At 67.0% G+C, this 55,708-nt stretch carries 56 protein-coding genes, 1 tRNA gene and 3 pseudogenes (2 of these 60 only partly in view); 26 read left to right on the top strand and 34 right to left on the bottom strand.

Annotated elements, in window-relative coordinates:
* Both IPM80_06470 and IPM80_06465 read left to right on the top strand, forming a co-directional pair.
* Positions 1–173, top strand: partial view of a nucleotidyltransferase family protein gene (locus tag IPM80_06470; protein MBK8958067.1) — the 3' end only. The gene continues 490 nt to the left of window position 1, outside the view; the window shows 173 of its 663 coding nt (coding positions 491–663); its start codon lies beyond the left edge, outside the window; its stop codon occupies positions 171–173.
* Positions 174–552: 379 nt separating this feature from the next.
* Complete coding sequence (locus tag IPM80_06465; GenBank protein ID MBK8958066.1) at positions 553–2,406, top strand: transporter substrate-binding domain-containing protein; 1,854 nt, start codon at positions 553–555, stop codon at positions 2,404–2,406.
* A gap of 25 nt (positions 2,407–2,431) precedes the next feature.
* On the opposite strand, the gene queC is transcribed toward IPM80_06465, so the two are convergent.
* The 16 genes from queC to IPM80_06385 form a co-directional block, all read right to left on the bottom strand.
* A complete protein-coding gene (gene queC, locus IPM80_06460) occupies positions 2,432–3,124 on the bottom strand; it encodes a 7-cyano-7-deazaguanine synthase QueC (GenBank protein MBK8958065.1) in 693 nt (230 codons plus the stop codon).
* Entirely contained in the window at positions 3,108–3,800 is a 693-nt protein-coding gene (gene queE, locus IPM80_06455; protein MBK8958064.1) for a 7-carboxy-7-deazaguanine synthase QueE, read from the bottom strand. The genes queC and queE overlap by 17 nt, the downstream gene beginning before the upstream one ends.
* A gap of 8 nt (positions 3,801–3,808) precedes the next feature.
* Positions 3,809–4,882 (bottom strand): tol-pal system protein YbgF, encoded by a 1,074-nt coding sequence (gene ybgF / locus IPM80_06450; protein ID MBK8958063.1) that lies wholly within the window; start codon positions 4,880–4,882, stop codon positions 3,809–3,811.
* Between the two features lie 5 nt (positions 4,883–4,887).
* Positions 4,888–5,427: a peptidoglycan-associated lipoprotein Pal gene (gene pal / locus IPM80_06445; protein MBK8958062.1), complete on the bottom strand. Its 540-nt coding sequence runs from the start codon at positions 5,425–5,427 to the stop codon at positions 4,888–4,890.
* A gap of 177 nt (positions 5,428–5,604) precedes the next feature.
* The gene (gene tolB / locus IPM80_06440) at positions 5,605–6,894 is read right to left on the bottom strand and encodes a Tol-Pal system beta propeller repeat protein TolB (GenBank protein ID MBK8958061.1); all 1,290 of its coding nucleotides are present in this window, start codon (positions 6,892–6,894) and stop codon (positions 5,605–5,607) included.
* Between the two features lie 92 nt (positions 6,895–6,986).
* The gene (tolA, locus tag IPM80_06435; GenBank protein MBK8958060.1) at positions 6,987–7,994 is read right to left on the bottom strand and encodes a cell envelope integrity protein TolA; all 1,008 of its coding nucleotides are present in this window, start codon (positions 7,992–7,994) and stop codon (positions 6,987–6,989) included.
* Positions 7,995–8,025: 31 nt separating this feature from the next.
* Positions 8,026–8,481 carry a protein TolR gene (gene tolR / locus IPM80_06430; GenBank protein MBK8958059.1) on the bottom strand — a complete coding sequence of 152 codons (456 nt, stop codon included), beginning with the start codon at positions 8,479–8,481 and terminating at the stop codon, positions 8,026–8,028.
* A 10-nt stretch (positions 8,482–8,491) separates the two neighbouring features.
* Positions 8,492–9,166, bottom strand: coding sequence for a protein TolQ (tolQ, locus tag IPM80_06425; protein ID MBK8958058.1), 675 nt, complete (start codon positions 9,164–9,166; stop codon positions 8,492–8,494).
* A complete protein-coding gene (gene ybgC, locus IPM80_06420; GenBank protein ID MBK8958057.1) occupies positions 9,156–9,569 on the bottom strand; it encodes a tol-pal system-associated acyl-CoA thioesterase in 414 nt (137 codons plus the stop codon). The genes tolQ and ybgC overlap by 11 nt, the downstream gene beginning before the upstream one ends.
* Before the next feature lie 5 nt (positions 9,570–9,574).
* Complete coding sequence (ruvB, locus tag IPM80_06415) at positions 9,575–10,618, bottom strand: Holliday junction branch migration DNA helicase RuvB (GenBank protein MBK8958056.1); 1,044 nt, start codon at positions 10,616–10,618, stop codon at positions 9,575–9,577.
* A gap of 36 nt (positions 10,619–10,654) precedes the next feature.
* On the bottom strand, positions 10,655–11,254 hold the full coding sequence (gene ruvA, locus IPM80_06410) for a Holliday junction branch migration protein RuvA (GenBank protein ID MBK8958055.1): 600 nt from the start codon (positions 11,252–11,254) through the stop codon (positions 10,655–10,657).
* Positions 11,251–11,757, bottom strand: a complete 507-nt coding sequence (gene ruvC / locus IPM80_06405) for a crossover junction endodeoxyribonuclease RuvC (GenBank protein ID MBK8958054.1) — start codon at positions 11,755–11,757, stop codon at positions 11,251–11,253. The genes ruvA and ruvC overlap by 4 nt, the downstream gene beginning before the upstream one ends.
* 18 nt (positions 11,758–11,775) lie before the next feature.
* Positions 11,776–12,525, bottom strand: a complete 750-nt coding sequence (locus IPM80_06400) for a YebC/PmpR family DNA-binding transcriptional regulator (GenBank protein MBK8958053.1) — start codon at positions 12,523–12,525, stop codon at positions 11,776–11,778.
* A gap of 81 nt (positions 12,526–12,606) precedes the next feature.
* The gene (gene nadA, locus IPM80_06395) at positions 12,607–13,686 is read right to left on the bottom strand and encodes a quinolinate synthase NadA (GenBank protein MBK8958052.1); all 1,080 of its coding nucleotides are present in this window, start codon (positions 13,684–13,686) and stop codon (positions 12,607–12,609) included.
* A gap of 143 nt (positions 13,687–13,829) precedes the next feature.
* The gene (gene aspS, locus IPM80_06390; protein ID MBK8958051.1) at positions 13,830–15,602 is read right to left on the bottom strand and encodes an aspartate--tRNA ligase; all 1,773 of its coding nucleotides are present in this window, start codon (positions 15,600–15,602) and stop codon (positions 13,830–13,832) included.
* Positions 15,603–15,716: 114 nt separating this feature from the next.
* A complete protein-coding gene (locus IPM80_06385; GenBank protein ID MBK8958050.1) occupies positions 15,717–16,022 on the bottom strand; it encodes a zinc ribbon domain-containing protein in 306 nt (101 codons plus the stop codon).
* 232 nt (positions 16,023–16,254) lie between these two features.
* Between IPM80_06385 and IPM80_06380 the strand changes: the two genes are divergently transcribed.
* From IPM80_06380 to IPM80_06365, 4 genes are all read left to right on the top strand, one after another.
* A tRNA-Lys gene (locus IPM80_06380) sits at positions 16,255–16,330 on the top strand.
* Positions 16,331–16,536: 206 nt separating this feature from the next.
* Positions 16,537–17,640 carry an NAD(P)-dependent alcohol dehydrogenase gene (locus IPM80_06375; protein ID MBK8958049.1) on the top strand — a complete coding sequence of 368 codons (1,104 nt, stop codon included), beginning with the start codon at positions 16,537–16,539 and terminating at the stop codon, positions 17,638–17,640.
* A 9-nt stretch (positions 17,641–17,649) separates the two neighbouring features.
* On the top strand, positions 17,650–18,822 hold the full coding sequence (locus tag IPM80_06370; GenBank protein ID MBK8958048.1) for a phosphotransferase family protein: 1,173 nt from the start codon (positions 17,650–17,652) through the stop codon (positions 18,820–18,822).
* Positions 18,819–19,319: a hypothetical protein gene (locus IPM80_06365; GenBank protein ID MBK8958047.1), complete on the top strand. Its 501-nt coding sequence runs from the start codon at positions 18,819–18,821 to the stop codon at positions 19,317–19,319. Before IPM80_06370 ends, IPM80_06365 begins: the two co-directional genes overlap by 4 nt.
* A gap of 2,106 nt (positions 19,320–21,425) precedes the next feature.
* Here IPM80_06365 and IPM80_06360 read toward each other — a convergent pair.
* Together IPM80_06360 and IPM80_06355 are read right to left on the bottom strand one after the other, a co-directional pair.
* A pseudogene (locus IPM80_06360) lies at positions 21,426–21,845 on the bottom strand (helix-turn-helix transcriptional regulator).
* Positions 21,831–22,454, bottom strand: a pseudogene (locus IPM80_06355) (AraC family transcriptional regulator ligand-binding domain-containing protein). Before IPM80_06355 ends, IPM80_06360 begins: the two co-directional pseudogenes overlap by 15 nt.
* Positions 22,455–22,548: 94 nt before the next feature.
* On the opposite strand from IPM80_06355, the gene IPM80_06350 reads away from it, so the two are divergent.
* The 11 genes and pseudogenes from IPM80_06350 to IPM80_06300 all read left to right on the top strand — a co-directional run bounded on the left by IPM80_06350 (position 22,549) and on the right by IPM80_06300 (position 32,217).
* The gene (locus IPM80_06350; protein MBK8958046.1) at positions 22,549–24,195 is read left to right on the top strand and encodes an NAD(P)/FAD-dependent oxidoreductase; all 1,647 of its coding nucleotides are present in this window, start codon (positions 22,549–22,551) and stop codon (positions 24,193–24,195) included.
* A 196-nt stretch (positions 24,196–24,391) separates the two neighbouring features.
* Positions 24,392–25,243: a sugar phosphate isomerase/epimerase gene (locus tag IPM80_06345; protein ID MBK8958045.1), complete on the top strand. Its 852-nt coding sequence runs from the start codon at positions 24,392–24,394 to the stop codon at positions 25,241–25,243.
* 75 nt (positions 25,244–25,318) lie between these two features.
* The gene (locus tag IPM80_06340) at positions 25,319–26,344 is read left to right on the top strand and encodes a MoxR family ATPase (protein ID MBK8958044.1); all 1,026 of its coding nucleotides are present in this window, start codon (positions 25,319–25,321) and stop codon (positions 26,342–26,344) included.
* Between the two features lie 15 nt (positions 26,345–26,359).
* Entirely contained in the window at positions 26,360–27,202 is an 843-nt protein-coding gene (locus IPM80_06335; GenBank protein ID MBK8958043.1) for a hypothetical protein, read from the top strand.
* A 7-nt stretch (positions 27,203–27,209) separates the two neighbouring features.
* Complete coding sequence (locus IPM80_06330) at positions 27,210–28,124, top strand: hypothetical protein (GenBank protein ID MBK8958042.1); 915 nt, start codon at positions 27,210–27,212, stop codon at positions 28,122–28,124.
* Complete coding sequence (locus tag IPM80_06325) at positions 28,121–29,125, top strand: VWA domain-containing protein (protein MBK8958041.1); 1,005 nt, start codon at positions 28,121–28,123, stop codon at positions 29,123–29,125. Before IPM80_06330 ends, IPM80_06325 begins: the two co-directional genes overlap by 4 nt.
* On the top strand, positions 29,116–29,661 hold the full coding sequence (locus IPM80_06320; GenBank protein ID MBK8958040.1) for an MxaK protein: 546 nt from the start codon (positions 29,116–29,118) through the stop codon (positions 29,659–29,661). Before IPM80_06325 ends, IPM80_06320 begins: the two co-directional genes overlap by 10 nt.
* A 210-nt stretch (positions 29,662–29,871) precedes the next feature.
* Positions 29,872–30,600, top strand: coding sequence for a VWA domain-containing protein (locus IPM80_06315; protein MBK8958039.1), 729 nt, complete (start codon positions 29,872–29,874; stop codon positions 30,598–30,600).
* A 39-nt stretch (positions 30,601–30,639) separates the two neighbouring features.
* Positions 30,640–31,791, top strand: a complete 1,152-nt coding sequence (locus IPM80_06310) for a thiolase family protein (protein ID MBK8958038.1) — start codon at positions 30,640–30,642, stop codon at positions 31,789–31,791.
* A 102-nt stretch (positions 31,792–31,893) separates the two neighbouring features.
* A pseudogene (locus IPM80_06305) lies at positions 31,894–31,962 on the top strand (hypothetical protein).
* A complete protein-coding gene (locus IPM80_06300; protein MBK8958037.1) occupies positions 31,963–32,217 on the top strand; it encodes an OB-fold domain-containing protein in 255 nt (84 codons plus the stop codon).
* 20 nt (positions 32,218–32,237) lie between these two features.
* On the opposite strand, the gene IPM80_06295 is transcribed toward IPM80_06300, so the two are convergent.
* Positions 32,238–32,609, bottom strand: coding sequence for a nuclear transport factor 2 family protein (locus tag IPM80_06295; GenBank protein ID MBK8958036.1), 372 nt, complete (start codon positions 32,607–32,609; stop codon positions 32,238–32,240).
* A 308-nt stretch (positions 32,610–32,917) separates the two neighbouring features.
* On the opposite strand from IPM80_06295, the gene IPM80_06290 reads away from it, so the two are divergent.
* The 3 genes from IPM80_06290 (at position 32,918) to IPM80_06280 (ending at position 34,886) form a co-directional block, all read left to right on the top strand.
* A complete protein-coding gene (locus tag IPM80_06290) occupies positions 32,918–33,436 on the top strand; it encodes a hypothetical protein (protein ID MBK8958035.1) in 519 nt (172 codons plus the stop codon).
* A gap of 107 nt (positions 33,437–33,543) precedes the next feature.
* Complete coding sequence (locus IPM80_06285) at positions 33,544–33,879, top strand: hypothetical protein (protein MBK8958034.1); 336 nt, start codon at positions 33,544–33,546, stop codon at positions 33,877–33,879.
* Positions 33,876–34,886, top strand: a complete 1,011-nt coding sequence (locus IPM80_06280) for a GTP-binding protein (protein MBK8958033.1) — start codon at positions 33,876–33,878, stop codon at positions 34,884–34,886. Before IPM80_06285 ends, IPM80_06280 begins: the two co-directional genes overlap by 4 nt.
* 88 nt (positions 34,887–34,974) lie before the next feature.
* Here IPM80_06280 and IPM80_06275 read toward each other — a convergent pair whose 3' ends face one another.
* Positions 34,975–35,859, bottom strand: coding sequence for a polysaccharide deacetylase (locus IPM80_06275; protein ID MBK8958032.1), 885 nt, complete (start codon positions 35,857–35,859; stop codon positions 34,975–34,977).
* Between the two features lie 154 nt (positions 35,860–36,013).
* Between IPM80_06275 and IPM80_06270 the strand changes: the two genes are divergently transcribed.
* A complete protein-coding gene (locus IPM80_06270) occupies positions 36,014–36,955 on the top strand; it encodes a carbon-nitrogen hydrolase family protein (GenBank protein ID MBK8958031.1) in 942 nt (313 codons plus the stop codon).
* A 141-nt stretch (positions 36,956–37,096) separates the two neighbouring features.
* Here IPM80_06270 and purE read toward each other — a convergent pair whose 3' ends face one another.
* The gene (gene purE, locus IPM80_06265; GenBank protein ID MBK8958030.1) at positions 37,097–37,606 is read right to left on the bottom strand and encodes a 5-(carboxyamino)imidazole ribonucleotide mutase; all 510 of its coding nucleotides are present in this window, start codon (positions 37,604–37,606) and stop codon (positions 37,097–37,099) included.
* Positions 37,603–38,817, bottom strand: coding sequence for a 5-(carboxyamino)imidazole ribonucleotide synthase (locus IPM80_06260; protein ID MBK8958029.1), 1,215 nt, complete (start codon positions 38,815–38,817; stop codon positions 37,603–37,605). The genes purE and IPM80_06260 overlap by 4 nt, the downstream gene beginning before the upstream one ends.
* A 172-nt stretch (positions 38,818–38,989) precedes the next feature.
* Here IPM80_06260 and IPM80_06255 point away from each other — a divergent pair, with 172 nt between their 5' ends.
* Both IPM80_06255 and htpX read left to right on the top strand, forming a co-directional pair.
* On the top strand, positions 38,990–39,379 hold the full coding sequence (locus IPM80_06255) for an HPF/RaiA family ribosome-associated protein (protein MBK8958028.1): 390 nt from the start codon (positions 38,990–38,992) through the stop codon (positions 39,377–39,379).
* 38 nt (positions 39,380–39,417) lie between these two features.
* A complete protein-coding gene (htpX, locus tag IPM80_06250; GenBank protein ID MBK8958027.1) occupies positions 39,418–40,320 on the top strand; it encodes a protease HtpX in 903 nt (300 codons plus the stop codon).
* A 55-nt stretch (positions 40,321–40,375) separates the two neighbouring features.
* Here the strand turns inward: htpX and nhaR are convergent, their stop codons facing one another.
* Positions 40,376–41,275 (bottom strand): transcriptional activator NhaR, encoded by a 900-nt coding sequence (gene nhaR, locus IPM80_06245; protein ID MBK8958026.1) that lies wholly within the window; start codon positions 41,273–41,275, stop codon positions 40,376–40,378.
* Positions 41,276–41,278: 3 nt separating this feature from the next.
* Complete coding sequence (locus IPM80_06240; GenBank protein ID MBK8958025.1) at positions 41,279–43,027, bottom strand: CocE/NonD family hydrolase; 1,749 nt, start codon at positions 43,025–43,027, stop codon at positions 41,279–41,281.
* A gap of 202 nt (positions 43,028–43,229) precedes the next feature.
* Here IPM80_06240 and IPM80_06235 point away from each other — a divergent pair, with 202 nt between their 5' ends.
* Entirely contained in the window at positions 43,230–44,141 is a 912-nt protein-coding gene (locus IPM80_06235; protein MBK8958024.1) for a glutathione S-transferase family protein, read from the top strand.
* Positions 44,142–44,233: 92 nt separating this feature from the next.
* Here the strand turns inward: IPM80_06235 and IPM80_06230 are convergent, their stop codons facing one another.
* Together IPM80_06230 and IPM80_06225 are read right to left on the bottom strand one after the other, a co-directional pair.
* Positions 44,234–44,539 carry a hypothetical protein gene (locus tag IPM80_06230; protein ID MBK8958023.1) on the bottom strand — a complete coding sequence of 102 codons (306 nt, stop codon included), beginning with the start codon at positions 44,537–44,539 and terminating at the stop codon, positions 44,234–44,236.
* Between the two features lie 363 nt (positions 44,540–44,902).
* Complete coding sequence (locus IPM80_06225) at positions 44,903–46,360, bottom strand: M48 family metallopeptidase (protein ID MBK8958022.1); 1,458 nt, start codon at positions 46,358–46,360, stop codon at positions 44,903–44,905.
* 173 nt (positions 46,361–46,533) lie between these two features.
* Here IPM80_06225 and IPM80_06220 point away from each other — a divergent pair, with 173 nt between their 5' ends.
* The gene (locus IPM80_06220; protein ID MBK8958021.1) at positions 46,534–47,799 is read left to right on the top strand and encodes a 6-phosphofructokinase; all 1,266 of its coding nucleotides are present in this window, start codon (positions 46,534–46,536) and stop codon (positions 47,797–47,799) included.
* A gap of 116 nt (positions 47,800–47,915) precedes the next feature.
* Positions 47,916–49,952, top strand: coding sequence for a sodium-translocating pyrophosphatase (locus IPM80_06215; protein ID MBK8958020.1), 2,037 nt, complete (start codon positions 47,916–47,918; stop codon positions 49,950–49,952).
* Positions 49,953–50,109: 157 nt separating this feature from the next.
* Here IPM80_06215 and maf read toward each other — a convergent pair whose 3' ends face one another.
* The 8 genes in view from maf to IPM80_06175 are tightly spaced (at most 24 nt apart) and all read right to left on the bottom strand, a layout consistent with a single transcriptional unit that may run on beyond the window.
* The gene (gene maf / locus IPM80_06210; GenBank protein MBK8958019.1) at positions 50,110–50,682 is read right to left on the bottom strand and encodes a septum formation inhibitor Maf; all 573 of its coding nucleotides are present in this window, start codon (positions 50,680–50,682) and stop codon (positions 50,110–50,112) included.
* A gap of 13 nt (positions 50,683–50,695) precedes the next feature.
* The gene (gene rlmH, locus IPM80_06205) at positions 50,696–51,160 is read right to left on the bottom strand and encodes a 23S rRNA (pseudouridine(1915)-N(3))-methyltransferase RlmH (GenBank protein MBK8958018.1); all 465 of its coding nucleotides are present in this window, start codon (positions 51,158–51,160) and stop codon (positions 50,696–50,698) included.
* Between the two features lie 12 nt (positions 51,161–51,172).
* Positions 51,173–51,544: a ribosome silencing factor gene (gene rsfS, locus IPM80_06200; protein MBK8958017.1), complete on the bottom strand. Its 372-nt coding sequence runs from the start codon at positions 51,542–51,544 to the stop codon at positions 51,173–51,175.
* A complete protein-coding gene (gene nadD, locus IPM80_06195) occupies positions 51,541–52,200 on the bottom strand; it encodes a nicotinate-nucleotide adenylyltransferase (protein ID MBK8958016.1) in 660 nt (219 codons plus the stop codon). Before nadD ends, rsfS begins: the two co-directional genes overlap by 4 nt.
* Before the next feature lie 24 nt (positions 52,201–52,224).
* A complete protein-coding gene (locus IPM80_06190; protein ID MBK8958015.1) occupies positions 52,225–53,517 on the bottom strand; it encodes a glutamate-5-semialdehyde dehydrogenase in 1,293 nt (430 codons plus the stop codon).
* A 2-nt stretch (positions 53,518–53,519) separates the two neighbouring features.
* Positions 53,520–54,557, bottom strand: coding sequence for a DNA polymerase III subunit delta (gene holA / locus IPM80_06185; protein ID MBK8958014.1), 1,038 nt, complete (start codon positions 54,555–54,557; stop codon positions 53,520–53,522).
* 5 nt (positions 54,558–54,562) lie between these two features.
* Positions 54,563–55,111: a hypothetical protein gene (locus IPM80_06180; GenBank protein MBK8958013.1), complete on the bottom strand. Its 549-nt coding sequence runs from the start codon at positions 55,109–55,111 to the stop codon at positions 54,563–54,565.
* A gap of 6 nt (positions 55,112–55,117) precedes the next feature.
* Positions 55,118–55,708 carry the final stretch of a leucine--tRNA ligase gene (locus IPM80_06175; protein ID MBK8958012.1) on the bottom strand. The gene runs 2,130 nt beyond the window's last position, so 591 of the gene's 2,721 nt are visible here — the last part of the coding sequence; its start codon lies off the right edge, out of view; its stop codon occupies positions 55,118–55,120.

Raw genomic sequence — 55,708 nt, 5'->3', positions numbered from 1 at the left:
TCGAACCTGCCCTGTTCCGCGACCACGCCGCCCCGCATTTTCCGCTCGCGCCCCTGCTGTTCGAACTCAGCGCAGCCGGCCGTCTGAGCGGCGAAATTCACCCGGGACGCTGGTTCGATATCGGTACCCTGGAGCGTCTGGCAGCGGCGCGGGCGGCGGTCGCAGCGGGATAGGCCTGGGACGGATACCTACCCGAATGGGGAGGGGTCAGGGTTGACGGGGCGGGTGCCAGCGGCCAAGATGCCGCTCGCGCACCTACAAAAAGACCCCGGTTCGACGCCCTTGAGCGGGCCTCGCTGCCGAAGAAAGCGCGGATGTTTCCAAACGAAGTCGCTCGCAATGCAGTATCGCTCACGCATGCATTGCCGGTGGGCCGCATGGCACCGGCATCGACCCTATATCGCCGTCCTGCTGACGCTGGCCGTGTTCTATGGCGCCAGCGCCAGCGCCGGCTCCGGTGACGATCGCGCCCCTTCCCCCGTCCTTCGCGTTCTCAAACTCAAACAACAGGAAATCAATCTACCGCACCGGGACAACGCCGGAGAGTTCGCCATGCTCGCCGATTTCGCGCGCCGCCGCGGCATGGGCATCCAGTGGATTGAAGCCGAACGTCCCGACGAGCTCTATCAACGCCTGCGGCGGGGCGAGGGCGATGTCATCGCCACCGACCTCGCGCCGGAACAGGCGCGCGATGCGAGCCTGCTGCCCAGCCGCTCGATGGGCTCGTACCGCTACTTCGCCTACGGCCGCCAAGGGATAGCGGCCGAGGACCCGCGCGGCCTCAAGGGTCTCAAGGTCGCGATCAGCGTCGCCTCGCCGCTGTGGCCTTGGTTCGAACAGCTGCGCCGCGAAGTGGCGGGCATCGTGCCAGTACTGATGCCCAATGGCACGCCGCGTGAGACCCTGCTGGCCGGCATCGCCAGCGGCCACTTCGACGTCGCCATCGCGCCGGCGCGCGCCAACGAGAAACCACTGGCCGACTACACCGACTTGAAGGCCCTGTTCGAGGTGTCGGATCAGAACCCGGTGGTGTGGTATTTCCCGGCCGAACGCGCCGCCCTGCGCGACGCCCTCGATTCCTACGTGCAGCGCTTCCACGCCGCGGTGCTGACGCCGCAGGCCGACTACGGCGACCTGGCGGCCATCAAGTCGCGCGGCCTGTTGCGCGCCATCACGCGCATCGACGCGCAGAACTACTTCGTGCGTAACGGCCGCCCGGCCGGTTTCGAATACGAGATGGTCCAGTTGTTCGCGCGCGAACACCGGCTGCGCGTCGAATACCTGGTGGCGGACAGCGACCAGCAGATGCTGGAATGGCTGCGCAGCGGCGCCGGCGACCTCATCACCACCCGCGTGCGGGCCGCCGACGTGGCGGCCGACGGCGCCTTGACCCAGGGACGCAGCTATTTCCATTCCGCCTCGGTGCTGGTCGGCCGCACCGGCAGCCAGCTGCACGACCTGACGGCGCTGGCCGGCAAACGCGTGGCGGTGTTCGGCAACACGGTCGAGCACCGTGCCCTGTCGGAGCTGGTGGCGGCCGGCATCGCCATCCGGCCGGTGGTGATCAATCCCGGCACACCGCCGACCTATCTCGCCGAGCAGCTGGAAAACTGGTCCATCGATGCCGCCATCGTCGACGCGCACCTGATTACCGACCTGCGCGCCCTGCATCCTCTGCTGGAAGCCGGCATGTCGGTGCCGATCTCTTATAACTATGCGTGGACCACGCGCGCCCAGAACACCGGCCTGTTGCGCGCCATCGATGGTTTCGCGCGCAGTGAGTTCGCCACCGACACCTACCAGATCCTGGCGCAGCGCTACTTCGACGAGCCGCGCTTCACCTATATCAATGCGCTGGCGCGCCTGTCGCCCTACGACAACCTGGTGCGGCGCTACGCCGACACCTACGACTTCGACTGGCGGCTGATCGTCGCGCAGATGTATTTCGAGAGTCAGTTCAACCCGGCGGCCCGCTCCTCCGGCGGCGCGCTGGGCCTGATGCAATTGACGCGCGACACCGCACGCGCCATGGGCGTCGCCAACCCCTTCGATCCCGACGCCGGCATTCGCGGCGGCGTGCGCTACCTGAAAAAGCTGCGCGATCATTTCGAAGAAGAGCTGCCGCCGCGCGAACGCACCTGGTTCGCGCTGGCCGCCTACAACGCCGGCCTGACGCGCGTCGTCCTGGCACGTGAACGTGCCGCGGCGGCCGGGCTGGACCCGACCCGCTGGTTCGGCAACGTGGAAACCATGATGGGCCGCGAGCCCAACCAGCGCGCGGTCGGCCCCTATCGCGAGGCCGTCGATTACGTGCGCGGCATACGCTCGCTGTACAACACCTACAATCGCCAGCAGGAATCACTGACCGCCGGTCTCGAGCGCAGTCCGGCGCCGCCGCGCAGCTAGGCGCGGCGCAGCTCTCCCGCGCTATTTAGAGAAGCGGCCGGTAGCGCGTCGGGTCATCTACCCCGGCCGCGCGAAAACCCTCGTGGCGCAAGCGACAGGCGTCGCAGGCGCCGCAGGCTCGACCGTCGTCGTCGCTCTGGTAACAGCTGACGGTGTCGGCGAAGTCCAGTCCCAGCGACAGCCCGAGCCTGATGATGTCGGCCTTGGTCAGGTGCTGCAGCGGTGTGCGCACGTAAAACTCACGACCCTCGACACCGGCGCGAGTGGCGAGCCGCGCGAGTTCGCCGAAAGCGGCGATGAAATCCGGACGGCAATCGGGATAGCCCGAGTAATCGATGGCGTTGACGCCGATGTAGAGCTCGTGGGCGTCCAGCACTTCGCACCAGCCAAGGCCCAAGGCCAGCATGATGGTGTTGCGCGCCGGCACGTAGGTGATGGGAATGCCCGCGCTGGGCGCGGTCGGCACATCGAGTGCCGGATCGGTCAGCGCCGAACCGCCGAACTGGCCGAAATCCACGTGCACCACGCGATGCTCGACGGCGCCGAGCCGCGCCGCGAGCCGCGCCGCGGCATCCAGTTCGGCGCGGTGACGCTGACCGTAGTCGACGCTCAAGGCATAGCAGCAGCGGCCGTCGGCGCGCGCCTTGGCCAGCACCGTCGCCGAGTCGAGTCCGCCCGACAGCAGCACCACGGCGCGCGTTTCAGCGTCCCGGCTCATTGCCCCACAGCACCTTGTGCAACTGCACCTGCATGCGCACCGCGAGGCGGTCGGCCAGGATCCATTCGGCCAGCGTGCGCGCGGGCAGGGTTTCGAAGCTCGGCGAGAACAGCACCTCGACGCCCGCGGCGAGGGTCATCTCGGCCAGGCGCGCGCGGCTCCACTCGTAGTCGGCACGATCGCAGATCACGAACTTCAACTGGTCGCCCGCACCGAGGTGCGCGAGGTTGGACCACAGGTTGCGCGCCGCCTCCTTCGAGGCCGGGGTCTTGATGTCGACCACCTGCATGACGCGCGGATCGACGGCGGCGGTATCGAGCGCGCCGCTGGTCTCCAGCGACACCTGGTAGCCGGCGTCACACAGGCGGCGCATGAGCGTGAGGCTGGCCGGCTGCGCCAGCGGCTCGCCGCCGGTCACCGTGACGTGAGAGATGCCGTGGCTCGCAACCTCGGCAAGGATGGCGTCGAGCGTCATGCGCGCGCCGCCGCTGAAAGCGTAGGCGGTGTCGCAGTACTGGCAACGCAAGGGGCAACCGGTGGTGCGCACGAACACAGTCGGCAGGCCAACGGTCGTCGACTCACCCTGGATGGACAGGAAGATCTCGGTGATGCGCAGCGCGTCGGGCTCGTTCGACGCCTCGACGGCGCCGGCGGACTGCGGCGCGGACTTCGGCATAGCCGGACTCAGGGCGCCTTGGCGCGTATGCGCTGCAGGCGCTCGTCGGCCAGGCGCGCGGCCGAGGAATCGGGGTATTTCTGCTTGAGCTGGTTCAAGAGCTTGACTGCCTGGTCGCTGCGCCCGAGCTCATCGAAGCTGTAGGCAATCTTGAGCAGAGCGTGGGCCTGCTTCTGGCTGTCCGGATAATTGCTGATGAGCTTCTGGTACTGGGTGATGGCGGGTTCGAACTTGCGCATCACGTAGTAGGCCTCGCCCACCCAGAACTGGGCGTTGTCGGCGTACTGGCCGTTGGGATACTGCTGCAGGTAGCGCGTGAAGCCCTTGATCGACTGTTCGTACTGGCCGGCTTTCAAGAGGCCGAAAGCCTCGCGATAGGCGGCTTCGGATTCGGGCGTTTCGCTGCGCGCGTCGGCGGCGATGGCGGCAGCCGGCGCGGTCATGCCGGGATCTTCAGTGTCCGCCTGGCGGGCGACGCGGGTCGGCTCCACACCGCCCAGCTCCTCTTGCGGCGCTTCGTTGGGCGACATCACCACGGTCGGATGATCGCGCGGCTGCATGTCGGCGGCGGCCTCGTCGCTGACGTCGATACCGTCTTCGCTCGGCGCCGCGGCACGGCCGCGCGCGGCGGGACGCTGCATTTCAACCGCCATCGCCTCCGCCGAAGGCTTGCCGGCGACGGCGGTGTCGGTGGGGGAATCGATGGTCGACACCGGCGGGTCGGCCGGCACGCCGGCAGCGCCGGCGTTACCCTGCTCGAGGGCGCCGAGACGACGGTCGGTATCGGCATAGGCGTCGCGCTGCGCCTTGCGCACCTGCTCGAGCGTGAACGCCTGGTTCTCGAGATCGCCGCGCAGCTGCTGGACTTCCTGCTGCAGGGCTTCGATTTGCCTGGACAGCTCGATGAGGCCCGAGCTGTTCAAGGTGCGCTCGAGCTTGGCCACGCGGTCGGCGAGCGGGACTTCGTCCTTGGCCGCCGCCGCGGGCATGGCAACGGCCGCCACCGCCAATGCCAACAGCGCGCGCCAGGTGGAGCTGCGCGGTTTCATGACACGGGGCAGGTGACGGACCATGGCGCTCATCTCGCTCAGTACACCAGTTCGGCGCGACGGTTCTTCTCGTAGGAACCTTCGTCATGACCATCGACGGCCGGGCGCTCTTCGCCATAGCTGACGGTCTTGATCTGGTTGGCCGAGGCGCCGAGCAGCACCAGCTGCTTGCGCACCGCCAGCGAACGGCGTTCGCCGAGGGCCAGGTTGTATTCACGCGAACCACGCTCATCGGCATGACCTTCGACCGTCACCACGGTGTTGGGGTTGGCGGCGAGGTAGGCAGCGTGGGCGGCGACGGTGTCGTTGAAGTCGGCGCGGATGTTGGCGCTGTCGTAATCGAAGTAGATCACGCGCACCGCCAAGGGGCTGCTCGGATCGTTGAGCGCGCCGCCGCCAGCCGCGGAGCCGTCGTCGGCAAGACCCTGACTCGCCGCGCCGTTGGCGCCGGCCGCACCCCTGTCCTCGACGCGTGCGCCGGTCTGGGCGCTGTCTTTCTTGGTGTTGTGCGAACTGCAGGCAGCCAGCATCAGGCTGGCGGTGATGACCAGCAGCAGTTTCAGGATTCTTCCCTTCATTTCATTCTCCCATTGAGAGCTTATTGTTGACCGCGCGCTACGCGGCTGTGGTGGTGGATGATGCGTGTGTCTCGAGGCGACGCGCGACCCGGCTTCGCTCCCTGGTCGCCAACGCGGCAGGACGAGGCCGCGCTGGCGTCAGACGATGTCCCGGTGCGAGACCGCGCGCGCCTGGATCTAGTTCCGGAACGGCCCCCAGGCCGGTTCCCGTACCTGGCCGCGCTGCACGGCCATGCGTGGTCCCTGGCGACCGTCGACGGAGATCGCCGCGAGCTCGGTGCCACGCCCGGCCATTGTCGCATAAATTATCATATCGCCGTTTGGCGCGAAGCTCGGTGACTCGTCGAGCGCCGAGTCCGACAGCACATCGAAGCTGTTGGATGCGAGGTCCAGCACGCCAATGCGATAGCCGCCCTTGCCACCGTGTACCAGCGCCACCTTCTTGCCGTCGGGCGAGATGCGCGCACGCGAATTGTAGTTGCCCATGTTGAAGGTCACGCGCTGCGGCGTGCCGCCGTCCTGGCTCATGCGATAGATCTGCGGACCGCCGCCACGGTCCGAGGTGAAATAGATCTGGCGGCCGTCGGGCGAATAAATCGCCTCGGTGTCGATGGAGGCGTGGTAGGTCAGCCGCGTCAGCTGCCGCGACGCGAGGCTGTAGGTGTAGATCTCGGGATTGCCGTCACGCGACAAGGTCACCACCAGGCGCTGGCCATCGGGCGCGAAGGACGGCGCGCTGTTGATGCCGGGGCCCGACACCAGCTTCTCGCGTTTGCCGGTGCGGATGTCCTGCAGGTAAATCGCCGAGTTGCGGTCTTCGAAAGACACGTAGGCGAGATGCGCGCCGTCCGGCGACCACGACGGCGACATCAAGGGCTGCTTGGACTCGAGAATGGTGTGCGGATCGTAACCGTCGGCGTCGGCCACCTGCAGCCGATAGAGGGAATCCTTGGCCGAAGCGCGCTCCACCGTCACGTAGGCGATGCGCGTCGCGAACGCGCCCTTGCGATGGAGCAGGGTCTCGTAGATGAGATCGCTGATGTGATGCGCGGTCAGGCGCATGTTGTCGGCCGAGGTCGGAATGCGGAAACCGAGCAGTTGGTTGCCCTTGAACACGTCGATGACGCGGAATTCGACGACATAGCCGCCATCGCCGCTCGCCATGACCTTGCCCAGCACCAGGTTTTCCTGGCCGAGTACGCGCCAGTCCTTGAAGTTGACGGCGGTGAAGCTCGACGGCTGCGAGGGCATGTCGGCCGGCGGCATCGGATTGAACTGCCCGCTGCGCTCGAGATCGGAACGGATGACCGCCGCGATGTCGGTTTTGCCGGTGTCGCCGACGCTGGCGAACGGCACCACGGCGATCGGCAGCGCGGACTTGTTGCCGCCCTTGATGGTGAAGCGCAGTTCGGCTTCCTGCGCGGTCGCCCACGGCGCGGTGACCAGCATGGCCAGCACCGCCAGCACCAGGCGTGGCAGGAGGGGGGCGAACGTTCGTATGGTCTTCACGGGCAAAGCTCCTCAGTAGGCGGAATCATCGTGATTCCGCGGGCGATCGCTCAAAGATCCCTGGGATCGAAGTCCAGGGTGAATTTGCGCAAACGATTCATCAAGCGTGGTTCGGTCGGAAAGGGCAGCGGCGCGGCCTTGCGCACGGCGTTCTCGGCCTGGCGATCAAAGGTCGGATCGCCGCTTGACTTGACGATTTCGACACCACCGATTTCACCGCCGGGAATTATAGTGACCCTAAGTGTGCAGACCAGATCCTCGGTGCCGGGCAAGACTGTCCATGACTGCTTGATGCGTCGAATGATCGCCGACTGATAGGTGTCGATCTCCGAGGCGTCGGCGGCGGCCTGCGCGGCCTCGGCTTCGGCGGCCTCGGCGGCGGCGATTTCATCGGCCAGCGCCTTCTTGCGCTCGGCCTCGGCCGCTTCCTCGGCGGCCTTCTTCTTGGCGGCCTCGTCCTTCTTCTTCTGCTCGGCGGCTTCGGCTTTCTTCTTTTCGGCCTCGGCGGCCTTTTTCTTGTCGGCTTCGGCCTTCTTCTTCTCGGCCTCGGCCGCTTCCTTCTTCTTCTGCTCGTCGGCCTTCTTCTTCTCTTCCGCCTTCTTCTTTTCCTTCAGCTTCTGATCTTCGAGCTTCTTCTGCTCGTCCTTCTTCTTCTGCTGCTCGGCGAGTTCGCGCTTCTGGTCCTCGACTTTCTGTTTCGCCTCGGCGGCTTCCTGCCTGGCTTGCTCGGCTTCCTTGCGCTGCTGTTCCTGCTCCTGCTTCAAGCGCTGCTGTTCGGCCTTCAATTCCTTGACACGCTGTTCCTCGGCCTCGCGCTTCTGCTCGGCCTCTTTCACCTGGCGATCTTTCTCGGCCTGCGCCTCGGCATCGGCGGCCTGCAATTTCTTGACCTGCTCGTCGACCGCCTTGCTGTCGACCATGGTCGCTTTCATGACCGGGCCGGACGGCATGGGGCTGACGGCCTGCTCACTGCAGAAATTAAACCCGCCGAACAACAGCACGCCGAGCAACAGGCTGTGCAGCAGCACCGACATCACAATCGACTTGCGAGGCATCATGACAGGACTATCCGGGCGCCAATGTCGCTCACTATTGCGCCTTGGCGCTGGGTGGGTCGGTACGCAGGCCGACGCTCTTGACGCCGGCGCTGGTGAGCGCGGTCAGGGCCCGCACCACGTTGCCATAGTCGGCGCCGTTGTCGCCGCCGACGTAGACCTGGGTCTCGGGCTTGTACTTCATGATCGCCGAGACGCGCGTCACGAGCGTCTGTTCGTCCACCGGCTGCTCGGGGTTCTCGCCGATGTCGACGTAGATCTGCCCTTCGCGATCGACCGTGACATTGACAGGTTCGTTCTCGCTGGACTCGACCACCTGGGACGGCGCCTGCGGCAGTTCCACCTGCACGCTCTGCGTGACCAGCGGCGCGGTGATCATGAAGATGATCAACAGCACCAGTGTCACGTCGATGTAGGGCACGACGTTGATTTCCGCCATCACGCGCTTGCGCCCTCGGCGCGAACTCCCTTGTGATACTCCGCCTGCCATGGTCGTGCGCTCAGTCGTGGGCCTGACGGCGCAGGATGGCGAGGAATTCCTCGGCGAAGATGTCGTAGCGGCCGAAGATGCGATCGATGTCGCTGGCGAAGCGGTTATACGCGACCACCGCCGGGATGGCGGCGAACAAGCCCATGGCGGTCGCGACCAGCGCCTCGGAAATACCCGGCGCCACCATCGCGAGCGTTGCCTGGTGCACGTTGCCCAAGGACTGGAAGGAATTCATGATGCCCCACACCGTGCCGAACAGGCCGACATAGGGGCTGATGGAACCGATGGTGGCAAGCGTCGGCAGGTGATTCTCCAGCGCTTCCAATTCCCGGTTGACGGTGACTTTCATGGCGCGCTGCGCGCCATCGAGGATATCGGTGGTATCGAGACCGCCACGCTTGCGCAGGCGCGCGAACTCGCGGAACCCCGATTCGAAGATGCGCTCCATGCCGGTCGCGTCCTCGGCATGGGCGGCGACACGGTTGAACAATCGCGTGAGATCCTCGGTCGACCAGAACTCGTCCTCGAATTCCATGATCTCGCGCTTGGCGATGAGCATCTGGCGACGCTTGGAGAAGATCAGCGTCCACGACGCCACCGAGCCCGACAGCAGAATAAACATGACGAACTTGACCAGCGCGCTGGCGCCCAGGATCAGGTTCGCAATCGAAAGATCAGTCTCCACCCTTGAATATCTCCATCATGTGCGCGGGAATCCTGCGCGGTTGCAGGTTGCTGGCGGTGACGCAGGCCACCACGTTGCGTGCGGAGCAGAATGCATTGCCGGCCTGGTCGGTGACGGCCTGCGCGAATTCGATGGTCGCGCCGCGCAGCCGTTCGAGCGTGGAGCGCACAATGAGTTCATCGTTGAAGCGCGCGGCACGCTTGAAGGCCAGCGTCGATTCGGTGATCACGAACACCACGCCATGCTCACGCGCCAGGGCGTCCTGCTCGAAGCCGAGCGCACGCAGCCACTCGGTGCGGGCGCGTTCCATGAACTTGAGGTAGTTGGCGTGGTAGACGATGCCGGCAGCATCGGTGTCCTCGTAATAGACCCTGACCGGCCACAGGAAGGTGTCGCGCAGCATGACGCCTACTCCCCGCCTTCGAACAGGTCGGGCATGGCGCGCACCGCCTGCGGCATCTCGAGACCGAAATGCAGCCACGCCGAACGGGTCGCCACGCGGCCGCGCGCGGTGCGCATGAGGAAGCCCTGTTGGATGAGGTAGGGCTCGATGACGTCCTCGATGGTGCCGCGCTCCTCGCCAATGGCGGCCGCCAGGCTGTCGACGCCGACCGGCCCGCCATCGAATTTCTGCATGATGGCAAGCAACAGTTTCCTGTCCATGACATCGAAGCCATGCATGTCGACGTTCAACAAATCGAGAGCCCGGGATGCAACCTCGGTGGAAAGTACGCCGTCGGCCTTAACCTGGGCGTAATCGCGGGCGCGTCTGAGCAGGCGATTGGCGATACGCGGCGTGCCGCGCGAGCGCCGTGCGAGCTCATGGGCGCCGCCGGCCTCGATAGGCACGTCGAGTATGCGCGCGGCGCGGGTGACGATGCGCGCGAGATCCTGTTCGGAATAGAACTCGAGGCGCTGCACGATCCCGAAGCGGTCGCGCAGCGGCGAGGTCAAAAGCCCCGCGCGGGTGGTGGCGCCGACCAGCGTGAATTTCGGCAGGTCGAGCTTGATGGCGCGCGCCGCCGGCCCTTCGCCAATCATGATGTCGAGCTGGTAGTCCTCCATGGCCGGGTAGAGGATCTCCTCGACCACCGGCGACAGGCGATGGATCTCGTCGATGAACAGCACGTCGCGGGGTTCGAGATTGGTCAACAGCGCGGCAAGATCGCCGGCGCGCTCCAGTACCGGGCCGGAGGTCTGGCGCAGGTTGACGCCCATCTCGTGCGCGATGATGTGCGCGAGCGTGGTCTTGCCGAGGCCTGGCGGGCCAAAGATCAGCACGTGGTCGAGCTGCTCGCCGCGCTGGCGGGCTGCGCCGATGAAGATCTCCATCTGCTCGTGCACGGCCGGCTGGCCGATGTAGTCCGACAGCAGCTTGGGCCGAATCGAGTTCTCGAGCTGTGCATCCTCGGCATTGAGGGACGCCGTGATCAGGCGGTCGCCATCAGCCATGGGCGGCCCCCGTCAGGCGCTTGGCGCGCACGTCGCTCATTTCGGCGCCAGGCTCTTCAACACCACGCGGATGATCTCCTCGCTCTTCATGCCCTCGGTATCGAGTCCGTGCACGAAGCGGCTCGCTTCATGGGGCTTGTAGCCGAGCGCGATGAGGCCGGCGACGGCGTCGGCGGCGGCATCGACCGTGCGCGGATTGCCCGCCTTCAGGGGCGCCGAGACGCCGACCACGACGGGCTCGACGCGGTCGCGCATCTCGATGATCAGGCGCTCGGCGGTCTTCTTGCCGATGCCGGGCAGGGCGGTCAGGCGCGCGGTGTCGCCGGCGTGTACGCACTCGGCGAAGGCGTCGGCGTCCATGCCCGACAGGATCACGAGCGCCATCTTGGTGCCGACGCCGTTGACCTTCAGCAGGCTGCGAAACAGCGCGCGTTCGCTCTCGGTGACGAAGCCATACAAGAGATGCGCGTCTTCGCGCACCGTGAGATGGGTGTAGAGCGAAACCTTCTGGTTGATTTCAGGCAAGGCCCAGATGGTGGTCATGGGCGCTTCGATTTCGTAGCCGACGCCGTTGCAGTCGACGATCAGCTGTGGCGGCCGCATCTCGATCAGCACGCCGGTGATGCGCCCGATCATCGTGCGCCTCCGGCCTTGGCAATACGCGCATTGCCGTCGCGCATCGCGCCATGACACAGCGCCGCCGCCAGCGCATCGGCGGCATCGGCGCTGGGCGCGGCGGACAGGCCGAGCAGAAACTTCACCATGTGTTGCACCTGCGCCTTGTCGGCGTGACCGCGCCCGACCACGCTTTGCTTGATTTGCGTGGCGGAATATTCGTTGACCAACACGCCGGCACGGCGCGCTGCCACCATCGCCACGCCGCGGGCGTGGCCAAGCTTGAGCGCTGAATCGACGTTGCGGTTCATGAAGACCTTTTCGATGGCGGCTTCGGCCGGCCCATACTCGGCGATGATGGCCGACAGTTCGTCGTACAACTGCACCAGGCGCTCATCGAACGTGCCCTCGGTATCGAGGCGGATGCAGCCGCAGGCCAGGTACTCGGTGCGCTGCTTGACGGTGCGCACCACGCCATAGCCCGTCACCCTCGAGCCCGGATCGATGCCGATGATGACGGTCAAGCGCGAAGGCGGCGCCGCTCAGGCGCCGAGCGTGGCCATGATTTCGTCGGAGATGCTGGCGTTCGAGTAGACCTTCTGGGTGTCGTCGAGGTCTTCCAGCATGTCCAACAGTTTGATCATCTTCTGGGCGCTGTCGGCGTCGAGCTCGCTCTGGTTGGCGGCGCGCATGGTCACTTCGGCGTTCTCCGGCTCGAGGCCGGCGGCCACCATGGCATCCTTCACGTCGGAGAAATCATCGGGGCTGGTCAGCACTTCGATGGAACCGTCGTCGTGGACGATGACGTCCTCGGCGCCGGCATCGAGCGCCGCGCCCATCACCTTGTCTTCGTCGGTGCCTTGCGGGTAGTCGAGCAGGCCGACCTTCTTGAACATGTAGGCCACCGAGCCATCGGTGCCGAGATTGCCGCCGCACTTGGAAAACGCGTGGCGCACTTCGGCCACGGTGCGATTGCGGTTGTCGGTCATGCAGTCGACCATCACCGCCACGCCGCCCGGGCCGTAGCCCTCGTAGCGGATCTCTTCGTAGTTATCGGCCTCGGTGTCACCGGCGCCGCGCGCCACCGCGCGTTCGACCGTGTCCTTGGTCATGTTCGCGTTCAAGGCGTCGTAGATGGCCGCGCGCAGGCGCGGATTGGAACTGGCATCGCCGCCGCCGGTACGGGCGGCGACGGTGATTTCACGAATCAGGCGCGTGAACAGCTTGCCGCGTTTGGCGTCCTGCTTGCCCTTGCGATGTTTGATATTGGCCCATTTACTGTGTCCGGCCATGGCTCACCCGCGATGAAGTCTGCGCTTGGAAAGGCGGCATTGTCGCAAATCAGGCGCTGCGATGCAGCGCCGACAGCAGGCTCAGGCGTCGTTGTTGCTCATCACCACGCGTTTCTGTTCGGCGGCGAAGTCGAGCAGGCGCTTGATCGGGCGCCGCGCGCGGCTCGCTATGTCGTCCGGCAGGTGGATTTCATTGGCGCCGGTGGCGAGCACGTCGCGCAGGGAACGCAGACCGTTCATGGCCATCCACGGACACTCCGCGCAGCTCTTGCAGGTCGCGCTGCGGCCGGCGGTGGGCGCGGCGATGAGGCGCTTGCCCGGCGCCGCCAGCTGCATCTTGTGGAAGATGCCCTTGTCGGTGGCGACGATGAACTCGCGCGCCGGGTGCGTTTTCACTTCATTGATGAGACCGGTGGTCGAGCCGACGTAATCCGCCTGTTCGATGACCGAGGGCGGCGATTCCGGGTGCACCAGCACGCGCGCCGCCGGGTGCTGCTCGCGCAGCGCCGCCAGCTCCGCGCCCTTGAACTCCTCGTGCACGATGCAGGCGCCGTTCCACAGCAGCATGTCGGCGCCGGTCTCGGTGCGGATGTAATCACCGAGGTAGCGGTCCGGCGCCCAGATGATCTTCTCGCCCTGGGCATGGAGATGGCGCACCACGTCGAGCGCTATACCCGAGGTCACCATCCAGTCGGCGCGTGCTTTGACCGCCGCGCTGGTATTGGCATAGACCACCACCGTGCGGTCCGGGTGGGCGTCGCAGAAGGCGTTGAAGGCGTCGGCCGGGCAGCCTAAGTCCAGCGAGCAGTCGGCCTTCAGATCCGGCATCAGCACGCGCTTCTCGGGGTTCAGTATCTTGGCGGTCTCGCCCATGAAGCGCACCCCCGCCACCACCAGGGTCGAGGCCGGGTGCTCGTGGCCGAAACGCGCCATGTCCAGCGAATCCGACACGTAGCCGCCAGTTTCGTCGGCCAGCGTCTGCAGCTCGGGATCGGTGTAGTAATGCGCCACCAGCACCGCGTTGTGGGCGGCCAGCAGCGCTTTTATCTCGGCGCGCAGCCGTTCGCGTTCGTCGGCTTCGAGATGTTCGCGCACGACCGGCGGCACGCGGGTGTGGACGACGGTATCGACGGCGAGATGGGGAATGACGTCACTGCGCATAGGTGTCAGGCCGCGAGCGGCGGGTTGGTTGCGAAGCGGGGGCCGCGCTGCGCGGCCCCGTGCAATCGAATATGGTCAGCCTACCTGTCGAATACAAGCGTGGCCAGCACGCCTGCGTAAACGTTCGGTAAAAACGAAACCCGCTATTCCTTGTCGGCGCCTTTGCGCAGGCGTATCGACAGTTCGCGCAGCTGCCGTTCGCTGACATCGCTCGGCGCCGAGGTCAGCGGGCAGCTCGCGGTCTGGGTCTTGGGGAAGGCAATGACTTCGCGAATCGACGTCTCGCCCGCCATCAGCATGGCAAGCCGGTCGAGACCGAAGGCGATGCCGCCGTGGGGCGGGCAACCGTATTGCAGCGCTTCGAGCAGGAAGCCGAATTTCTCCTGCGCTTCCGCTTCGCCGATGCCAAGCAGGCCGAACACCTTGCTCTGCAGCTGCGAGTTGTGGATACGAATCGAACCGCCGCCGATCTCCGAACCGTTCAATACCATGTCGTAGGCGCGGGAAATGGCCTGACCCGGCGCATCGGCGACATGCTCGGCATCGGCCGGCGCGGTGAAGGGATGGTGCAGCGCCGCCCAGCGCTTGTCGTCCTCGTCCCACTCGAACATCGGGAAATCGACCACCCACAGCGGCGCCCAGGTCTTGGCCACCAGGTCGAGATCGGCCGCCAGCTTGTCGCGCAGCGCGCCGAGCGCGTCGTTGACGATGCGCGCCTTGTCGGCGCCGAAGAACACCAGGTCGCCGTCTTCCGCGCCCACGCGATCGAGCAATGCTTCGACCACGGCGGGCGGCATGAACTTGACGATCGGCGAGGCAAGGCCCTCGATACCGGCCTTGCGGTCGTTGACCTTGATGTAGGCCAGGCCCTTGGCGCCGTAGATGGCGACGAAGGCGGTGTAATCGTCAATCTGCTTGCGCGACAGCTTGCCGCCACCCGGCGCGCGCAGCGCGGTGACGCGATGGTCGTCGCGGCTCGCGGCCTGGGCGAACACCTTGAAATCGACTTCGCGCATGAGGTCCGCCACTTCCACCAACTCCAGCGGATTGCGCAGGTCCGGCTTGTCGGAACCGTAGCGCTGCATGGCCTCGGCGTAGGTCAGGCGCGGAAAAGGATTGGGCAGGTCGACGTTCAGGACACTCTTGAACACCTGCCGGATCATGCCTTCCATCATGGCCGTGATGTCGGCTTCGTCGATGAAGGACATCTCGATATCGAGCTGGGTGAATTCCGGCTGGCGGTCGGCGCGCAGGTCCTCGTCGCGGAAGCAGCGCACGATCTGAAAGTAGCGGTCCATGCCCGACATCATCAGGATCTGCTTGAACAGCTGCGGCGACTGCGGCAGCGCGAAGAAGCGGCCGGGATGGGTGCGGCTCGGCACCAGGTAATCGCGCGCGCCTTCGGGCGTGGCCTTGGTCAGCATCGGCGTCTCGATTTCGAGGAAGCCGTTGCCGTCCAGGTAGCCGCGCAGTTCGCGCGCCAGGCGCGCGCGCAGGCGCAGGTTCTCGCGCATGCGCTCGGTGCGTAGATCAATGTATCGGTAGCGCAGACGGGTGTCGTCGCTGACGTTCTTCTCGTCGATCTGGAAAGGCGGCGTGCGCGCCTCGTTGAGGATCTCGAGGTGCTTGACCAGCACTTCGATCTTGCCGGTGCGGCGCTCGGCGTTGACCGTGCCCTCGGGGCGCAGGCGCACCTTGCCGGTGGCGCGCAGCACGTATTCGCTGCGCGAGCGCTCGGCGGCGGCGAAGGCGGCCGGGGTATCGGGGTCGATCACGACCTGGCACACGCCCTCGCGGTCGCGCAGATCGATGAACACCACGCCGCCGTGGTCGCGCCGATGATGGACCCACCCACAGAGGACGACCTCAGAGCCAACCAGGGTTTCGTCGAGTTCGCCGCAGTAGTGGGTACGCATAGGAAAAGGTGCTGTCCAATCAATGAGCTAAGAACGGGGAGGCGGGCATGATACGGATTGCGGGCGAGCGCCGCAACGACAGCCGGAGGACAGCGCGGGCGCCGCGGCGCCGACTCAGTCGTCGGCGCTGGCGGTGGAAGTCTTGGTCTCGCTCTTGGTCGAAGTCGACTCGCTGCTGGACGAACTGCTGCTCGAACTCGACGACGACTCGCCGTCGCCGCCGCGTGGGGTCTTGGGCTTGCCCTTGAAATCGGTCTCGTACCAGCCGGTGCCTTTCAACTGGAAACCGACCGCCGACACCAGTTTGGTGAGCGCCTCCTTGCCGCAGCTCGGGCAGGTGGTGAGGCGCGCGTCGCTGATGCGCTGCATGACCTCGAGCTTGTGCTGGCAATCCTGGCACTGATATTCGTAGATCGGCATGCTGGTCCCCGTACCGTGAAAAAGAGCGGCGATCATGGCGGCGAATTCCGAAAATTCAAGCGCCACGCGCGGCCGGCGTGTGCGCGCGGGCCGAAATCGCCGGTTTTTGGCCCCGCCCGCCCTGTACGGCCATGGCCGGATTCGTTAGGATTGCGCCCCCTGTCGCCGCCGACAATCCAGTCGCGACAGCGCGATGCCGGCCGCCAGGCCGCACCGCCACTCCAGTTCGCTGGGGCCGTTAGCTCAGCTGGTAGAGCACCGGACTTTTAATCCGAGGGTCGCAGGTTCGATCCCTGCACGGCCCACCACTGCGATATGAAGAGGGCGCCTTTCCCTCTTTGAAGTGATCGGGGCGGCATTGCCGCTCGCCACCTTCTGACGTCGATCCCACCACCACCATCCAGGCGCGGTGGCGCCGTCCTTGTTTGCGGGCAATATAGTAATCATGTGTACCATATGCTAGCGTCCTACGGCGCCGGCAACCGCGGCCGGCACTCAGCAGGGGAGACTCACCATGAAGATCACCGCGGCCGTGGCCCGTGCGGCCGGCCAACCGTTCAGCGTCGAGACGCTGGACCTGGAAGAACCGCGTGACGACGAAGTGCTGGTGCGCATCGCCGGCGCCGGCGTGTGTCATACCGATCTCGTCGCCCGCGACCAGGCCCTGCCGGTGCCCTTGCCGATCGTGCTCGGCCACGAGGGCGCTGGCGTGGTGGAGCGTGTCGGTACCAAGGTCACGGGCCTCGCGCCGGGCGACCACGTGGTGCTGTCGTTCGCGTCCTGCGGACATTGCCACAACTGCGATCACCACGAGCCCGGCTACTGCGCCGAGTTCTTCCCACGCAACTTCGGCGGCGTGCGCGCCGACGGCACGGCGGCCTTGAGCATCGACGGCGAACGCGTCGCCAGCCATTTCTTCGGCCAATCGTCCTTTGCCAGCCACGCGCTGGTGAATGCGCGCAACGCCATCAAGGTGCGCGCCGATGCGCCCCTCGACCTGCTCGGGCCGCTGGGCTGCGGCGTGCAGACCGGCGCCGGCAGCATCATGCAGGCGCTCAACTGCCGCGCCGGCTCGAATGTCCTGATCCTGGGTGGCGGCTCGGTCGGCCTGTCGGCGGTGCTGGGCGCGGTGGTGCAGGGCTGCGCCACCATCATGGTGCTGGAACCCAATGCCGCACGCCGCGCGACCGCGCTGGCGCTGGGCGCGACCCACGCGCTCGATCCGGCGGCGGGTGAGTTGCCCGGACAAGTACGCGCCATCCTGCCGCGCGGCGTCGACTACGTGCTGGATACCACCGGTCGCGCGGATGTCATTGCGTCCGCAATCGGCGCGGTCGCGCCGCTGGCGACGCTCGGCGTGCTCGGTGTGCCGGCGCGCGCCGAGGACGCGGTGCTCAACTTCGACGTCATCGCGCTGCTGGGCCTGGGGCTCACCATCAAGGGCATCACCGAGGGCGACGTCGATCCGGCCACCTTCATTCCGCGCCTGGTCGATTTGCACATGGCCGGCCGCTTTGCCTTCGACAAGCTCGTCACACGTTATCCCTTGAGCGACATCAACCACGCCATTGCCGAACAGCATCATGGTCGCTGCATCAAGCCGGTATTGATTCCCTGAAGACGCGCGATGCCATCGAACGCCGCACAACTGGTCACTGAGCCCGCGCCGCCCGACGATCTCGAGCCCGCCATCGCGCGCACCATTGCCGGCATCCACGCGGCGCGCGCGAGCGGCCCTTACCATCTGCTCGGCGTGACCGATGTCGCCGCGCGGCTGGCGCCGTTCCTCGCCGCGCAGGGCGTGCCGTCACCGCGCATCAGCGAGTTGAAGCGCATGGGCGGCGGCGCTTCGAAGGAGCAGTTCAGTTTCGTGTTGGAGCGCGACGACGGCGCGCCGCGCACCTGCGTGCTGCGCATGGACCCCATGGAAGCGGCCGTCATCACCAGCCGCGCGCGCGAGTTCGAAGCCTTGCGCGCGCTGGCCGGCCGCGTGCCGGTGCCGGAAGCGCTGTGGGTCGATGCCGATGGCAGCCAACTCGGGCGCCCGGCCCTCATCACCGGCTTCGTCGGCGGCGTCGCCAAACCGTCCAATATCCAATCCAACGTATCGGGCTTCGGCACGGTGCTGGGCGCGGAGCTGCGCCAACGCCTGGCGGCGCCGTTCCTGGCGCACCTCGTCGCCATTCATGGGCTGGACTTTCGCGCAGGCGCACTGCCGTCGTTCCAGGCGCCGGACGCCGATGCACAGCAGGCCGCGCGCTGGGCGCTCAACTGGTGGACGCGCGTGTGGCGCAACGACGCCCTCGCCGGCATTCCCTTGATGGGCCTCGCCGAGCGCTGGATGCGCGCGCACCTGCCGGCCGCGCGCGAACTGGTGCTGGTACATTCCGACTACCGCACCGGCAACTACCTGTTCGACGAAACGCGCGGCGACATCACCGCCATCCTCGACTGGGAGCTGGTGCACATCGGCGACTACCACCAGGACCTCGCCTGGATCGGCATCAAGAGCTGGAGTCACGCGGAAAACGGCACCTTGCTGGCCTCGGGCCTCATGCCCATGAACGAACTATGCGCGCGCTACACCGCGCTGACCGGTCGCACGGTGGACGCAGACACGCTGTACTTCTACCAGGTGCTGGGCCTCTACCAATGCGTGGTGATCTGCCTCGGCACGTCGATGCGCGCCGCGCATGAAGCGCACAATCACCAGGATGCGCTGCTCGCCTGGCTGGCCGCCGCCGGTCACGCTTTCCTTGCCGATCTCATGGCACTACTGGAACAGGGCGCGCCGACATGAACCCGAGCGTCGAACTGCGCATACGCAGCATGATGCGGGCGTTGACCGAGGTCGTGCTGCCGGCGGTCGATCCGCACAATTCGCTGGCCCAGGAACAGGCGCGCCTGCTGCTCGGCCACCTCCATGCGCTGGCCCTGCATCATCGTGACGAAGCACGGCTCGACGAGATCAGCGCTGCCGCCATGGCAACGCTGGCGCGCGAGCTCATCGCCTGCAGCGCGGGCGGCGCGCACACCGGCGACGCCACCGAGCGCCTGCGCCAAGCCTTGCCGGCGGCCGACCCGCGCGCACTGTCACACGCGGTCGAAGCGCTCATGGTGGCCTCCGGTATCGATGGTGACGCCGACTTCCAGGCACGCAGCGCGGCGCTGGTGCTGGCCCACGCGCGCACCGACACCTTGCGTGGGCGGGCCTGGTTCAAGGTCATGAACTTCGACGCCGCGCCCGAACAACTGCCCTCCATCGAACAACTGCTGCGCGGAAACGACACGCCATGATCCTGACCAGCGATGCTGAATTTCACACCCCGCCCAGCGACGACTTCCGCTGGTGCGAAACCAATCCCTTCCTGTTCAACATTCCCGAGGCGCGCCTGTCGGGCGTGATCTATCTCGTCACGCGGCCCAAGCTCGGGGTGTGCATGAGCGACATCACGCTGCAGGATCGCTTCACGCGCCTGTGGGACGAACAGCTCTACATCGACAACCAGCAACACCTGCCGTGTCCGGCGTCGTTGCTGGACTACCGGTTGCCGAATGGCCTCTCGGTGCGCGCGGTCAAACCGCTGGAGCACTACGAGGTGCATTACGAGGGCATCGACGACACGCACATCACGCTCGAATTCCGCGCCCTCATGCCGCCTTACGACATGAACGACCCGGCCATGGATCCGCTCGCCGCCAAGCGCATCGACGCCGGCTGGTCGAAGGCCTTCGGCGGTCACTTCGAGCAGACCGGACGCGTCACGGGCGAGCTGGTAGTGCGCGGCCAGCGCCATGTCATCGACTGCATCGACACGCTCGATCGCAGCTGGGGGCCGCGCGCCGAACGCGACAACGCCTGCGTGGTGTGGCTGCATGGCAGCTTCGGCGAAGGCCTCACCATTCACCTCCTGTGCACCTTCGACCCGGCCCGCACGCTGGCCTTCGGCACGCTGATTTCAGGCTACGTGCTGGACGACGGCGCGGTGCACGGGCTGGTGTCGATGGAAGGGCGCAGCGAGCGCACCGGCCAATTGCCCTTGAGTACGGTGGTGTCGGTCACCGACGTGCGTGGCAAGCGCTACACCATGACCGGCGCCGCCATGAACGGCGCGCCGTGGGCGCCCTACCCGTCGCTGGTCTATACGCAGTGCCTGATGCGCTGGAACCTCGACGGCCGCATCGGTTACGGCGTGCAGCAGGATGTCATGAGCCGCGCCTACCTCACCCGCCATCGCGATGCCATGCGCAATCTCGGCGGCGCCGCCCCCGCGGCCCCCCCGCCGGGGGCGGGGGGGGGGCCGCCGCCCCCCGGGCCGGCCGCCGCCCGCGGCCCCCGGGGGCCCCCCCGGGGGGGGGGGGGGGCGCGGCGGGGGGGGGGGGCGGCGCCGGCGGGCCGGGGGGCGGGGCGCCGCGCCCCCCGGCCCGCCGGGGGGGGGGCGCCGGGGGGGCCCCGCCGCCGCCCGCGGGGGCGGGGGCCGCCGGGGCCCGCCCCCGCCCCGGGCCGGCGGCGGGGGGGGCGCCCGCCGGGGGGGGCCGCCCGGGCGGGGGCGGGGCCGGGGCGGGGGGGGGGGGCGCGCGGGGGCCCGGCCGCCGGCCCCCCCGGCCCGCCCGCGGGCCGGGCCCGGGCGGGGGGGGCCGGCCGCGGCCCGGGGCCGCGCCCCCCCCGGCCGGGGCCCCCGCCCCCGCCCGGCGGGCGCCCCCGCGGCGGCGGGGGGCCCCCCCCCCGGGGGGGGGCGGGGCGGGGGGGGGCCCCGCCGGCCCCCCCCGGGGGGGGGGCGGGGGGGGGGGGCCCCGCGGGGGCCCCGCCCCGGGGGGCGGGGGGGGGCGGGGGCGGGGGGGGGGGGGGGGGGGGCGGCGCGCGCCCCGGGCGGCCGCCCGGGGGGGGCGCCGGCGCGGCCCCCGCCCCGCCGGGCCCGCGGGCGCGGGGGCGGGGGGCCCCCGCCGCCCGGGCGGGGGCCCGGGCCGGCGGGGGCCGGGCCCGCCCCCGCGGCCGCCCGGCGCCGGGGGCGGCCCCGCGCCCGGGGGCCGCCGGGCGCGCGGGCCGCCCCCGCGCCCGGCCCGGGCCCGGCCCGCCGCGGCGGGGGCCGCCCTGCGCCGCCCCCCCCGAGCCCACGGCGGCCCCCGCCCCCCCCGGCGCCGCCCGGCCCCGCGCCGCGCGCCGCGCCCCCCCGCGCCCGGCCCCCCCCCCGCGCCCCCCGCCCCGGCGCCCGGCGCGGGCCCCCGCGCGGCGCCGCCGCCCCGCCGCCGGCCCCCCCCCCCGGCGGCCCCCCGGCTGCCGCCCCGCCCCCCGCCGCGCTGCCGCCGCCGCCGCCGGGCGGGGGGCCGCGCGCGGCCGCCGCGGCGGGCGCGCGGCCCCCCGGCCCCCCCCCGTGAGCGCCCCGGGCGCGCCTGGCCGGCAGTCCTGCGCCACGCCGCCGGCGTCACCCCGAACCAGCGCCGGAAGGCTTTGCGAAAACTCGCCGAATCGGCGTAACCGAGCCGCGCCGCGACATCCTGCACGCGCATGCCGGGCTCGCCGAGCAGGCTTTGCGCGCGCGTTTTCAGCGCCGCGTCCAGCAGCGCCTGGTAGGTGGTGCCCTGCACACGCAGGTGGCGGATGACGGTGCGGGACGAGAGATGCAGGCGCTGCGCGACGGTCTCGAGTGAAGGCAGTGCCGGCGGCAGCGCTTGCGCGAGCAGGTCTTCGAGCAGGCGCGACACGCGGGTCGCGACGTCGGCGGTGTCGGTGGTGCGCAGCGCTGATTCGCAACGCGCGAGCGCGGTGCGCCACGCGCCTTCATCGAAATCCACGTTGATTTCTTCACGCCACTCGGCCGGCATGATCAGGGCATTGCGGTCACGCTCGAAGCGCACCGGGCAGTCGAACCACGCCGCGTAACGTTCACGGTAGGCGGGCGCGGCGTGGGCGAACTCGATGCGCGCGGCGGTGGCCGGGCCGTGGCGCACCACCCGCACGTATTCATGCATGACCATGATCGGGATCTCGATGGCGGGCTGCAGCACCGCGCCGAGATCCATCAGCGGCGTCACCTCGCAGCGGAACTCGCCGCCCGCGCGGCGACTGCGCCATTCGAGATAGGGAATGCGGCTCGGCATGTACTTGATGAAGGCGTCGAGGCCATGGCCCAAGGTCGGCGCCGTCAGCCACGCCAGCGTCACGGCGCCGTGGAAGTTCTCGGCCATGCGCTTGCCCCATTTCAGATGCCAGTCGGGCGTCTCGCGCAGCGGCAGGGCGTTGCTGATGCAGCGCAGGTGCTGGCGCACCGTCACCGGGTGGGGGTAGTGGGCGAGTTCGTCAGGTGCAATGCCGGTGCCGGCCGCCAACGTCGCATGGTCATCGAACTCCTGGGCCAGCAGGCGCACATAGGTATTGGCGATGAGGGTGGTCGCGAGGCGGTCGGCAGGGATGGGCTGGGGTGGTTTTGTCATAAATTAACCCCCTGATTGTCATGAATGACGACTGGCTGTCAATGCCAGGGATACCGATACTGCGCCCCCGATCCGGTGGCGCCCCACCGTCGACATGCGATTGAGGAGACAAGCCGTGCAGCAGACATCCGCCCCCGCCGCCCAGAGCCAGGAATTCGACGCCCTCGTGGTCGGCGCCGGCATCGCCGGGCTCTACCAGCTTTATCGCCTGCGCGAGATGGGGCTCAAGGTGCGCGCGTTCGACACCGCCAGCGACGTCGGCGGCACCTGGTACTGGAACCGCTATCCCGGCGCGCGCGTCGATTCGATGTCCTATGTCTACCAGTACTGGTTCTCCGATGAACTGCTGAAGGAATGGGATTGGTCGGAGCGCTTTCCGGCCCAGGCCGAAACCGAGCGCTACTTGAGCCACGTCGCTGACAAGTTCGATCTGCGCAAGGACATCCAGTTCAACACCCGCATCGCCCACGCCCGCTGGGACGACGCCACGCGCCGCTGGAGCTTGGAAACCGAGGCCGGCGAGCGCTTTACCGCGCGCTACTTCGTGAGCTGCTCGGGCATGTTGTCGGCGCCGGTGGTGCCGCCTTTCCCGGGCCACGAGAAGTTCAAGGGCACCATTGCGCACACCGCGCGCTGGCCGCGCGAGGGGCTCGATCTCGCGGGCAAGCGCGTCGGCGTGGTCGGCACCGGTGCGACCGGCATCCAGGTCATCCAGACCATCGCCGCCGAGGTCGCCGAGCTCAAGGTCTTCCAACGCACCGCGCAGTACGCCGTGCCGATGAAGAATGATCGCTACGACGCCGCCGCGTTCGCCAAGTGGCGCGAAAAATACCCGGAGTTCCGCGACAAGGTGCATCACACCTTCGCCGGCTTTGCCTTCGATTTCGAACTGCCGCCCTACCGTTCGCTGACGCCCGCCGAGCGCATCGAAGCGCTGGAGAAGCTGTGGGCCGACGGCTCGCTGTCGTTCTGGGTGGGCGGTTTCACCGAGACCCTGGTCGATGAAGACATCAATGAAGAGATCTCGAACTTCGTGCGCGCCAAGATCAGGGCGCGCATCAAGGACCCGAAGGTCGCCGAGATCCTGGTGCCCACCGCCTACGGTTTCGGCACCTACCGCGTGCCGCTGGAGAACGGCTACTACGACGCCTTCAATCGCGACAATGTCGAGCTCATCGACGTGCGCGCCACGCCCATCGAACGCTTCACCGAGAACGGCCTGGTGGTGAACGGCCGTGAATTCGAACTGGACGTCGTCATCCTCGCCACCGGTTTCGACGCCGGCACCGGCGCGCTGTCGCGCATGGACGTGCATGGTCGCGGCGGCGTTTCCCTGACCGAGACCTGGAACAAGGACATCCGCTCGACGCTCGGCCTGCAGGTGCATGGCTTTCCCAACCTGTTCACGGTCGCCGGGCCTCTCGCGCCGTCGACGGCGTTCTGCAACATGGCCACCTGCCTGCAGCAGCAGGTCGACTGGGTGACCGACTGCATCGCCTTCCTGCGCAAGCACGACAAGACGGTCATCGAGCCGACCGTCGAGAAGGAGAACGAGTGGGTGACGCATCACGATGAAGTCGCCAATGCCACGCTCATGATGCGCACCAACTCCTGGTACACCGGCGCCAACATCGAAGGCAAGCCGCGCCGCCTGTTGTCCTACATCGGCGGTGTCGGCAACTACCGCAAGTTCTGCGACGAGGCCAAGGACAGCAACTACGCGGGCTTCGAGGTGGCGTGAGCAGCGAGGCGCGCCTTGATGTGCGAATAAATTCGCACCTACAGGGCCCCGTCGCGCCGCGATCCGTAGGTGCGAAGCCTGACCCACAAACAGCGCCCGGCGCACGAGTCCGGACAACGCGACGTCCCGTTTGTGGGTCGCCGTCAATCGCGACGGCTTGGCATATTATCCTTGGCAATCACCTGGAGGATGCCCGATGGCCAACGCACCCGATCTCATCGCCACCTACTGGACCCTTGCCGGCCCGGTGCAGCCGCTGGCGGCGCCGGAACTCGAAGCGAGCCCCATCGATTTCCGTACCCGCGTGGCCGCCGCCCAGCGTGCCGGCTATCGCGGCCTCGGCCTCATGCATTCCGATCTCGTGAACGTGCGTCGCCACTACGACTACGCGACCATGCGCGCCATCCTTGCCGATCACGACATGCAGCATGTCGAGCTCGAATTCCTGACCGGCTGGCTGGACGACGATGCCGCCTACCGCGGCGTGCTGCGCGACCTGTGCGAGGCCGCCGAAGCGCTCGGCGCACGACACCTGAAGGCCGGCCCCGACATGCAGGGCAAGGCCTGGCCGCTGGAGCACATGGCGATGCGCTTTCGCGCGCTGTGCGATCGCGCCGCCGCGGCCGGTACCGCCGTGGCCCTGGAAATCATGCCGTGGAGCAACCTGCGCACCATCGATGAAGGTCTTGCCGTGGTGACCGCCGCCGATGCCGCCAACGGCGGCCTGTTGCTCGACATCTGGCACCTGGGGCGCGGCGACGTGCCCTATGCTGACATCGCCAAGGTGCCGGCACATTGGTTGAAGCACGTGGAGCTCGACGACGCCGATGCCGACGTGATCGGCAGCCTGCTGGAAGACACGCTCGACAGGCGCCGCCTGTGCGGTGAAGGCACGCTCGATGTCGCGGCCTTCGTGCGCGCCATCCAGGCCACCGGCTATGACGGCCCCTACGGCGTCGAGATCATTTCCATTGCGCACCGCCAGCTTGCGCTGGACGACGCGGCGCGCGTGTCTTACGACACCGCGTGCGCGCAGTTTGCGTGTTGATGCCGCACGGCGATTCTTATTAAATGGCGCAGCGCTCCGATGCGCTCGTCAGTCCGCGGTTTCCGGGGGGAGAACATGCAGATGCCGGTGGATTCCGCGCTTGCCGATTGGCGCGCGCGTGCGCTCGACTTCGAGCGCGAGGTCAAGCGCGCCATCATCGGCCAGGACCGCTCGCTGCGCCTGCTGCTGATTGCGCTGTTCGCGCGCGGCCATGCGCTGCTGGAAGGCGACGTGGGCGTGGGCAAGACCACCTTGCTGCGCGCCATCGCCCACGTGCTGGGCGGCAATTTCGCGCGCATCGAGGGCACCATCGACCTCATGCCCAACGATCTCGTCTACCACACCTACATCAACGAACAGGGCCGTCCGGCGGTCGATCCCGGTCCGCTGCTGAAACACGGCGAAACCCTCGCCACGTTCTTCTTCAACGAAGTGAACCGCGCGCGACCGCAGGTGCATTCGCTGCTGTTGCGCGTGATGGCCGAGAGAAGCGTGACCGCCTTCAATCGCGAGTACCGCTTTCCGCATCTGCAGGTATTCGCCGATCGCAATCGCGTGGAGAAGGAAGAAACCTTCGAACTGCCGGCTGCCGCGCGCGATCGCTTCCTCATGGAACTCAACATCACCATGCCGGCCGAGCGCGAGCTGCAGCATGCGCTGATGTTCGATACGCGCTTCTTCGATGTCGATGCGCTCATCGACGGCTTGCGCAGCGGCATCCTGCCCTATGCCGAATTGAACGACATCGGCGCCGCCATCCAGCGGCACGTCACCACCACGCCGACCGTCGAGCACTATGCACTGGACCTCTGCGCGGCGACCCGCGCGCCGGCCGACTTCGGCCTCACGCTGTCCGGCGTCGACATGGGCAGGCTGGTACTGTCGGGTGTCAGTCCACGCGGCATGGGCATGCTGATGCGCGCGGCCAAGGTCGCGGCCTGGCTGGCAGGACGCGCGGCGCTGGTGCCGGAAGACATCCACGCGGTGCTCAATGAGACCATCGCCCATCGCATCTTCCTGACACCGGTCTATGAACTGCGCCGCGCCGAGCTGGTGCCGGCCTTGATGCAGCAGCTGGTGGACAGGGTCGCTTCGCCCTGAGCGCACGCGGCGGCGATGCACCCGGCCGAGATCCACTATCGCATCACGTGGCGCGCCAGCAGCCATTTTCCCGGCGCGCATCCCAGCCGCCAGCAGGGCGGCGGCCTGCGCTTTCGCAACCATGCCTCGCTGCTCGACGCGCCCGACCCGCGCCGTTTCGACATTCACGCCAGCCTGCGCGACCCCTACGAGCAGCTCAAGGTACGCATCTACAGCCAGACCAGCACCGTGCCGGTCTACGTCGTCGCCGACCTGTCGGCGTCCATGGGTTTCGTCGGCGCGCGCGCCAAGATGACCACGCTCGCCGCGCTGGTCGCGGCCTTGAGTCATGCCACGTTCCGCGCCGGCGATCGTTTCGGCTTCGTCGGCTGCGGTGACACCGAGGCCGAGCCGTGGCTGCTGCCGGCCACCATGCACCGCGCCGGCGGCCAGGCGCTCGCGAGCGCCCTGCAAGGGTTCGAACCGCGCGCGCCCGATGCCCGCGGCCTGCTGCATGCCGCCGAGCTGCTGGGCGCGCGGCGCGCGCTGGTGTTCCTGGTATCGGATTTCCATTGGCCCGAGGCCTTGCTCGACGCGGTGATGCAATCGCTGGCCTACCACGACGTGATCCCGGTGCTGCTATGGGACCGCGATGAATATGAACGGCTGCCGCGTTACGGCCTGGCGCGGGTGCGCGATCCGGAAAGCGGCCACAGTCGCCTGCTGGTGATGCGGCGCGGCTTGCGCGAACGCATCGCCAGCGCCTTCGCCGCGCGCGAAGCGCACTTGAACGAACGCTTCGCGCCCTACGGCCGCCTGCCGCTCAAGCTCGACCAGGGCTTCGATGCGGACGCCGTGAGTCATTACTTCTATGACTGAGCGGCACGTGCCTGCCCGGCGCCGCACGGCCCATGCCGGGCTCGTTTTGATCGCGTGGCTGTCGTGCGCGCCGCTCGCGAGCCATGCCGCCGATGAGCGCGTCATCGAACGGCTGGACATCACCCAGCCACGTGCTTTCGGCTACCACATCGGTGATCGCTTCAGCCGCGAAGTGACGCTCACGCTGCGCGCGCCCTATGCGCTCGACATGAAAGCCCTGCCGGCGGCGGGCCGCTTCAGCGAATTCCTGGCGCTGGACGCGCCGCGTATCGAGACCACGGCGCGCGATGGCGCGACCGACTACGCCATGCGCTTCGACTACCAGGTGGTGAATGTCGGCGTCGAGGCGGCATCGATTGCCGTGCCCCATCACGAGCTCGTGTATTCGAACGGCAAGGAATCCCTCAAGGCCTTGGTTCCGGCCACGCGCATCACGGTGACGCCGCTACGCGCAAGCGACGATGCCACGCTCGCGGCCGATGCGGCGCCGCGGCGGTTGCACTTCGACGCCACGCCGCTGTGGATGTGCGCGCTGGCAATGGGGCTGTCGGTGCTGGGCCTGGTGTTTATCCACGGGCGTCTGCCCGCCTGGCGCCGCGCGCGGCCCTTCGCGGCGGCCCACCGGCAAGTGCGCGCCGCGCAGGCGCGCGGCTGGCGTGACGAGGATTACAGCGCGGCGCTGCGCGCCGTGCATCACGCCTTCAATGCCACCGCCGGGCACACCGTGTTCGCCGATGCGCTCGACGCCTTCGTTGCCGCGCATCCGCCCTACGCGAGCCTGCATGGCGCGCTCGTCGAGTTCTTCGCACGCTCACGCAGCCATTTCTTTCACGCCGCCGAGATCGAGACGCCGCGCTACTCGGCGCGCGAACTGACGGCCTTCATCCAGCGTTGCCGCGACGCGGAACGCGGCCTCGAATGAACTACGGTCTCGCCACGCCGTGGGCCCTGGCCCTGCTGCCGCTGGCCGTGTTGCCGCTGCTGCGTCATGGCCAGCAGGTGCTGGCCTATTCATCACTGGCGATGCTGCCGCGCGACCGCCTGTCCGATGTCGTCGACATCCTGTTGCGGGTGGCCGCGATGGGCGCGGTGGTGGCGATGGTGCTCGGCATCGCTGGCCTGTTTCGCGCGGCCGAGACCGTCGAGCGTATCGGCCAGGGTGCGCAGACCGTGATGCTGCTCGACAGCAGCGGCAGCATGGACACCGCCTACGCGACCGGCACCGCCAACACCTCGCGCGGCGCGGTGTGGGGCACCTATCTGTCCAAGGGGCAGGTGGCGCGGCGCATGCTCGCCGACTACGTCGCCAAGCGGCCGCAGGACATGTTCGCGCTGTTCGTGTTCAGCGGAAATCCCATCCCGGTGCTGTCGCTCACCGCCAAACAGGATGCCATCCAGGCCGCGATCGCCGCCGGCGGCATCGAGCGCGGTCTCGCCTCGACCGATCTCGGCACCGGGCTCATCCGTTCGCTCGAATACTTCAAGGACCAGCCCTTCACCGGCTCGCGGGTGGTGATGCTGGTGTCGGATGGCGCCGCCAGCCTGACCGTGCCGGTGCAGGACGAGATCCGCAACCTGTTGCGCAAGTACCGCGTGTCCTTGTACTGGTTTTACCTGCGCGCGCAGTTCAGCCCCGGCCTCGACACCGAGCTCAGCGCCGACACCGCCAGCCAGATTGCGCCGGAACAGCTCGTGCACAAGTTCTTCGCCGATACCGGCGTGCCCTATCGCGCCTACTCGGCGGAGAACCCCAACGCCCTGCGTGAAGCAATCGCCGAGGTCGACAAGCTGCAGAACCTGCCGATCCGTTACCAGGACGTGGTGCCGCGGCGGGACCTGTCGGCGCGCTGTTTCGGCGTGGCGCTGGCGCTGGTGCTGGCGCTGCTGGCCGCCAAGCTGGCCGAGGTGCAACGATGGCATTGAAACGCCCCTTCTGCGCACTGCTGCTGGTCATCGCCGTGCTGAGCGGCGCGGGCCTGGCGCGCGAAACGACACGCGCCTGGCAGGCGCGCCATTACAACCAGGCGCTGACCGCCGGCGATTATGCGCAGGCGGCGAAATACGCGGGCGACGCCGGCCGTTTCGCGGCCGCCTATGCACTGCAGCAGGCCGGCAAGTACCAGGACGCGCGCGTCGCCTACGCCGGCCTCGAACACAGCGCCGACCCACGCTTGCGCGGCGCCGTGCTGTACAACATGGGCAACACCTATCTCGAACAGGTGGCCGGCATCGACCTCGCCAAGGAAGCCGATCGCGCCCTGCCGCTGGTGGAACTGGCCAAGAACAGCTACCGCGAACTGCTGCGCGTCGATGCCGGGCACTGGGAAGGCCGCTACAACCTCGAACGCGCCTTGCAGCTGCTGCCCGACGTCGGCGAACAGAAAGTCATGAACGTCGAAGGACGGCGCAGCCCGGTGCGCACCATCAATTCGGTCGACCCCGAAGGCGCGCTGCCGTGAACGCCTGGCGGCGGCCGCAAGTCCTGCTGTTGCTGCTCGCCGTGCTGTTGCTGGCGGCCAGCTTTGGCGCGCCGCGCGTCAATCTCGAGCGTCCGGTCTACCGCTACGTGCTGGTGTTCGACATCAGCCAGAGCATGAACGTGGCCGACGTCGGCGCGGCCGAGGCGCCGCGCACGACTCGAATTCGCCAAGCAGCGCGCGCTGGAAGCCTTGCAGCGGCTGCCTTGCGGCAGCGAGGTGGGCCTCGCCCTGTTCACCGGTCATCGCACCTTTCTCATGATCACGCCCATCGAGCTGTGCGCGAACTTCTCCGAGCTGTCGAACATGCTGGCGCGCATCGACTGGCGCATGACCTGGGAGGAGCGCAGTGAAATCGCCAAGGGCGTGTTCCGCAGCCTCGCGCTGCTGGCCGGCTTCAAGGACACCACGCGCCTGGTTTTTTTGACCGACGGCCACGAGGCGCCACCGCTCAATCCCGATGTGAAGCCCGAATTCACCGGCAAGCTCGGCGCCGTGAAGGGCCTCGTGGTGGGGGTCGGCGGCCTGCAGCCGGTGCCCATCCCCAAGCTCGACGCCGAAGGCAAACAGCATGGCTACTGGCAAGCCGAGGACGTCATGCAGATGGACAGCTTTCGCGCCGGGCAGAATCAACGCGAGGGGCGCGACACCGGCGCCGGCGGCACCGAGCACCTGTCGTCATTGAAGGAGGACTACCTGCGCGAGCTCGCCCGCCAGACCGGCCTCGATTACACGAGGCTCGAATCGAGCGCGGCGCTGGCACGCGCCCTGACCGGCACGACCATGGGCATCGGCCGCGTACAGGCCACCGATATCCGCTGGCTGTTCGCGCTCGGTGCGCTCGTGGCGCTGTGCCTGGCGGTGCTGCGCGTCGGTGACGGGCAGCGCGGGCGGCTTGAGTTTTCCGGATCCCGCCGTTAGCGTGACGCAAGCTTATCCACGCGGCGAGCCCGAACCTTCATGAGCCTTCATCGCAGCGGCGTCATCAGTGGCGTCGGAGAAACGCGCTACTCGAAAGTCTCCGGCAAGAGCGTGCTGGCCTTGCATCTCGAAGCCTCGCTGGCAGCCATCACCGATGCTGGCCTTAGCCCTAAGGACATCGACGGCGTGATCCCCTACGCCGGGCTCGGCACCATCGCCGAGGACTACATCAACAATTTCGGCATCGAGGACCTGCGTTTCTCGGCGCACACGCCGATGGGCGGCGCGAGCCCCATCGCCGCCGTGCAGTGCGCGCTGGCGGCGGTGTCCAGCGGCATCTGTCGCCACGTGTTGATTCCGCTCGCGCGCAACGGCTCGTCGGGCGGGCGCATTTCATCGCTGATGGAAGAAGCGCCGCAGTTTCGCGCGGTCGGTGAGTTCGAATTGCCGGTCGGCGCGTTCGCGCCCGCGCAGCTCTACGCGCCGATGGCACGCCGGCACATGGAACTGTATGGCACCACTTCGCTGCATTTCGCCGAGGTCGCGGTGACCACCCGCCAGCACGCCATCCTGAATGGCCGCGCCATGATGACCAAGCCCATGACGCTCGACGATCACCAGGCGTCGCGCATGATTGCCGATCCGTTTCGCCTGTTCGATTGCAGCCTGGAAAGCGACGGCGGCGCGGCGGTGGTGGTGTCGCGCGCCGATTGCGCGCGCGATCTGCGCCAGCCGCCCATCGCGGTGCTGGGCATCGCCGAAGGCCATCCCGATTCACCGACCGCCATCACGCAGCGCGCCGATCTCGTGCACATCGGCCTCGACAAGGCCGCGCCGCGCGCATTCGCGATGGCGGGCGTCACGCACGACGATATCGACGTGGCCGAGATCTACGACTGCTTCACCTACGTCGTCATCCGCCAGCTCGAGGCGCTGGGCTTCTGCGCGCGCGGCGAAGGCGGGCCCTTCGTGGCGAGCGGCGCCCTGCGGCTCGATGGCCGACTGCCCAACAACACCCACGGCGGCCTGCTCTCGCAGGCGCACATCGGCGGACTCAATCACATCGTCGAACTGGTGCGCCAGCTGCGCGGCGAGGCGGGCGCGGCGCAGATCAAGGACGCCAAGGTCGGCCTCGTGACCGGCTACGGCGACATGGGCGATGGCAGCATCGCCATCATGGCCCGCGCATGAGCATGGACACCAGCATGGACGGACTGCCCGCGCGCCCACGCCCGACGCCCACCGAGGAATCGCAGGGCTACTGGGACGCCCTGTCCGCGCACCGCCTGTGCATTCCAGCAGTGCGCTGACTGTGGCCGGCTGCGGCATTACCCGCGCCCGATGTGCGACGCCTGCTGGAGCATGCGCAGCACCTGGTTCGAGAGCGCGGGACTCGGCACGGTGGTGAGTTGGACCGTCGCCCATCATCCCTTCCATCTCGCCTTCAAGCGCCAGGCGCCCTACGCGCTTGTGACTGTCGAACTCGAAGACGGTGTGCGCATGCATGCGCCGTGGCGCGGCGCGGTGGATAGCCTCGCGCTCGATTTGCCGGTGCGCGTGGTATTCGAGGATGTGGAAGAGGGCCTGACCTTGCCGGCGTTCGTCGCCGCGCCGTGATCAACGGCCAAGCGCGGCCGCTAGAACTTCACGAACTTCACGCTGCACGACTGCCAGGCCAGGAATTTCCAGCCGCTTAGCGTCGCGGTCCAGGCCGCCAGCGAACGCAGGTCCAGGGACTTGCGTACTTTCTCGCCGTTCACCGTCACGTCCACCTCGATATGCGAAGCGCCGATCACCAGCGCCACCTCGCCCAGCAGCTTGACGGTCTGCTCGATCTGCTCGACTTCGAGGTAACGCGTGCGGCCGCTGCGCAGGGCTTCGAGGTAGCTGGCCTTGGTGTCGACCACGCCGGAGGAATGGGTGTAGATCATGTCGTCGTGGAAGAGGTCCGCGAGCGCGTCCAGCGAGTTGCTGGTCATGGCCGCGTAGCGCCGCGTTTCGAGTGCCAAGATCCCTGCCGTATCCATTGCTCCCCCGCTGGTCGTGATGTGGGCGCCAAGCATAACCCACGGTGGGCATGACGACGGGGTGACGGCCTGCGTCAGATTGTGCCGCACCGCATGCCGCGCGACGGACCCGCATCACAAAACCTTGTGCTCGAACTTGAGGCGCGTTCACGCGTCCTGCGAAGCAGTTCCGCGACGCTTTCGGACGCTGTGAAGTGCTGCCCACCGTGCGCACGCTCGCGGCTCGACCGGCGCGCGCTGGCATCGACTTTGCTGCTCCTGACTTGTATTCATCCTTGGCCAGCATACCCATGTCCATGCGTATCATCCCCGCCGTGCTGTCCGTTTCACTGTTGCTCTGCATGAGCGGCGCGCGCGCGGCGATCCTCAACCAGACCTTCCAGAACGACTTCCAGACCAATGGCATTTACCTGTGGTCGACGGATTTTCCCAGCATGCACTTCGAGGGCTTTGCTCTCGGCACCAACATGCAGGCCTGGCAGGCGCAGCTTGACGCGCCCTCGCAGCTCGTCCTGCGCGGCCCGACCGTGGCGGCCGGCGCCGGCCGTTTCGATTTGCGGATGAACTACAAGAGCGCGCCGTTCCGCCTGGAGTGGGCCGAAGTGTTCTTCGACAAGGCCGGCACGGTGGTGCGCGGTTTCGGCACGCTGGCTTTTGACGGCAGCGGCTGGAGCAATTCGAGCTTCGCCAGCCATGTCATCGACATTCCCCTCAATCCGAGCGCGGCGGCCATGCCGTTGCCTGGCTCATGGCTGATGCTGACGTCGGCGGTGGCACTTTTGTGCCTGCGCAAACGTGCGATGGTGTGAGGCGCGCGCGATGACTTATGCTCGACGTCCATCCAGGTACGTCGAAGGTCATCGGTTCCGTGGGAGGCCTGCAAGCATTTTCACCGCTGGTCGTGAGGCGCTGAGCCGTGTGCGGCTTCTGCGCGGTGATTTCCGGCGTTCCCCATTGGACTGAAACCGCCAGCGATGCGGGCGACCGCGACGCCGAGAGTGGTGGCTACGAATGGCGTCTCGCACGCCAACGCCGCCTGGCCATCGTCAACAAGGTGCTTGCATTGCATGGCTGCCGCGTCGCCGACTGGATGGGCGGCGAGCTGCTGGTGTCCAGCCTGCGGGGTCGCACCGAGATGGTCGCCCACCTGCCGCAGGTCTGGCAGGTGGTGGAGAACATTGCGGGGCGGCCCCTCGATCCGCTCGATGCCGAGCTGCTGAGCGCGCTGCGCGCGGCGGCGTCCGATTCATGAGCGGCTATGCCGATCGCTGCCCGGTGGTGGTGGTGACAGGCTTTCTCGGCAGCGGCAAGACCACCTTGTTGAACCGCGCCCTCAAGGATCCCGCGCTCGGCGACTGCGCGGTGCTGGTCAACGAGTTCGGCGAGGTCGGACTCGATCATCACCTGCTGGAAGTCGTGGACGGCAACACCGTGCTGCTGGCGAGCGGCTGCGTGTGCTGCACCATCCGCGATGACTTGAAGAGCGCGGTGCTGGAGCTCGAGGACAAGCGCCTGCGCGGCGAGGTGCCGGCCTATTCACGCCTCGTCATCGAAACCACCGGGCTCGCCGATCCGACGCCCGTCATCGCGACCTTCATGAGCGACGTGTCGCTGCGTCATCGCTTTCGGCCGAGCGTGGTGGTGACCACGGTCGACTGCGCCGAAGGCGGTGCGACGCTGGACGCCCATCCCGAATCGGTCAAGCAGGCAGCGCTGGCCGACCGCCTGGTGCTGACCAAGACTGACATCGCGGGCGAGGCCGCCCTCAGCGCGCTGCGCGCGCGCCTGGCGCAATTGAATCGCAGCGCGGAGCTGCTGTCGGCCAACGACGCCGATTTCGACGCCGCCGCGCTGCTGCGCGCCGACGTCTACACGCCCGCGCACCGCGAACAGGAAGTCGCGCGCTGGTTCGAGAGCGAGCACCCACACGGGCACGCGACCCACGCCAGCGCGCATGCCGACGGCATCCATGCGTTCAGCGTCGAAGTCGACGAAGCGTTGGACTGGTCGGCCTTCGGCGTGTGGCTGACCCTGTTGCTGCACCGTCACGGTGACCGGGTGTTGCGCGTGAAGGGCTTGCTGAACGTGGTGGGGGCGGATACGCCGGTCGTCGTCAACGGCGTGCAGCACCTCGTGCATCCGCCGGTGCATCTCGCGCGCTGGCCCGACGCCGGGCGTCGCTCGCGCATCGTGTTCATCGTCAAGGATCTCGAGCGTGACGTGATCGAGGAGTCCTTGAAGGTCTTCAATTCCCTGTAGGTCCGAATCCATTCGGACATTGAAGGCGAGGCGAGATGCTCTCGTAGCCCTCGAATGTCCGAATGAACTCGGACCTACGGGGCAGAGCCTATTTCGGCGCCGGGTGCTTGGCGCGGTACTCGGTGTTGATGTCGCCCAAGGTCATGAAGCGCACACCGTCGTGGTGACGCATGTGATCGATCAGGCGTTCGACCATCATCAGCATCTGCGGGTGGCCCGAAGCATCGGGGTGCAGGCAGGCGTTGTAGATGCCGTAGTCCATGTTGCGATAGACCCAGTCGAACTGGTCGGTCCACATCTGGCCGAGGTCGCGCGGCGGCACCCAGCCGTGGCTGTTGGGGAATTTCTTGACGAACATGACGGGCGGCGCGTCGTCGAGATACCAGCTGCAGGGGATCTCGAGCAGGCTGGTGAGCGGCCCCGGCACCCAGGGTTTCATCCAGCTGTCGGCGGGCTTGGAGTAATCGATCTTGCTCCACTTGTCGTTGCGCCTTAAGTAATAGGGCGAGTGGTCGTTCTCCATCAGGCTGTGGTCGTACTCGATGCCCTTGGCCAGCAACAGGTCGATGGTGTTGGGGCTCAACTCCCACCACGGCGCGCTGTAGCCCTTGGGCGCCTTGCCGCACAGCTCGACCACCAGGTCGTAGGTCTTGTTGAGCACCGCCGCTTCCTGCTCCTTCGACATCGCCAGCGGGTTCTCGTGGGCGTAGCCGTGCAGGCCGAGTTCGTGGCCGGCCTCGGCCACCATCTTCGATTCGCGCGGGAAGCTCTCGATGGAATGGCCGGTGATGTTCCAGGTGGTGACGATGCCGTACTTGTCGAACAGGTCGAGCAGGCGCGGGGTGCCGACCTTGCCGGCGTGCACGCCGCGCGAGATGTCGCACGGGGAATCCTCGCCGCCGAAGGATCCGAGCCACAGGGACACCGAATCAAAATGCACGTTGAAACAGACCTGGATATCTTTGTCCGCCATTCGAATTCTCCTTGTGGCCAGTGCTGATCGATGTCGCGTGGCCCGCGCCGCGGGCCATTCCACACTAACAATCCGCTACAGTAGTATGCAAGAAGCCGGCGCCTGACCGCGGCTCTCGACAACGTATTGAATTCACTTCAGCGAGGTTCACGCCATGGCCAGAAAGGTTTCGATCGCCGCCTGTCAGTTCGTCATCAAGCCGGTCAAGGATTTCGACGCCTTCGCCGCCCAGAGCGTGAAGCTCTTGGACCAGGCCAAGGGCGCCGACTTGGTGCTGTTCCCGGAGCTGTTCACCCTCGCGCTGTTCACCACTTTCGACGGCTGGCGCAATCGTCCGGTGAGCGAGCTGGTCAAGGTCGACACCTACACCAATGCCTATCGCGATTTCTTCGAAGCCGAGGCCCGGCGCCGCAAGCAGGTGATCGTGGCCGGCTCGCATCTCGAGAAGAAGAAGGGCGGCTACTTCAACGTCGCCTACGTGTACGGCCCCAACGGCCTCATCCACACCCACGACAAGACCCATATCTTCCCGGCGGAGTCGGCGTGGTTCACCCGTGAGGGCGACCGCATGGAAGCCTTCGACCTGCCCTTCGCGCGGGTCGGCTTCAACGTCTGCTACGAGTCCGAGATCCCGGAATGCGCGGCCAGCCTCACCGAGCAGGGCGCCGAGATCATCCTGTGTCCGTCCTACACCTTCACCGAGTACGGCTTCTGGCGCGTGCGCCACTGCGCGCAAGCGCGCGCCATCGAGAACCAGGTGTATTTCGTGCACTGCGCGACCGGCGGCAAGCTGCCCAAGGGCCCGCTGCCCGGCGGCTGGACGCGCAGTTCCATCGTCGGCCCCTGCGACAAGCCGTGGAGCGCGCCCAATGGCGTGATAGCCGAAGCGCGCGCCAACGTGCAGATGGTGCTGCGCGGCTCGGTGGACCTCGACAAGCTGCACGACAACCGTGAAACGGGCGTCGCGCCGACCTATCGCGATCGCCGCCGCCGCGCCGACGTCTATCGCGCCTGGCCGTCGCACCTCGATGCACAGGCGGCGCGCAAGGCCGCCGCGGCCAAGCGTGCCGCCAAGGTGAGGCGCATCGGCGGCTGAGATCGGTGTCAGGCTGAAGCCTGACCCACAAAAGGCGCTGTCCCTGTGGGTCGGACTTCAGTCTGACCCACCATGGAGTGCTGACCTTGTGGGTCGGACTTCAGTCTGACATCCGCCGCGAAGGCGCGAATTAATTCGCACCTACAGGTTTTTCTTCAAGCGCTTCGCGCGCTGACGCACCTCGCCCGCCAGGCGCTGTTTGAACTCGAGGATCCTGGCCTGCAGGCGCGCGTCGCCCGAGGCGAGGATCTGCACCGCCAGCAAACCCGCGTTGCGCCCGCCGCCGATGGCGACCGTCGCCACCGGTACGCCGGGCGGCATCTGCACGATAGACAACAGCGAATCCATACCCTTCAGCGCGCGGCTTTCGACCGGCACGCCGATCACCGGCAATGGCGTGAGGCTCGCGACCATGCCGGGCAGATGCGCGGCGCCGCCGGCGCCGGCGATGATCACGCGCAGACCGCGGCGGTGGGCGTTGCGCGCGAAGCGCACCATGTCCAGCGGCAAGCGGTGGGCGGATAAGACCTCGACCTGGCACTCGAGACCGAACTCGGCGCAGGCCACCACCGCCGCCTCCATGGTTGGCCAGTCGGAATCGCTGCCCATGATCACTGCAACGGTGGGGGTAGCGGCTTTCATGCGTGTCATTCCTCGGCAAAACCCAACAGCGCGGCGCCGCGCTCGGCTCGCGCGCGGGCGCCGTCCTGCGTTTCCCCCAGCGCGGTGATATGCCCCATCTTGCGGCCGGCGGCGACGCGCGTCTTGCCGTAGAGGTGGATGTGAATATCGGGTACCGCCAAAGCGTCGGCAAGCCCCAACGGCCGCCCGGCACCGGCATGCGTGCCGAGCAGGTTGACCATCACCGCCGCCGACGCGCGTAACGCGGTGGAGCCCAAAGGCCAGCCGAACACCGCACGCACATGGTTTTCGAACTGCGAGCAGGCGCAGGCCTCGATGGTGTAGTGACCTGAGTTGTGCACGCGCGGTGCAAGTTCGTTCAACAGCAGGCGGCCGTCCGCCATCACGAACAGTTCGACCCCGAAGCTGCCGACACCGCCGACCGCCGCCACCGCGCGCGCGGCGAGTTCCAGCGCCGCGGCTTCCTGCGCCGAGGGCAGCGCGGCGGGCACCATCACGCGATGGCAGACATGATTGCGCTGCACGGTCTCGGTGACGGGATAGACGACACTCGCGCCGTCGCGGGCGCGCGTCACGATCACCGCCACCTCGGCGACGAACGGACACCATTGCTCGACGTACAGCTCGCCACCCGCGCCACCGAGCCTGTGCCACGCGGCGCTGACATCGGCGGCGCCATGCAGCGTTGCATTGCCCTTGCCGTCGTAGCCATTGCGGCGCGCCTTCAACACCAGCGGCCAGCCGAGCTCGGCCGCCGCGTCGACGACGTGTTCCACGCTGGCCACGGCCCGAAAGGCCGGTGTCGCCACGCCGTGCGCGGTCAACACCGACTTCTGCACGAATTTGTCCTGCACCGCGCGCACGCATGCCGCGCTTGGAAACAAGGGCACGCCCTGTCGCTCCAGCGCGGCGAGACTGCGCGCATCGACGAATTCGTTCTCCAGCGTCACCACGTCGACCTGCGCGGCGAGTTGCGCGAGCTTGGCCGCGTCGTCGCGGTCGCCGAACACGCAACGCGTGGCCAGCGCGCAGGCCGGTTCGTCTTCGTGGGCGGCCAGCACCACCACTTCGCAACCAAGCTGCGCGGCGGCGATGGCGGTCATGCGCGCCAGCTGACCGGCGCCGATGATGCCGAGTCGCGGTGCGTGATGGGCGCGTAGCGGATGCTGCTCGGGCTCGGCGTGAGCCGCGGCTTGCGCTGCCTGACAGGCGCTGGTCATGGCGTTCTCCCGGGCCGCGGTGCACGGCCGTCATTCACTGATGGGCCGACATGCTAGTCGCGCACAGGCCCGGCGCTAATCAGTAAAAGACGAACAAGGATGCAGATTTAATCGACTGGTCCGAAGCCTGGGTGGCCCGCAGCATGTGCTGCGTCAATCACAGGAAGCCGTCATGGACATCGAAATTCAAGCTCATGGTTTTGCCGTCACCGACGCGCTGCGCGCCCACGTCACCAAGCGCGTGGGCGCCGCGATCGCCCCCTTCAAGCGCCACGTGCGGCGCGTCGTCACGCGTCTGGCCGACGAGAACGGCCCGCGCGGCGGCTATGACAAGACCTGCCGCATCGGCGTCAGCGTCGGCGGCGCGCCGGACGTATTCGCGGCGGACACGCGTCCCGATCTGTACGCCGCCATCGACTTCGCCGCCGACCGCCTGGCGGCGGCGCTGGCCCGACGGCTGGAGCGGCGACGCAATGTGCGCCGCCACGGCGCGGTGCGCGCGGCGGCTCCGGCGAATGGCATCGCGCCACGCGACGAAGACGCGCACCCGCCGGCATCTTGAGGCCCTGTCCCATCGGAAATTCTGAAAGGAGATCTTCCATGAAACGCATTGTGTTGTTCCTGGCCACCAACCTGGCCGTGATGCTGACCCTGTCAGTGGTGGCGCATCTTTTCGGCGTCAATCGCTTTCTCGATGCGCAAGGCATGAACTTCGGCGCCTTGCTCGGCTTTGCCGCGCTGTTCGGCTTCGGCGGCGCCTTTTTGTCGCTGGCCATCTCGAAGTGGTCGGCGAAGATGGCGGTGGGCGCACGCGTCATCACCGACCCGGCGAACGCCGCTGAAGCGTGGCTGGTGGAGAGCGTGGCGCGCCACGCGCGCAGCGCCGGCATCGCCATGCCCGAAGTCGCCATCTACGACGCCGACGAAGTCAACGCATTCGCCACCGGCATGCGGCGCGACGACGCGCTGGTGGCGGTGTCTACCGGCCTTTTGCGGCGCATGACCAGCGACGAAGCCGACGCGGTCATCGCCCATGAGGTCTCGCACATCGCCAATGGCGACATGGTGACGCTGGCGCTGATCCAGGGCGTGCTCAACACCTTCGTGATCTTCATCTCGCGGGTGGTGGGCTGGTTCGTCGACCGCGTGGTGTTGCGCAACGAGGAAGGCCCGGGCATCGGCTACTACGTGACGTTCTTCGTGCTGGAACTCGGCCTCGGCATCCTGGCCTCGACGGTGGTCATGTACTTCTCGCGCCAGCGCGAATTCCGCGCCGATGCGGGCGCCGCCGACCTTGCCGGCCGCCAGCGCATGATTGCGGCGCTCGAGCGGCTGCGCAGCGAAAGCGGTGAACTACCGACCCAGGTCGCGGCGCTCGGCATCGCCGGCGGTCAGCGCGGCGGCTGGCAGCGCTGGTTCGCCAGCCATCCGCCGCTGGAGGAGCGCATCGCCGCGCTGCGTTCCAACAGCAGCACGGCCGGTGCGCGCGTCACCACCGCCTGATTGCTGCTTCACCCCCCTTGCGACGCTCGCTGCTCCCGGCGAGCGTCGTTCTTTTTTACACGTCGAGAGCGCTCTTGGCGGTCGCCAGCACCGCCAGCGCGGCGGCATTCTTGATACGCCTTTCGGCGGTGATGGCGTAGTACTTTTCCTTGACCGCGGTCGTGCCGATTTCGCGCACGCCGTATTGCGGCGCGATGTCGAGGGCAATGGCACGCGGCGCGGGAAAGCAACCCAGGCCCTCGGCGCCGAACACCTTCAGCAACGCCGAGTCCTCGAACTCGGCGACAATCAAGGGCGCGATGCCGACGCTCTCGAACCAACGCTCGAGGTCGCGACGCACCAGCGTGTTGGCAGTAGGCAGCAGCATCGGCGCGCCCTGCAGGGAGCGCGGAAAGCCGCGCACGAGTTTGCGCGCATTGTCGTTGCGCGCGAACAAGCTCACCTCGGTCACGCCGAGCAGGTGCGAATAGGTCTTGGTTGCCTGGCTTTCGTCGGAAGCGCGGTCGGAGATCACGACATCGAGGCGATGGGCGGCGAGACTCGCCACCAACTCTTCGTGCTTGCCTTCGTAGATCGACAGGAAGTAATCGTCGAAGGCTTCCACCGCCTTGCGCAGGAAGCGATAGGCGAGCAGTTTCGGCACCACGTCGCTGACGCCGATGCGCAGGCGGCCCAGTCGACCAAGGCGTCGACCATCGAGGATCTCGACCAGCTCCTGGCCAGCGCTGAACATCGAGTCTGCGTATTCGAGCACCAGGTGGCCGGTTTCACTCAGGGACAGGCGCCGGCCACGCCGTTCGAACAGCGGCGAACCGACATAGTCCTCGAGTTTCGCCAATTGGCCGGACAGCGTCTGCGGTGTGAGGTGCAGACGCTCGGCGGCGCGGGTCAGGCTCTTTTCGTGGGCGATGACCCAGAAGTAATAAAGATGCTTGTAGTTGGGGTGCTGCATCATCGACTACGGGATTACTGGCAACAGCACGTGCGAGCGATGCGCCGCGTCATGCAGCACGGTCTGCTCGGCCACCTCGAACGTGGTGCCGGTGGCCTGCTCGCCGCCGGTGTTGAGGTTGCGATCAAAGCGCGGGAAATTGCTCGACGAGATCTCGATACGCAGGCAATGACCGGCCATGAACACATGGCTGCTTGCCCACAGGTCGATGGTGTACTCGTAGACCTTGCCGGGTTCCAGCAAGGTCGGGCGGCTGGCGCTGTCGCGATAGCGCGCGCGCTGGATGCCGTCGACGATGTTCTGCGCATAGCCGTCGGGCCGCACATCGACCAGCTTGGCGGTGAAATCGGTATCACGCGCCGATGACGCCGCGTACAGCGTGACCTTGATCGGTCCGGTCACTTCCAGCTCGCGCTCGAGCGGCGCGCTGGTGTAGACCAGCACGTCGGGACGCATCTCGAGCTCGCGCTGGTCGCGCACGCCGACCGGGATGATCAAGGTGTTGCCGCCGGTGGTCGGCACCGGGTCGGCGGGGTCGTAACGATAATGATCGGCGGGCTCGGCCGCGGGCGCTTCCGGGCTCAGCACGCCGTCACCGCCGCGCGTATTGGCGTGGCCGTCGCTGTGCAGATACCAGGGCGTGTAGCGGGTTTCGGGCAACGGCCATTGGCTGGCGTCGCGCCACTGGTTGCGCCCCATGGTGAAGTACTTGATGGGCGGCTCGTCGTAGATGCCGGTGTCCATGCCCTTCAACCAGTAGTCGAACCAGCGGATCTGGGTCTCGTGCAGATCCATCCATGCATCCGGGCCGAAGTCGATGTCGCCGGTGCCGCCGGTGGTCGGCGTGGTGAACGGGAACAGGTGCGCCCACGGTCCGAGCAGCAGCTTCTGCGCACCGCGCGCTTGCGGCGTCATGGCGTTGGCGCGCAGGCCGTTGTAATGAACGATGGCGTCGTCGAGGAAGATGTCGTACCAGGAACTGACGTGGTACATCGGCAGGTTGATGTTGCGATGCTGGCGCTTGATGTTGATCGGCCACCAGTACGGGCCATCGTCGGGGTGGCTCAAGTAGTCACGCAGGTACGGCGAAGTCTCGGCCAGGAGATCCGCCCACTGCATGAGCGGCAGGCGCATGTAGGCTTCGGTGGTGAGCGGATTGCCGAAGTTGATCGAGCGCAGCAAATCGGGGCGCAGCTTCGGCCACAGCTCGTCCTTGATGCCGAGCCGCTCCATGGTGTTGCGCACCATGAAGATTGCGTAAGGCAGTTGCCAGCCGAGCTGAAAGGCGCCGCCCTGGTACATCCAGCTCGCGTGGTAATCGGCCGCCGCCGACACCGGAAAGGCGCAGCGCAAGGACGGCGGCCGCGTCGGCGCGAGCTGGTACTGGCAGGCGCCGAGATAGGACTGGCCCTGCGAGCCGACCACGCCGTTGGCGTAGGGCAGACGCGCCGCCCACTCGACGGTGTCGTAGCCGTCCTCGCCTTCGGTGATGAGCGGGTAGTACTCGCCTTCGGAAGTGAAACGGCCGCGCGCGTCCTGGATCACCACCACGTAACCGCGCGCCGGAAAGTATTCGTGATCGCCGAAATCGGCCGCCATGTGCTTGCCGTAGGGCAGACGCAGCAGGATGACCGGAAAGCGGCCCTCGGCGTCGGGGCGGTAGATGTCGGCGTAGAGCCTGGCGCCATCGCGCATGATGGCCGGCACGTCCTTTTCCACTTTGATGCGATATTGCGCGCGACTGCCGCTTGCCATGCTTCCCCCTGCTGAATGACCGTGGCGCCGAGCCCGCGCCGCATGAGCGTGTTGCCCGGACTATATACCGGCAAGCTCGGGCGACGATAAGGGCGCGGCGCGTTGCCGGGCGCGCGCGTCAGCTCCTATCATCGTCGGCATCGCGGCGCGGCGCCGGCGCGCCGGACGTCCCCGAGTTTTTTCACGCAAGCGAGGCCAGACGATGTCCGCCATCTTGTTGCACCACTATCCCTTGTCGCCGTTCTCGGAAAAGATCCGTCGCATCCTCGCCTTCAAGGGCCTGCCATGGTGCTCGGTCGACCAGCCGATCATGATGCCCAAGGCCGATCTCGTGGCCCTGACCGGCGGCTATCGCCGCATACCCGTGCTGCAGGTCGGCGCGGACGTCTATTGCGATACCGCGCTGATCGCGCGGCGCCTGGATGCGCTCCATCCCGATCGACCGCTGGTGCCCGCGGCCCAGGCCGGCCTCATCGGCGTGGTCGAGGATTGGGCCGACCACCGCCTGTTCTTTCAATGCGTACCGCCGGTCATCGTGGCCTTGTACGACGCCCTGCCGCCCGGCTTTCTCGACGACCGCGCCGCGATGTCGCCGGCCATGACCAAGGACGGCCTGTTCAAGGCCGCGCCGCAGGCCTGGAGCCAGGCGCAGCTGTCGCTGGCTCGGCTGGAAGCTCAGCTCGGCGACAAGCCCTACTTGTTCGGTGAGCAATTCACGCTGGCCGACGCGGCCTGCTACCACCCGGTATGGTTCCTCAAGAACGACCCGAAGCTGTTCGCCGAGGTGATGGCGAAACCGGCCCTGGCGGCCTGGTTCGCGCGCATCGAGGCGATGCCCAACCCGTCGGTCACCGAGATGAGCGCGCAAGCCGCGCTGGCGGTGGCGAAGAACGCCGCGCCGCTCACGCTGCCGTCAAGCGCGGTGCCCGCGGATCTCGGCTTCGCGCTCGGCGACGAGGTGGCGATCGCGGCAGACGACTACGGCCCCGAGCAGAGCGCCGGCAGGATCATCGCCGTGACCGCCGACACCATCAGCATCGAAAGACAGGACGCGGCGCTGGGCGCGGTGGCGGTGCATTTCCCGCGCGCCGGCTACCGCATCGTCAAACGCTGACGAGCGCGGTCGAGGTATTGCGGGGAAGAGATTTCGAGAGGAGAGCGGCTTCGGCCGCGCATCACGCGGCCGAAGCGGGTTGGCACTTGACTTCAGGCGGCGCGCGGCAGGCTGTCGCGCTGCGGGAGCTGTTCGACGTTGGCCACCGCGTAGGTTTCGGTGGCCGGCTTGCTGGCGACTTGGTCCTGGTGCTTCAGGATCAGGCCGATGTCGTAGCAACGAGCGAGCAGGAAGGAACCGACGGACAGTTGCAGGGCGGTGCGGAACGCACCCATCAGGACCGTTTCGACGGTGGCGCCGGCGAACCACAGTGCGCAGACCAGTGCCAGGCCCGCGCCGACCAGCATCGCCAGGCCGATCATATCGAGTGAGTAGCTAAGCAGATTTCTGTTTTTCATAGGGTGATGTTCCGTTTCTTGCGGCCGGTCTGTGTGCTGCAGCCGGCGTGTTCTTGTGCGTGGAGCAAATATAGTTCGCGCTCATGGCGATACTGTTAAATGGGCCACAAAAGGTCGCCGATTTAACACTGTTTATCGAGTTTGGCGGACCAGTCCACGGGATGCGGGGCTCAAGGTGACCATCAGTCCCAGGCCCGCTTTCCAGCGGAGGCGCATTAGACGCCAGGACGCGGCCTGGCGGCGCTGGAATGCGTCACACAAATTAATGTCGATTGTGTGAAATTGTATCTAGGTGCTGGTTTTTAAAGTATCAGACCAGCGCGGCCCCGTCGAGAACGCGCAGGCGGCAAGGGGCTGCTTCGCTCAGTGACGGTCGTCCATGAGGCGCTGCATGGTGTCCTCGACTTCCTCCAGTCGGGCAACGATTTTCTGCCGTTGATAGTTGCTCAGACCCGGCGATTCGCGGGCGATGCGCAGTTGCTCGGCGGCATAGGGAAACTCGCCGACGCTGAAGTAATACTCGGCCAGCGAGTGATGGGCTTCGGGCTTGTCGCCAAGTTTGGTCTGGGCGTCGGCGAGGAGCTTGTAGAACTTCGGGTCGCGCCGGTCCGACAGGCCGTAGGCGCCGAGCAGATCCTTGGCCTCTTGCGCGCGATCGACCAGCAACAGCGCATTCACGTAGCCGTAGACCGCGGCCCGCGACTCGGGCTTGAGCTGGTAGGCCTTGACGAAGTAGGGCAGGCCGGCGGCATACAAAGTGGCGTGCTGTTCGACCTGGCCGGAGGCAATGAGGAACGCGATGTTGTCCGGGTGCGCGGCCATCAGCTTGGCCAGTTCATTGCGCGCTTTTTCGAAATCACCGGCCTCGTTGAGCGCCAATGCGTAGCCGTAACGATTGGCTTCCTCCGGTTCATCGCCGTGGCGCGCCAGCGCTTCCTGGAAATATCGCACCGCCTGCATCGGATCGGGCTCGGCCATCACCCGCAGCTTGGCTTTCACCAGGTGATATTCGAGGCTGTCGCCCAGCACCTTGGACTGCTTGATCTGCGCCGCGCGGTTACGCGCCTCGGCGATACGATTGATGGTGATCGGGTGGGTGCGCAGGTATTCCGGAATGTAGGCCGGGTCGGTGTAACGCGAGGCACGCTGCATGCGCTCGAAAAACGAGGCCATCATGTGGGTGTCGAAGTGCGCCTCGGTCATGAGCTGGATGCCGAGCGCGTCGGCTTCTTTTTCGTTGGCGCGCGTGAAATTGATCTGCATCTGCTGGGCGGCGGCCTGGCCGGCCATCAAGGCGCCAGCGCCGGCCTGGGGATTGACCGCCATCAGCACCAGCCCCGCCACCATCGACGCGATCATGGGCGCCGACATGTGCGCCATCTCCTCGATCATGCGCGCGCCGTGGCGCTGCGTGACGTGGGAGATTTCATGGCCCACCACCGACGCCAGTTCGCTCTCGTTGGTGGTCTCGAGCATGAGCCCGGTATGGATGGCGACGTAGCCGCCCGGCAGCGCGAAGGCGTTGATCACCGAGCTCTGCATCATGAAAAAGTGAAAGCCGAGCTCGTAGTTGGTGTGTTTGGCCAGGCTCGCACCCAGGTTCTGGATGTAATCCTCGACCTCGTCGTCCGTCACCATCGGCGCCTGGCGCCGAATCTGGCGCATATACTCTTCGCCGAGCCGGTGCTCCTGCTCGGGCGAGATGATGGCGCCGGCCGAATCGCCGATTTCCGGCAGTTCGATCTGGTCGGCCGCGTCCAATGACGCGCTGGCGCCGAGCGCGGCGAGCAGAATGGCGATGGAGCAGTAATTGCGCTTCATTTGGAGATCCGGCGCCCTGGCGCCCCGCTTACGTTAACACAAGGTCGAGGCGTACCCTATGCGGGTCCGCGACCCGACTGTGACTGAACCGCCCCGGCGGAGTTCGCCGTCATGCCGCGAACGCCGGACTTCGAGATTGGCTGCACTCAATACGACGGAACCATGCAATGACTGTGGAGAAACGCAACGCGTTCTACGCGCAATCGGGCGGCGTGACCGCCGTCATCAATGCCTCGGCCTGCGGCGTCATCGAGACCGCGCGGCGCCACGCTGATCGCATCGGCACCCTGTACGCCGGCCGTAACGGCATCATCGGCGCACTGACCGAAGATCTCATCGACACCTCCCAGGAATCCGCTGCCGACATCGCGGCCCTGCGCCATACGCCGTCCGGCGCCTTCGGCTCATGTCGCTACAAATTGAAGGGGCTGGACAAGAACCGCGCCGAGTACGAGCGGCTCATCGAGGTGTTCCGCGCCCATGACATCGGCTATTTCTTCTACAACGGCGGCGGCGATTCCCAGGACACCTCGAACAAGGTCGCCGAGTTCAGCCGCGCGCTCGGCTATCCGCTGACCGCCATCGGCATTCCCAAGACCGTCGATAACGACCTGCCCGTCACCGACAACTGCCCGGGCTTCGGCTCGGTGGCCAAGTACGTGGCGGTGTCCATTCGCGAAGCCGGCTTCGACGTCGCCTCGATGGCCAAGACCTCGACCAAGATTTTCGTCATGGAAGTGATGGGCCGCCACGCCGGCTGGATCGCGGCCGCTGGCGGCCTCGCCGCCACCACGCCGGGCGCCGCCCCGCACCTCATCCTGTTCCCCGAGATCACGTTCGACGAGGCCGACTTCCTGGCCAAGGTCGACGCCTGCGTGAACACCCACGGCTATTGCGCTGTCGTGGTGTCGGAGGGTCTGCGCAACGCCGAAGGCCAATTCGTCGCCGAGGCCGGTACCCGCGACGCCTTCGGCCATGCCCAGTTGGGCGGCGTGGCGCCGGTCATCGCCCAGCTCATCAAGGACAGGCTCGGCCACAAGTTCCACTGGGCGGTGGCGGACTACCTGCAGCGCGCGGCGCGCCACATCGCCTCGAAGACCGACGTCGAGCAGGCCTATGCTTTGGGCCGCGCGGCGGTCGAGATGGCGCTGGCCGGGGATAACGCGGTCATGCCGACCATCGTGCGCGTGGCCGACGAGCCCTATCGCTGGGAGATTGGCAAGGCCGCCTTGAGCGAGGTGGCCAATGTCGAAAAGAAGATGCCGCGCGATTTCATCACCGCCGACGGCTACGGCATCACCGAGGCCTGTCGCCGCTACCTCAAGCCCCTCATCCTGGGGGAGGACTACCCCCCCTATGTCGACGGCCTGCCGCAGTACGTGACTTTGAAAAACGTGGCGGTGCCGAAAAAGCTGGCCACGGGTTTTGCCCTCGCTTGAAAGCCAAGTACAATCGGGCGCGCCCATCGTTGGGGAATGACGGGCCTTAGCGGCTGATATCGGCCGATTCTTCGCATAATTTAATTCACAGCCATCCTTAGCTGAGGGGTTCTCTCATGTCTCCACTCTGGTTTTCCATCGCCTGCGGCGTGTTCGCCGTGGCCTACGGCCTCTGGTCCGTGACCTGGATCCTGGCCCAGCCGCAAGGCAATGCGCGCATGATCGAGATCGCGACTGCCGTACAGCAGGGCGCAAGCGCCTATCTCAACCGTCAGTACACCACCATCGGCATCGTCGGCGTGGTGTTGTTCATCGGCCTGTGGATGGCCTTGGGCTCGCTGACCGCCATCGGCTTCGCGATCGGCGCGGTGCTGTCGGGCGCCACCGGCTACATCGGCATGAACATCTCGGTGCGCTCCAACCTGCGTACCGCTGAAGCGGCCAACAAGGGCATGAACGCCGCCCTGCAGGTCGCGTTCCGCGGCGGCGCCATCACCGGCATGCTGGTGGTCGGCCTGGGCCTGCTCGGTGTGGCCGGCTATTACGCCTATCTCACCAACGGCAACCCGGAAGCATCGCTTGCACCGCTGGTCGGCCTCGGCTTCGGCGGTTCGCTGATTTCCATCTTCGCCCGTCTCGGCGGCGGCATCTTCACCAAGGGCGCCGACGTCGGCGCCGACCTGGTGGGCAAGGTCGAAGCCGGTATCCCGGAAGACGACCCGCGCAACCCGGCCGTGATCGCCGACAACGTCGGTGACAACGTCGGCGACTGCGCCGGCATGGCCGCCGACCTGTTCGAGACCTACGCGGTGACCGTGATCGCGACCATGCTGCTCGGCCACCTGGCGGCATCCGAAGTTGGTCCCAACGGCGTGGTCTACCCGCTGGTGCTCGGCGGTGTGTCCATCATTGCCTCCATCATCGGCACGTTCTTCGTCAAGACCGGCGAAGGCGGCTCGATCATGGGCGCCCTGTACAAGGGCCTCATCGCCGCCGGCGTGATCTCGGCCGGCGCCTTCTACTACGTGACCAACGAAATGATGACCGGCTCGAGCTACGGCGCGATGCCGATCTTCATGTGCGCGATGGTCGGCCTGGTGCTGACCGCGGCGCTGGTGTGGATCACCGAGTACTACACCGGCACCCAGTACGGCCCGGTGAAGCACATCGCGAACGCCTCGGAAACCGGCCACGCCACCAACATCATCGCCGGCATCGGCGTGTCGATGAAGGCCTGCGCGCTGCCGGTGCTGGTGATCTGCGCCAGCATCTTCTTCTCCTACAAGTGGGCCGGTCTCTACGGTATCGCCATCGCCGCGACCTCGATGCTGTCCATGACCGGCATCATCGTCGCGCTGGACGCCTTCGGCCCCATCACCGACAACGCCGGCGGTATCGCCGAGATGGCGGAACTGGACGAGAAGATCCGTGGCATCACCGATCCGCTGGACGCGGTCGGCAACACCACCAAGGCCGTCACCAAGGGCTATGCGATCGGCTCCGCCGCGCTCGCTTCGCTGGTGCTGTTCGCCGACTACACCCATGAGCTCGAAACCCACCTGCGTGCGGCCGGCAAGCTCGCGGCGGACGTCGGCGTCGACTTCCTGCTGTCCGATCCGGCCGTCATCATCGGCCTGTTCATCGGCGGCATGGTGCCTTACCTGTTCGCCGCCATGGGCATGGAAGCGGTGGGTCGCGCCGCCGGCTCGGTGGTGGTGGAAGTGCGTCGCCAGTTCAAGGAGATCCCCGGCATCATGGCCGGCACCGCCAAGCCCGATTACTCGCGCGCGGTGGACATGCTGACCAAGGCCGCCATCAAGGAAATAATCATCCCGTCGCTGCTGCCGGTGCTGGTGCCGATCGTCATCGGCTTCACCCTCGGCTACAAGGCGCTGGGTGGTCTGTTGCTCGGCACCATCATCACCGGCCTGTTCGTCGCCATCTCGATGACCACCGGTGGCGGCGCCTGGGACAACGCCAAGAAGTACATCGAAGACGGCCATTGCGGTGGCAAGGGTTCGGAAGCCCACAAGGCCGCCGTGACCGGTGACACCGTCGGCGACCCCTACAAGGACACCGCCGGCCCCGCCGTCAACCCGCTGATCAAGATCATCAACATCGTGGCGCTCTTGATCGTGCCGTTGGTGGTCTGATTGATTTGCCCCGCCCATCGCAGGATGGGCGGGGTTTCCCCCCGCCAGGCCGTGGGTCCGACTTCAGTCGGACGAACCTGCCCCGCTCCTCTTCTCCGACACACCCACGAAATGTCCGACTGAAGTCGGACCCACAGCGGGTGGCGCACATTCGACCTTAGCGCAACGCGTGCCGCACCCCGACCCGCTCGAGCAAGGTCACTGTCTCGCACAGCGGCAAGCCGACCACCGCGCCATAGCTGCCATCGATGCGTTTGACGAGCGCGCCGCCCAGTCCCTGTATGCCATAGGCGCCGGCCTTGTCAGCGGGTTCGCCGCTGTGCCAGTAGGCAGCGATGGTCGCGTCGTCGAGCGCGCGGAATTCCACGCGCGTCCTCACCACTTCGCTGTGATGGCGGCCATCGACACTGACCACCACCGCCGTCATCACTTCGTGCCAGCGACCCGACAGGCGCGTGAGCATGCGGCGCGCGTCGTCCTCGTCACTCGGCTTGCCGAAGATCTCGCCATCAACGGTGACCGTGGTGTCGGCCGCCAGCACCACCGCGCCGGGCGCCAGGTGTTCGCCGCCGGCGCGTGCCTTGTCGCTCGCAACGCGCAGCACGTAGTCGGCGGGCGCCTCACCCGCATGCTGCGATTCATCGACCTCGACGTCGACCAGCACGAACTCGACGCCCACGAGACGCAGCAGCTCGGCGCGACGCGGCGAGCGGGAAGCCAGATGCAACATGCGAGGGATTCTCTTAGGGTCGGTGATAGGGATGACCGGCGAGGATGCTCGCCGCGCGGTAGAGCTGTTCGGCGATGACGACCTGCACGAACAAGTGCGGCAAGGTCAGGCGTGACAGTGACCAGCGTTCGGCCGCGCCGTCGACGAGCTGCGTATCGAAGCCGTCGGCGCCGCCGATGGCAAGCGTCAGGTGCTTGTGCCGTTCGCGCCATTGGCCGAGTCGCTGCGCGAGTTCGACACTGCTCCAGTGTTCGCCCCGTTCGTCGAGCACAACGAAATGGGTACCGGCTTTCAGTGCCGCCTTGATGCGCGCGCCTTCATCGCGTCGGCGCACCGTGCTGTCGACGCCGTCGGCGCCGGGATTGAGGTAACGAAAGTTGAGTTCGTCGCTGCGCTTCAGGCGCCTTGTGTAGTCGGCACAGAGCTCGCTGACCCAGGCCGGCGGGCGGCGGCACACGCACAGCACGTCCACCACCATGGTCGAGGACCGCTACGCCTGGCCCGCTTCGATTTCGATGGGCGCGCGCTGCTCCCAGAGTTTTTCGAGCTGGTAGAAGGCGCGGGTCTCGGCCTGCATGACGTGCACCACCACGCCGCCGAGATCGATCAGCACCCACTCGCTTTCGCGTTCGCCTTCGATGCCGATGCGGGTATGGCCGAGTTCGCGCGCGGTTTCCATGACGCGATGGGCGAGCGCCCGCACCTGTCGCGATGAGCGGCCGGAGGCGATGATCATGTAGTCGGTGATGACGGTCAGCTTGCGCACGTCCAGCACGCGGATGTCGACCGCCTTGCCGTCATCGAGCGCCGCCGCCACACGCTTGGCGAGATCGGCCAGGGCCTTGTCTTCTTTTTTGCTCATGGGAAATACAGCGAGTGTTCGGTGATGAGGTCGTCGACGGACTCCGGCACCAGGTGCCGAATGCTACGGCCGGCGGCGCGACGCGCGCGCAGTTCGCTGGACGCGATCGGAAGCAGGGGGATATCGAGAAAGAACACCCGGCCGGCGCACGTGTCATGGAGTGCATCCACGTGCGCAGCCTGCGCATTCGCGACCAGTTCGTCAAGCGCGGGGTCGTGGGTGGTGCCGATGTCGGGCCGCGATGCCACCACGATATGGGCGAGCGACAACACCTCGTCGGCGCGATGCCAGCGCGGCAGACCATGGTAGGCGTCGAGCCCGATGAGCAGCACCAGCGAGCGCTCGGGCCAGCGTGCGCGCATGTGCGCCAGGGTGTCGACGGTGTAGCTCACGCCGCCGCGCTCGATCTCGCAACGATCGACCACCAGCGGCGGACGCGCCGCCGCTTCGAGCATCGCCGCGCGCATCGGCGGCGACGCGACCGGCGCGTCGCGATGGTAGGGCAGGCACAGGGGAATGAGCCGTACGTGGTCGAGCGCGAGCGCCTCGCAGGCTTCGATGGCGAGGCGCAGATGACCGTTGTGCACGGGGTCGAAGGTGCCGCCCATGAGACCGATGGGACGCAGGGCGGCGCGCGCGCCGGCCGCCGCGCTCATCGCCCGCCGCTCCCGCCCATGGACTCAGGCGCGGATATGGCCGTCTCCCAGCACGATCCACTTCTGCGAGGTGAGGCCTTCGAGACCGACCGGGCCACGCGCATGGAACTTGTCAGTGCTGATGCCGATCTCGGCGCCGAGGCCGTATTCGAAACCGTCGGCGAAACGGGTCGAGGCATTGACCATCACCGAGCTCGAATCGACCTCGGCGAGAAAGCGCCGCGCATTGACGAAATTCTCGGTGACGATGGCATCGGTATGCTGCGAACCGTAGCGCGCGATGTGATCGAGCGCGGCATCGAAACCGTCGACCACGCGCACCGCGAGGATGGGCGCCAGGTACTCGGCGTACCAGTCGTCTTCGCTGGCTGCGATGACCTTGTCATGGAGCGCGCGACTGCGCTCGCAGCCTCGCAGTTCGACGCCCGCCTCGTGCAGCGCCGCGAGGATGGCGGGATAGAGCCGCGTCGCCGCGGCGGGCGTCGCGAGCAGGGTCTCCATGGTGTTGCAGGTGCCGTAGCGCTGGGTCTTGGCGTTGACGGCGATGGCCAGGGCCTTGGCGGCATCGGCGCTGTCGTCGAGAAACACGTGGCACACGCCATCGAGATGCTTGATGACCGGCATGCGCGCCTCGCGGCTGACCCGTTCGATGAGGCTCTTGCCGCCGCGCGGCACGATCACGTCGACGTACTTGTCCTGCGCGAGCAGCGCGCCCACCGCCGCGCGGTCGGTGGTGGCGATGACCTGCACGGCGGTGGCCGGCAGCCCGGCCTGTTCGAGGCCATGGTGCACGCACTCGGCGATGATTTGATTCGAGCGCAGCGCTTCCGAGCCGCCGCGCAGGATGGCGGCATTGCCGGATTTCAGGCACAGCGCCGCGGCGTCGGCGGTCACGTTGGGACGCGCTTCGTAGATGATGCCGACCACGCCCAGCGGCACGCGCATGCGCCCGACCTGGATGCCGGTCGGACGGAATTCGAGATCGGTGATGCCGCCGATGGGGTCGGCCAGTGCCGCCACTTCGGCGACGCCAGCCGCCATGGCCTCGATGCGCGACGGGTTCAGCGTCAACCGTTCGACCATTGCCTCATCGAGACCGCCGGCAGCTTCGACGTCGGCGCGATTGGCGGCGAGGATGTCGGCGGCCTTGGCGCGCACGCGCGTGGCGATGGCGAGCAACGCGGCATTCTTGTCGGCGCTGGTGGCGCGCGCCATGGCGCGGCTCGCGGCGCGCGCCGCGCGCGCCACGCCCTCGACGTAGGCGCCGACCTCGTCGCTCCTGGCGTTCAGTGATGTGATTGTTTCAGCCATGCCCATTCCTAGAGCGTGCGCATGAGGCCATCGATGCCCCGCGCGCCGCCCATCTTCATCGTCAGAATTTCGATCTCGTCCCAGGGCTCGCCGCTGCGCGCACCCTTGACCACGGTGTCGATGAAATTAGCGTACGCCAACAAGTGCATGAGGTCATCCGTGCCGAGCCGTGACAGCATGCGTTTCATCATGCCGCGGCGGTTGCTCCATACGCGATATTGCTCGAGCGCGGCGTCCACCGGCGTGCCGCGCGCAACGCTGTGGGAAATGCCGGCCAGCTGGCGCAGTTCGCGGCCCAGCGCCCAGTTGAGCAGCAAGGGCTCGGTGCCTTCCTCGCGCAGGCCGCGAATGATGCGCAGCGCGCGCGCCAAGTCGCCGGCCACCACCGCGTCGGCCAGTTGAAAGACATCGTAACGCGCGCTGTCGCGCACCGCGCCCAGCACGTCGTCCTCGCCGATGAGATCGGCATCGACCAACAGGCACAGCTTTTCCACTTCCTGAGCGGCGGCCAGCATGTTGCCTTCCACGCGGTCGGCGATGATTTCGGCGGCGGCAGGCGCCAGGCGCTTGCCGAAACGCGCGGCGCGACGACCCAGCCATTCCGGCAGCGCGGCGCCGCGCAGATCGCGGCTCGCCACGCACACCGCGTGGCTCTCGAGGGCCACGAACCACTTGGCCTTTTTCATCGTTCCATCGGGCTTGCCGGCGCTCACCACCACGATGTCGTCGGCCTGGCCGCGGCTCGCGAGCTGTTCCAGGATCTCGGCGCCGGCCTTGTCGGGTTTGCGTTCGCCGAGCCGGATCTCGAACAGGCGGCGGCTCGCGAACAGCGACATCGCGTTGCCTTCGTCGGCCAGCGCCTGCCAGTCGATACCGGTCTCGGCGTCGAACACGCGCCGCTCTTCGATGCCGGTTTCGAAGGCGCGCTTGCGCACCGCGTCGGCGCATTCCATGAGCTGCAGGGGTTCGTCGCCGTGAAAGAAATACACCGGCGCCAGCGGCTGCGCGCGCAGCCGTTCATGCAGACGCTCGGCGCTCAGTTGCACGGGCGTCAGCCCTTGGGGTCGGCGCGCGGCGCCTTGGCGGCCGGCGCCGGCAGGTCTATCGATTCGAGGCGGAAGATCAGCGAGGTGGCGGCCGTTTCCGCGAGATCCTGCTGCACGGTGTTGTCCTGCTCGACGGTGCCGAGCAAGGAGCCTTCGTCGAACACGTAATCGAGCTGGAAGGTCAGCGGTTCGCGCGGCACCAGCAGCTTGCCGTCGCCCGAACGCACGGTGAAATGCGCGAGCAGGCCCAGCTCGATTTCGCGCACCTTACCGGTGCCGGGGTCGACCGACAGGATGCGACGCTCGTAACGCTCGTCTTCAATCTCGATCACCAGGTCGGCATCGGCACGTCGACGCACCACTTTCAGACCGCGGTTGTAGAGCTCGTGACGCACCGCGATCAACACCCGTTCGGCGTCGTCGCCTTTCAGGTAGACCTTGCGGAAATTGTGCGTCGAAGCAGGATTGGAACCGCGCAGGTACCAGCCACCGCAACCGTTCAAGCTGAGCGCCAGCAACAGCATCAACAGGGCAAGGCGGGCGCGCTGCGACATGCTTGCTTACTCCGCCACCACCACGTTCACCAGCTTGCCGGGCACGACGATGATCTTGCGCATCTGTTTGCCGGTGACGAAACGCTGCACGTTGTCGTCGGCCAGCGCAATGGCTTCACAGGTGGCCTTGTCGGCTTGCGCCGGCACGCTCACCACCGCGCGCTTGCGACCGTTGACCTGCACCACCATTTCGACCTCGTCGCGCGTCAGCGCGGAAGCATCGGCCTTGGGCCAGGCCACCTGGCTGAGTTCGTCGTCGTGACCGAGCGCCTGCCACAGCACCGCCGTGATGTGCGGCACGATGGGCGCGAGCAGCAACACCACGGTGGTGAGACCCTCCTGGCGCACCGCGTGGGCGGCGGCGCTGTCGACCGTCATGCGCGACAGGTGATTCAACAATTCCATCACCGCCGCGATGGCGGTGTTGAATTTGTAGCGGCGGCTGACGTCATCGCTGACCTTGACGATGGTCTCGTGGATGTGACGACGCACGGTCTTGAGTTCGTCGGTGACGCTGCCGGCCTCGCCCGGCACGCCCTTGGCGGCGTGCTCGGTGACCTGGCGCCACAACGACTTCAGGAAGCGGAACTGGCCTTC

Source organism: Pseudomonadota bacterium (assembly GCA_016719885.1).
Taxonomy (GTDB): Bacteria; Pseudomonadota; Gammaproteobacteria.
This window is presented reverse-complemented; position numbering and strand designations above follow the sequence as displayed.

Coding starts and splice junctions, on each gene's coding strand:
- queE (MBK8958064.1), bottom strand. CDS start 3,800: ATGCCGAAGTCCGCGCCGCAGTCCGCCGGCGCCGTCGAGGCGTCGAAC.
- tolR (MBK8958059.1), bottom strand. CDS start 8,481: ATGGCAGGCGGAGTATCACAAGGGAGTTCGCGCCGAGGGCGCAAGCGC.
- IPM80_06180 (MBK8958013.1), bottom strand. CDS start 55,111: ATGTCGCAGCGCGCCCGCCTTGCCCTGTTGATGCTGTTGCTGGCGCTC.
- IPM80_06325 (MBK8958041.1), top strand. CDS start 28,121: ATGAACTACGGTCTCGCCACGCCGTGGGCCCTGGCCCTGCTGCCGCTG.
- IPM80_06300 (MBK8958037.1), top strand. CDS start 31,963: ATGCGCAGCACCTGGTTCGAGAGCGCGGGACTCGGCACGGTGGTGAGT.
- nadA (MBK8958052.1), bottom strand. CDS start 13,686: ATGCGCAGTGACGTCATTCCCCATCTCGCCGTCGATACCGTCGTCCAC.
- nadD (MBK8958016.1), bottom strand. CDS start 52,200: ATGAGCGCGGCGGCCGGCGCGCGCGCCGCCCTGCGTCCCATCGGTCTC.
- IPM80_06270 (MBK8958031.1), top strand. CDS start 36,014: ATGGCCAGAAAGGTTTCGATCGCCGCCTGTCAGTTCGTCATCAAGCCG.
- IPM80_06465 (MBK8958066.1), top strand. CDS start 553: ATGCTCGCCGATTTCGCGCGCCGCCGCGGCATGGGCATCCAGTGGATT.
- IPM80_06350 (MBK8958046.1), top strand. CDS start 22,549: ATGCGATTGAGGAGACAAGCCGTGCAGCAGACATCCGCCCCCGCCGCC.
- IPM80_06215 (MBK8958020.1), top strand. CDS start 47,916: ATGTCTCCACTCTGGTTTTCCATCGCCTGCGGCGTGTTCGCCGTGGCC.
- IPM80_06370 (MBK8958048.1), top strand. CDS start 17,650: ATGCCATCGAACGCCGCACAACTGGTCACTGAGCCCGCGCCGCCCGAC.
- ruvB (MBK8958056.1), bottom strand. CDS start 10,618: ATGGCTGATGGCGACCGCCTGATCACGGCGTCCCTCAATGCCGAGGAT.
- IPM80_06310 (MBK8958038.1), top strand. CDS start 30,640: ATGAGCCTTCATCGCAGCGGCGTCATCAGTGGCGTCGGAGAAACGCGC.
- rlmH (MBK8958018.1), bottom strand. CDS start 51,160: ATGGTGGTGGACGTGCTGTGCGTGTGCCGCCGCCCGCCGGCCTGGGTC.
- IPM80_06345 (MBK8958045.1), top strand. CDS start 24,392: ATGGCCAACGCACCCGATCTCATCGCCACCTACTGGACCCTTGCCGGC.
- nhaR (MBK8958026.1), bottom strand. CDS start 41,275: ATGATGCAGCACCCCAACTACAAGCATCTTTATTACTTCTGGGTCATC.
- IPM80_06190 (MBK8958015.1), bottom strand. CDS start 53,517: ATGGGCATGGCTGAAACAATCACATCACTGAACGCCAGGAGCGACGAG.
- ybgC (MBK8958057.1), bottom strand. CDS start 9,569: ATGCTGCGCGACACCTTCCTGTGGCCGGTCAGGGTCTATTACGAGGAC.
- IPM80_06365 (MBK8958047.1), top strand. CDS start 18,819: ATGAACCCGAGCGTCGAACTGCGCATACGCAGCATGATGCGGGCGTTG.
- IPM80_06340 (MBK8958044.1), top strand. CDS start 25,319: ATGCAGATGCCGGTGGATTCCGCGCTTGCCGATTGGCGCGCGCGTGCG.
- purE (MBK8958030.1), bottom strand. CDS start 37,606: ATGACACGCATGAAAGCCGCTACCCCCACCGTTGCAGTGATCATGGGC.
- IPM80_06275 (MBK8958032.1), bottom strand. CDS start 35,859: ATGGCGGACAAAGATATCCAGGTCTGTTTCAACGTGCATTTTGATTCG.
- tolA (MBK8958060.1), bottom strand. CDS start 7,994: ATGATGCCTCGCAAGTCGATTGTGATGTCGGTGCTGCTGCACAGCCTG.
- pal (MBK8958062.1), bottom strand. CDS start 5,427: ATGAAGGGAAGAATCCTGAAACTGCTGCTGGTCATCACCGCCAGCCTG.
- IPM80_06400 (MBK8958053.1), bottom strand. CDS start 12,525: ATGGCCGGACACAGTAAATGGGCCAATATCAAACATCGCAAGGGCAAG.
- IPM80_06375 (MBK8958049.1), top strand. CDS start 16,537: ATGAAGATCACCGCGGCCGTGGCCCGTGCGGCCGGCCAACCGTTCAGC.
- ruvA (MBK8958055.1), bottom strand. CDS start 11,254: ATGATCGGGCGCATCACCGGCGTGCTGATCGAGATGCGGCCGCCACAG.
- htpX (MBK8958027.1), top strand. CDS start 39,418: ATGAAACGCATTGTGTTGTTCCTGGCCACCAACCTGGCCGTGATGCTG.
- IPM80_06290 (MBK8958035.1), top strand. CDS start 32,918: ATGTCCATGCGTATCATCCCCGCCGTGCTGTCCGTTTCACTGTTGCTC.
- queC (MBK8958065.1), bottom strand. CDS start 3,124: ATGAGCCGGGACGCTGAAACGCGCGCCGTGGTGCTGCTGTCGGGCGGA.
- IPM80_06230 (MBK8958023.1), bottom strand. CDS start 44,539: ATGAAAAACAGAAATCTGCTTAGCTACTCACTCGATATGATCGGCCTG.
- IPM80_06260 (MBK8958029.1), bottom strand. CDS start 38,817: ATGACCAGCGCCTGTCAGGCAGCGCAAGCCGCGGCTCACGCCGAGCCC.
- IPM80_06280 (MBK8958033.1), top strand. CDS start 33,876: ATGAGCGGCTATGCCGATCGCTGCCCGGTGGTGGTGGTGACAGGCTTT.
- IPM80_06235 (MBK8958024.1), top strand. CDS start 43,230: ATGTCCGCCATCTTGTTGCACCACTATCCCTTGTCGCCGTTCTCGGAA.
- maf (MBK8958019.1), bottom strand. CDS start 50,682: ATGTTGCATCTGGCTTCCCGCTCGCCGCGTCGCGCCGAGCTGCTGCGT.
- IPM80_06255 (MBK8958028.1), top strand. CDS start 38,990: ATGGACATCGAAATTCAAGCTCATGGTTTTGCCGTCACCGACGCGCTG.
- aspS (MBK8958051.1), bottom strand. CDS start 15,602: ATGCGTACCCACTACTGCGGCGAACTCGACGAAACCCTGGTTGGCTCT.
- rsfS (MBK8958017.1), bottom strand. CDS start 51,544: ATGAGCAAAAAAGAAGACAAGGCCCTGGCCGATCTCGCCAAGCGTGTG.
- ybgF (MBK8958063.1), bottom strand. CDS start 4,882: ATGAGCGCCATGGTCCGTCACCTGCCCCGTGTCATGAAACCGCGCAGC.
- IPM80_06225 (MBK8958022.1), bottom strand. CDS start 46,360: ATGAAGCGCAATTACTGCTCCATCGCCATTCTGCTCGCCGCGCTCGGC.
- IPM80_06320 (MBK8958040.1), top strand. CDS start 29,116: ATGGCATTGAAACGCCCCTTCTGCGCACTGCTGCTGGTCATCGCCGTG.
- IPM80_06335 (MBK8958043.1), top strand. CDS start 26,360: ATGCACCCGGCCGAGATCCACTATCGCATCACGTGGCGCGCCAGCAGC.
- IPM80_06385 (MBK8958050.1), bottom strand. CDS start 16,022: ATGCCGATCTACGAATATCAGTGCCAGGATTGCCAGCACAAGCTCGAG.
- IPM80_06240 (MBK8958025.1), bottom strand. CDS start 43,027: ATGGCAAGCGGCAGTCGCGCGCAATATCGCATCAAAGTGGAAAAGGAC.